Origin of the sequence: Kitasatospora sp. NPDC088783, assembly GCF_044750705.1 — a bacterium.
Classification (GTDB): domain Bacteria; phylum Actinomycetota; class Actinomycetes; order Streptomycetales; family Streptomycetaceae; genus Kitasatospora; species Kitasatospora fiedleri.
This window is the reverse complement of the sequence record NZ_JBIVKJ010000008.1, coordinates 272,865-327,756: the sequence shown is the minus strand read 5'-3', so window position 1 is coordinate 327,756 and position 54,892 is coordinate 272,865. Positions and strand designations below refer to the sequence as shown.

Genomic DNA, 54,892 nt, shown 5'->3' with positions numbered 1-54,892 from the left:
CGCTCGGCGCGCGCTTCGCCGAGCGGATCGCCGAACGGCCCGAGGTGGACCGGGTGGTCGGGGTGGACGCCGTCCCGCCGCCGCCCGGACTCCCGCTCGGCGTCCGGTACGCCCAGGTCGACCCGCGGCGCCCCGCGGTCGCCCGGGTGATCGCCGAGCACGAGGTCGACACCGTCGTGCACCTCAACGTCACCGCGCTCGGCCACGGCGGCCGGGCCGCGGTGAAGGAGAGCAACGTCATCGGCACCATGCAGCTGCTCGGCGCCTGCCAGCAGGCCCCCGGGCTGGCCCGGCTGGTGGTCAAGTCCACCACCGCCGTCTACGGCTCCGCGCCCCGCGACCCGGCCGTCTTCGGCGAGCTGACCCAGCCCAAGGCGCTGCCCCCCGACGGCTTCGCCCGGGACGCCGCCGAGGTCGAGGGCTACGTCCGCGGCTTCGCCCGCCGCCGCCCCGACGTCGCGGTCACCGTGCTGCGCTTCGCCAACATCCTCGGCCCGGACGGCGACACCCCGCTCGCCGCGTACTTCCGCCTCCCGGTGCTGCCCACCGCCTTCGGCCACGACCCCCGGCTCCAGTTCGTCCACGAGGACGACGCCCTGGAGGCGCTGCGGCTGGCCGTCCTCGGCGCGCCCCCCGGCACCTACAACGTCGCCGGGGACGGCGTGCTGCTGCTCTCCCAGTGCGCCCGCCGGCTCGGCCGCCCCACCGTCCCGCTGCTGCGGCCCGCGCTCGGCCTGGTCGCCCGGCTGACCCGGCGGCTGGCCGCCCCCGCGGACCGCGCCTTCTCCCAGGAACAGCTCCAACTGCTCACCCACGGAAGGGTGGTGGACACCGCCCGGCTGCGCGAACGGCTCGGCTGGAGCCCGCGCCGGACCACCCCGGAGACCTTCGCCGACTTCGCCGCGCACTGCCCGCCCGGCCCGCTGCCGCCCGAACGGCTGACCGCCGTCACCGACCGGCTGGCCGGCCTGCTCGGCGACCACCACCCCACCGAGACCCAGGAGTTGAGGCCGCGATGACAGCCGCCCGGGAGTCCGCCGACCCGGCGGCCAAGGTCATCCCGATCGAGTCCGCCCCCAGCTGGAGCGGCCCGGAGCCGCGGCCCGCCCTCGCCGACCGGATCGCCGACGGCGTCGGCGCGGCCCTCGCCGGGCAGCTCGGCGCCACCGCCACCCGGGTCCTCGGCAAGGGCTGGGAGGAGCGCGCCGCCCACGGCCTCGGCTTCCTGCGCCGCCGGCTCACCGGCGACTACGAGGTCGACGACTTCGGCTTCGACCGGGAGCTCACCGAGGAGGTCTTCCTCGCCCTGCTGCGGCCGCTCGCCGAGAAGTACTTCCGGATCGAGGTCCGCGGCACCGAGCACATCCCCGCCGAGGGCGGCGTGCTGATCGTCGCCAACCACTCCGGCACCGTCCCGCTGGACGCCCTGATGACCCAGGTCGCCGTCCACGACCACGCCGACCGCCACCTGCGGATGCTCGCCGCCGACCTGGTCTTCGTCCTCCCCGTGGTCAACGAGCTCGCCCGCAAGGCCGGACACACCCTGGCCTGCAACGAGGACGCCCAGACCCTGCTGGAGCGCGGCGAGGTGGTCGGCGTCTGGCCCGAGGGCTTCAAGGGCATCGGCAAGCCCTTCGCCGACCGCTACAAGCTCCAGCGCTTCGGCCGCGGCGGCTTCGTCGCCTCCGCGCTGCGGGCCGGCGTCCCGATCGTGCCCTGCTCGATCGTCGGGGCCGAGGAGACCTACCCCATGATCGGCAACTTCAAGTCCCTGGCCCGCCTGCTCGGCCTGCCCTACGTCCCGATCACGCCCACCTTCCCCTGGCTCGGCCCGCTCGGCGCGATCCCGCTGCCCACCAAGTGGACCATCCAGTTCGGCGAGCCGATCCCCACCGACAGCTACCCGAAGGACGCGGCGGAGGACCCGATGCTGGTCTTCAACCTCACCGACCAGGTCCGGGAGACCATCCAGCACACGCTGTACAAGCTGCTGGTGCAGCGGCGCTCCGTCTTCGGGTGACGCACCGGCCGGGGGGCGGGGGGAGCCGTCCGGCTCCTCCCGCCCCCCGGCGGACGCGCCCTCAGTTGAGCGTCAGCCCCGGCAGCAGGCCCGGGATGAGCGGCGGGAGGGTGATGCCCGGCACCGCGCCCGCGGCGGGCGCGGACGGGGAGCCCGAGGGGGCCGCCGGGGTGGCGCCGCCGGAGGCCGCCGGGGAGCCGGTCGCGGCGGGGGAGGCCCCGGTGCCGGTCAGGCCGCCCAGCAGGTCGCCGAGCCCGCCCGAGGTGGCCGCGCCGGGCGGCGGCGTGACCCGCACGGACGGGACGGCGCCCGGCTCGTGGCCGCCGCTCGCGCCGCCGGGCGCCCCGGTGCCGGGCAGCAGCGGCTGCTGCCCCGTGCCGGTGCCGGTGCCGGCGCTGCTGCCGCCGTCCCCACCGCTCCCGGCGGTGCTCCCGCTGCCGCCGCTGCCGCCCTGGCCGGGGGTCTGCTCCAGCCGGAGCGGCGCGACGTCCTCGCTTATGTCGTCGAAGAGCCGGTCGACCTTGGTGGCCTGGCTGCTCAGCCCGGACGGGAGCCTGGACTGCAGGACCGACCAGCGCTGGTCCTCCCCGGCGAAGCCGGCGAGCTGGCGCATCGGGGTGAGCGAGCCGTTGGTGCGGTAGACGGCGCGCAGCAGGTCCCGGCCGCGCAGCGCCTCGGCGTGCATGTCGTCGAGCGCGCGGCGGACCTGGTCGACCGTGGTGGGGCTGAGCGCGGTCGGGCTGTCGGAGCGGCCGAGCAGCGACTGCGCCTCGTCGAGGCGGGTGGACGCCTGCCGGAGCAGCAGCGCGCCGCGCTCGGTGTCGTTGTCCGCCCAGTCGAGGCGCAGCCCTTCCAGGCCGCGCTTCATGCCGTACAGGGCGTCGCCGGGGAGGGCGTTGGTGGAGGCGGCGGCGGCCCCGGCGAACCCGCCGACCGCGACGCCGGCGACCAGGCCGCCGATGGCCAGGCGGCGGCCCCAGCGGGTGCGCCGGCCGCGCCGGCCGCGCTGGGCGGGGAGGACCGCGGTGGGGGCGCCACCGGCCCACTCCTGCTCGAACGCGGCCATCAGCTGGGCGCGTTGGACCGTCCGCGTCTCGGCGCTGAGCTCGGGGGCGGGGACCGCACCGAGCGCGTCGGCCGTCGCGAGGAGTTCGGTCATGGCGGCGGAGCCTGCCCGGTGCGAGCCGCTGCTCCGGTGGTCACTCTGGTGGGCCTCCAGCGCCTCGGCGAAGGACTTCGCCCGCCGGTGCTCCAGCACGTTTGCCGTCACGGGCCACACCTCCCTTCGTCGTTTTCGACACCGTGGCCCGCCGGTTGGTTGTCCCGACAGGCCGAAACCACACCATCGGGTGACAGTTCGAGTTCCCACTTGACCGCGGGCCCGGTGGCGGATTGCACGCTGGCCAACGAGCGGTGTCCGGAGTCGGTTACGCACGACCCCCCTGGCGTATTAAGCAGAGCAGATGACCGCCGCTTCACCCGGACGTGCCTGTGCCCGACGCGGGTTGACGGTCCGTCGGGCGCCGGCGGGCGCGGCGACGGTCTGTGGGCTATCGCGTCCACGGTCGGCGGTTCACCTGGCGTCCGGCGGCAGCAGGCGGGCCAGCGTGCGCACCGCCCGGTACTGCAGCGTCTTGATGGCGCCCTCGTTCTTGCCCATGATCCGGGCCGTCTCGGCGACCGACAGGCCCTGGAGGAAGCGCAGCGTGACGCACTCCTGCTGCTGCGGGTTGAGCCGGCGCACCGCGTCCAGCAGGGCGGCGTTGGAGAGCGACTCCAGCACCGACTCCTCGGGGCTGCGCTCGCACTCGTTGGAGTCGAGCATCTCGCCGGTGGTGACCTCCAGCCGGAACCGGCTGGACTTGAAGTGGTCGGCCACCAGGTTGCGGGCGATGGTCACCAGCCAGGCGCCGAAGTCGCGGCCCTGCCAGGTGAAGGTGCCGATCCGGCGCAGCGCGCGCAGGAAGGTCTCGCTGGTCAGGTCCTCGGCGGTGGCCCGGCTGCCGACCCGGTAGTAGATGTACCGGTACACGGTGTCGGCGTAGTGGTCGTAGAGCCGGCCGAAGGCTTCGCTCTCGCCGTTCTGGGCCCGCTCGACCAGCTCCACCACCGGGTTGTGCTCGGTGTCGTAGCCGGGCCCGGCGGGCGCGCTGCGGGAGCGGCTGCCGGGGGCGGGCACGGTGCGGCCGCGCGGGCCCGTGGCGGGGGTGCTGCCGGAGGTTCCGCCGCCGGCGGAGCCGGTCGTGGTCGAGCGCAGCAGCGGCGCGGCGAACGCGGCCGGGGCGGGCGCGGCGAACGCGGGGCCGGCCACCGCGGGCTGCGGGACGGCCAGTTCGAACTCGCGGATCGCGGCCCACAGCCGTTCCAGGCGCACACCGCGGCGCAGAGTGGCGGTCGACGGGCGGGAGGTGGCTGGCGCGTCGTTCCGGACGGGTGGGTACACGGGACTCCCAGAGGCAGAACTGTGGACGGATCACCTCCGCCTGTGCGGAGAGCACGCCGCACGGGCCGCCCGTCACGGGGACGCTGCGGGCGGGGTGCATCCAGGAGAGAATAACGCTTTGTGCAATGACAGCTACACCGCGTGGTCGAAGTGGTCGATTGAGGTCCACTTCTTGCGGATATTCACCTGTCGGTGACCGGAGTTGACGCCATCCATCCGGCTCAATGTGACCACTTGTGCACATCGGGTGACCGAACACCGGTGTGCGGGCCGGGTTTCCCCGCTATCGGCCGCCCCAACCCATGACTTTGCCCGTCTGCCGAACGATCAGTTCCGGTCAGGGCCGGACGTTCCCGAACCGCCGCCCGCTCGGGGCGGGTTCACCCCCGCTGACGTGCACGACCACCCGCCGGGGGGCGTGTCGTCGGCATCGCGTTGACGCCGGGTGGCAGCGTCGCGTTGACACCGGGTCGACGCGTCGATCTGGTGTCGACGCGGCGTCAGGCCCGCTGCCGACGGTGCACCGCGACCGCCGCCGCGGCCGCCCCCACCAGCACGCCCAGCCCGGCCGCCGCCGGGACGCCGATCCGGGCCGCCTTCCGCCCGGTGCGGAAGTCCCGCACCCGCCAGCCCATCGCCCGGGCGTGCCGGCGCAGCTCCCCGTCCGGGTTGATCACGTACGGGTGGCCGACCAGGCTCAGCATCGGGATGTCGTTGGCGGAGTCGCTGAACGCCGCGCAGCGCGCCAGGTCCAGGTGCTCGCGGCGGGCCAGCGCCTGCACCGCGGCCGCCTTGGCCGGGCCGTGCAGCATCCCGCCGACCAGCCGGCCGGTGTACGCGCCGTCCCGGGTCTCCGCGACGGTGCCGAGCGCGCCGGTCATGCCCAGCCGGCGCGCGATCAGCCGGGCCACCTCCTGCGGCGCGGCGGTCACCAGCCACACCCGCTGCCCGGCGTCCAGGTGCATCTGCACCAGCGCCCGGGTGCCCGGCCAGACCTTCTCGGCCAGCACCGGCTCGAAGATCTCCTCGCAGATCTGCTCCAGGTCCGCGGTGCGCTTGCCGGCCACCAGGCCGAGCGCGCTGTCCCGGGCGTCGGCGATGTGCTCCGGGTTCTCCGCGCCGCGCAGCCGGAACGCCGCCTGCTGCCAGGCGAACCGGGCCAGGTCGCGGCGGGAGAAGAAGCGCCGCCGGTACAGCCCGACCCCGAGGTAGAAGATCGCCGCGCCGCGCAGGATCGTGTTGTCGCAGTCGAAGAACGCGGCCGCCCGGACGTCCCCGGGCTCCGGCGTGTGGTCCCCCGCCGGCGCCGCGGGGGCCTTCGACGGCTCCGGCGCGAGCTGGGCGCTGGCGGCGTCGGCGGCGGCCTCGGCCGCCAGGGCGGTCCGGTCGTCGGTGGAACGCCTTGACTGGGTGAGCCTTCGTAGCGCGGCCATGCGACGAGCATAGTCAGCGCGGCCGCCCCGCCCCGTGACCGAGGAGTGCCCGAGCAGTGAACGGGCGGCGGCGCGACGAGCGGCACAATGAACCGGTGAGCCTGCTGCGACGCGCGGGGAAGAACCCCGCCGACACCACCGTCACCCTGATCGGCAAGCCCGGCTGCCACCTCTGCGAGGACGCCCGCGCGGTGATCCTCAGGGTCACCGCGGAGCTGGGCGCGTCCTTCGAGGAGAAGGACATCCTCCAGGACCCGGCCCTCTACGAGCAGTACGCCGAGCAGATCCCGGTCACCCTGGTCGACGGCCGCCAGCACGACTTCTGGCGGGTCGACGAGGCCCGGCTCCGCAAGGCGCTGGGCGCCTAGCCCCCGCCCGGCCCCGTGCGCCCCGCTGCCGGCTCCGCCGCCCGCCCCTCCCGGGGCACCGGTGCTTCGTGAACGTTCGATGAAGATCGGCCTAGGAGTTCCTTCACTTCTCGGCTTACGATCGAACGGTTTCCGTGTCCGCCGGGGGCCGTGCAAGAGGAGGGCGCGATGAGCGGCTACGCCGTCGTCGACGTCGAGGCCACCGGTCGTAGCCCCTGGCGCCACCGGGTGGTCGAGGTCGCCGTGGTGCAGCTGGACGCCGCGCTGCGCACCGAGCGGGAGTTCGCCACCCTGCTCGACCCGGCCGGCCCGGTCGGGCCGACGCACGTGCACGGGATAGCGCAGGACGACGTCGAGGGCGCGCCGAAGTTCCGGCAGATCGCGCCGCGGCTGCTGGAGCTGCTGGCCGGCCGGGTGCTGGTGGGCCACCACGTGACCTGCGACCGGGCGTTCCTGGAGCGCGAGTTCGCCCGGATCGGGGTGGCGCTGCCGCCGGTGCCGCTGCTGTGCACGATGCGCATCGCCCGCCGGATGCTGCCGGAGGCGGGCGGGTTCGGCCTGTCCGCGTGCGTGGAGGCGGCGGGGCTGGGCTGGTTCCCGGCGCACACCGCGCTGGGCGACGCGCGGGCGACGGTCGAGCTGCTGCGGCACTGCCGCCGGACGGGCTGCGCGGACGTCCGGCTGCCGGCCGCCCCCGCCGGGCCCGCGGTGCCGTGGCCGCGGCTGGGTCCGGCCGGTTCGGCGCGCTCCCGGGCGGAGGCCCCGCTGCTGCGCCGGGTGGCGCCGCTGGGGCCGTGGCCGGCCGGGGTGGAGGGCCCGCGGGCGCTGATCGGTTCGGCGGGCGACGAGTGATGCGTGTCACTGTTCGGGGACAAATCGGACACCATCTTTGTGCACACGTTCACAAACGCATAGCCTGGCGGTCCAAGCCCAGCTTCACCCACAGGAGCAACGTGGCAATCGGCCGACCCTCACCCAGCAGTTCGCAGACGCCCGACCAGGGCGCCGCGCGCAGGCCCTCGCGTGCGCGGGGCATCCCGGAGGCGACCGTGGCCCGCCTCCCGCTCTACCTGCGGGCCCTGACCGCGCTCTCCGAGCGCTCGGTCCCGACCGTCTCCTCCGAGGAGCTGGCCGCCGCCGCCGGGGTGAACTCGGCGAAGCTCCGCAAGGACTTCTCCTACCTGGGCTCCTACGGCACCCGCGGCGTCGGCTACGACGTGGAGTACCTCGTCTACCAGATCTCCCGCGAGCTGGGCCTCACCCAGGACTGGCCGGTCGTCATCGTCGGCATCGGCAACCTGGGCCACGCCCTCGCCAACTACGGCGGTTTCGCCTCCCGCGGGTTCCGGGTGGCCGCCCTGCTGGACGCCGACCCGCACGTGGTGGGCAGCACCGCCGCGGGCCTGCCCGTGCGGCACATGGACGAGCTGGAGGAGATCGTCGCCACCCAGCAGGTCTCCATCGGCGTGATCACCACCCCGCCCGGCGCCGCCCAGCAGGTCTGCGACCGGCTGGTGGAGGCCGGCGTGACCAGCATCCTGAACTTCGCCCCGACCGTGCTGACCGTGCCGGACGGGGTGGACGTGCGCAAGGTCGACCTGTCGATAGAGCTGCAGATCCTCGCCTTCCACGAGCAGCGCAAGGCCGGCGACGAGCCGTCCGCGGGCGACTCGGTGCTCGACCGCGCCCCCGGTCCGGTCCGGGCCGCGGCCGCCAAGCTGCGCCGGGCCGCCGGCGGCAAGGCCGAGCAGGCCAAGGGCACCCCCGCCGCCAAGGGCGGCCCGGACGACGACCTGTCCGCGGTGATGCCGGCGTGAGCACGAACATCCGTCACGACGAGGTGGGGGCATGAGTCTTCTGGTAGTCGGTCTGAGCCACCGGACCGCGCCGGTCGGCGTGCTGGAGCGCGCGGCGCTCACCGGCGACGGCCCGACCCGGGTGCTGCACGAGGCGGCCGCCTCGGCGACCGTCGGCGAGGCCGCGCTGGTCAACACCTGCAACCGGATCGAGCTGTACGCCGACGTGGACAAGTTCCACGCGGGCGTCGCCGAGCTGTCCCAACTGCTCGCCGGGCACAGCGGCGTCGACCTCGACGAACTCACCCCCCACCTGTACGTGCACTACGAGGACCGGGCCGTCCACCACCTCTTCTCGGTGGCCTGCGGACTGGACTCGATGGTCGTCGGCGAGGGCCAGATCCTCGGCCAGCTGCGCGACGCGCTGGCCAAGGCGCAGGAGGAGCACACCGCGGGCCGCGGCCTGAACGAGCTGTTCCAGCAGGCCCTGCGGGTCGGCAAGCGGGCGCACAGCGAGACCGGCATCGACAAGGCCGGGCAGTCGCTGGTCACCTTCGGCCTGGAGCAGGTCGCCGCCGGGGCCGGCCCGGTGGCCGGCAAGCGCGCCCTGGTGGTCGGCGCGGGCTCGATGAGCTCGCTGGCCGCCGCCACCCTGGTCCGCTCCGGCGTCACCGACCTGCTGATCGCCAACCGCACCCCGGCCCGCGCCGAGCGGCTGGTGGAGATCCTCGGCGGCGCCGCCCGCACCCTGGACTTCGCGAAGGTCCCGCAGGCGCTCGCCGACGTCGACCTGGTGATCTCCTGCACCGGCGCGGCCGGCACCGTCATCGACGCCGCCGAGGTCGCCGCCGCGCTCACCGCCCGCAGTGCCACCTCCCCGCTGGCCTTCCTCGACCTGGCCATGCCCCGGGACGTCGACCACGCCGTGCGCGAGCTGGACGGCGCCCTGCTGGTCGACCTGGAGAGCCTCTCGCACGCGCACGCCGCCACCCCCGGCGCCGGCGACGTGGACGCCGTGGCCACCATCGTCGCGGACGAGGTCACCGCCTTCGGACAGGCCCAGCGCGCCGCCCGGATCGCCCCCACCGTGGTCGCCCTGCGCGCCATGGCCTCCGAGGTGGTCCGCGGCGAACTCGCCCGGCTCACCTCCCGGCTGCCGGACCTGGACGAGCGCTCCAGCGCGGAGATCTCGCAGACCGTCCGCCGGGTGGTCGACAAACTGCTGCACGCCCCGACCGTCAAGGTCAAGCAGCTCGCCGCCGAACCCGGCGGGGCCTCCTACGCGGAGGCCCTGCGCGAGCTGTTCGACTTGGACCCCGCGGCAGTGCACGCTGTCTCCGGCACCCCGATCGGCGCCCAGGCGGGTTCCTCGATCCCGCCGGGCGGCGTCCCCGCCGCCCAGGCCGCCCTCGCCCCGCCCGCCGGAGCGACCGCCCCGCCCGCCGGAGCAACCAGATGAACACCCCGTCAGCCCCCCAGCACGACCAGGACGATCACCTCATGAATGGTCCAGAGACAGTGACGCCGCTGCGCCTCGGCACCCGCCGCAGCGCCCTCGCCATGGCCCAGTCGGGCATGGTCGCGGAGGAGGTGGCCGCGATCACCGGCCGCCGGGTGGAGCTGGTCGAGATCACCACCTACGGGGACGTCTCCCGCGAGTCGCTGGCCCAGATCGGCGGCACCGGGGTGTTCGTCTCGGCCCTGCGCGACGCCCTGCTGGAGGGCCGGATCGACCTGGCCGTCCACTCGCTCAAGGACCTGCCCACCGCCGCCCCCGCCGGGCTGCTGCTGGCCGCCGTCCCCGAGCGCGAGGACGTCCGGGACGCGCTGGTCGCCCGCGACGGCCTGGACCTGGCCGGGCTGGTCGGCGGGAGCGCCGGCCGCACCGTCCGGATCGGCACCGGCTCCCCGCGCCGGATGGCCCAGCTGAACGCCTGGGCCCGCGCCCGCGGCGCCGACCTGGAGACCGTGCCGATCCGCGGCAACGTCGACACCCGGATCGGCTACGTCCGCTCCGGCGAACTCGACGCCGTGGTGCTGGCCACCGCCGGACTCAACCGGCTCGGCCGCTCCGCCGAGATCACCGAGCACCTCGACCCCGCGCTGATGCTCCCCGCCCCCGGGCAGGGCGCGCTCGCCGTCGAGTGCGTCGACCCGACCCTGGCCGCCGTGCTGGCCCGGCTCGACCACCGCCCCACCCGGGCCGCCGTGGTCGCCGAGCGCGCCCTGCTGGCCACCCTGGAGGCGGGCTGCTCCGCCCCGGTCGCCGCACTGGCCGGCTGGACCGGCACCGAGCTGCGCCTGGACGGCGTGGTCGGCACCACCGACGGCACCGAACTGCTCAAGATGTCCGCCAACGGCCCCCTCGTCCCCGACGAGACCGCCGAGGAGCAGGCCGCGGCCCTGGGCCGCGCCCTGGCCACCAGGCTGCTCGACACCGGAGCGGCCGACCTGATGGGGGAGCGCGCCCGATGACCGCCGCCGGATTCCACCCGCCCGCAGGGCGCTGCACCTTCCTCGGCGCCGGCCCCGGCGACCCCGGACTGCTCACCCTGCGCGCCGTCGACGTGCTCGGCACCGCCGACGTCCTGGTCGCCGACCCGCTGACCGCCGCCGCGGTCCGCACCCACTGCCCCAGCGGCGTCCAGGTCCTCGACCCGGCCGACGCCGGCCGGGAGCTCGCCGACCTGGCCGCCGACGCGGTCCGGGCCGGCCGCCACCTGGTCCGCACCGTCGACGGCGACCCCGGCCTGGACGGCTGCGCCGCCCAGGAGATGCTGCGCTGCGCCCAGGCCGGCGTGCCCTTCGAGGTCGTCCCCGGCGTCGCCCAGTCGGTCGGCGTGCCCGCCTACGCGGGCGTGCCGCTGCGCGGCGGCCAGGGCGCGGACGTCCGCTTCGTGGACGCCGAGGCGCTGCTGGCCGGCCAGGTCGTCGACCTGGGCTCGCCGGAGACCACCCTGGTGGTGCGCACCACCCTGGGCCAGCTGCCCGCCACCGCCAACTCCCTGGTGGCGCACGGCCGCAAGCCCGACGCGGCGCTCTCCGCGACGCTCTCCGGCACCACCACCCGGCAGCGCACCTTCACCTCCACGCTGGCCGCCATCGCCGCCGACCTGAAGGCCGCCCGGGTGCTGCCCTCGCCGGTCTCCGCCCCCGTGGACCCGGCGACCTCGGTGATAGCCGTGGTGGGCGAGCAGGTCGCCCACCGCGCCTCGCACTCGTGGTTCGAGACCAAGCCGCTGTTCGGCTGGAACGTCCTCGTCCCGCGCACCAAGGAGCAGGCCCACGGCCTGTCCGACCAGCTGCGCTCGTACGGCGCGGTGCCGCAGGAGGTGCCGACCATCGCGGTCGAGCCGCCGCGCACCCCGCAGCAGATGGAGCGGGCCATCAAGGGCCTGGTCACCGGCCGCTACGAGTGGATCGCCTTCACCTCGGTCAACGCCGTCAAGGCCGTCCGGGAGAAGTTCGAGGAGTACGGCCTGGACGCCCGGGCGTTCGCCGGGATCAAGGTCGCGGCGGTCGGCGAGACCACCGCCCAGGCGCTGGTCGACTTCGGCGTCAAGCCCGACCTGGTGCCCTCCGGCGAGCAGTCCGCGGCCGGGCTGCTGGAGGACTGGCCGCCGTACGACCCGGTGTTCGACCCGATCGACCGGGTGCTGCTGCCGCGCGCCGACATCGCCACCGAGACCCTGGTGGCCGGCCTGGTCGAGCTCGGCTGGGAGGTCGACGACGTGACCGCGTACCGCACGGTGCGCGCCTCGCCGCCGCCGGCCGAGACCCGGGAGGCGATCAAGGGCGGCGGCTTCGACGCGGTGCTGTTCACCTCGTCCTCGACCGTCCGGAACCTGGTCGGCATCGCCGGCAAGCCGCACAACGTGACCGTCATCGCCTGCATCGGCCCGGCCACCGCCAAGACGGCGGAGGAGCACGGCCTGCGGGTCGACGTGATGGCCCCGGCCCCGTCCGCGTCCGCGCTCGCCCAGGCGCTGGCCGACTTCGGGGCCACCCGCCGGGACGCCGCCACCGCGGCGGGCGAGCCGGTCTACCGGCCGAGCGAACGTCGCCCCGGCTCGCGCCGCAAGGCGCGCTGACCCTCCGGCGGGGGGAGGCCGCGGCCTCCCCCCGCCGCGTTCTTCCGTGACTCAGGGAGCCTTCGAAGTGTCCGCCGAATTCCCGTCCGTCCGCCCGCGCCGACTGCGCTCCACCCCGGCGATGCGCCGCCTGGTCGCCGAGACCCGGCTGCACCCGGCCGAGCTGATCCTCCCGGCGTTCGTCCGCGAGGGCATCACCGAGCCGAAGCCGATCACCTCGATGCCGGGCGTCGTCCAGCACACCCGGGACACCCTGCGCCGGGCCGCCGTCGAGGCCGCCGAGGCCGGGATCGGCGGCCTCATGCTGTTCGGCGTCCCCGAGGTGCAGGACGCGGTCGGCTCCGAGGGCACCAACCCCCGGGGCATCCTCCAGCTGGCCATCCGCGACGTGGTCTCCGAGGTCGGCGACCAGCTGGTCGTGATGTCCGACCTGTGCCTGGACGAGTACACCGACCACGGCCACTGCGGCGTGCTCGCCGAGGACGGCTCGGTCGACAACGACGCCACCCTGGAGCGCTACGCCGAGATGGCCGTGGTCCAGGCCGACGCGGGCGTCCACCTGGTCGGCCCGTCCGGGATGATGGACGGTCAGGTCGCGGTGATCCGCAGGGCGCTGGACGCGGCCGGCCACCGGGACACCGGCATCCTCGCCTACACCGCCAAGTACGCCTCGGCGTTCTTCGGCCCGTTCCGGGAGGCCGTCGGCTCCTCGCTCAAGGGCGACCGCAAGACCTACCAGCAGGACCCGGCCAACGCCCGCGAGGCGCTGCGCGAGCTGGAGCAGGACATCGCCGAGGGCGCCGACCTGGTGATGGTCAAGCCCGCCATGGCCTACCTGGACATCCTGCGCCAGGTCGCCGACGCCTCCCCGGTGCCGGTCTCCGCCTACCAGGTCTCCGGCGAGTACGCGATGGTCGAGGCCGCCGCGGCCAACGGCTGGATCGACCGCGAGCGGACCGTCCTGGAGACACTCACCTCGATCCGCCGGGCCGGCGCCGAGCAGATCCTCACCTACTGGGCGGTCGAGGCCGCCCGGATGCTGGGCTGACCCGGCCGCGCGACTCCGACCGCGCGCGGGGCGCGCCGGGCCCGGGCGGACTCCGGGAAGCCCTTCCGCTCGACCTCGGCGCGCCGCCCGTCCGGGTGGTGGAAGACGACACCCTCGGCGAGCGCGCCCGGCGCGAACCGGCGCTCCGGCCCCGCCGGGTACGCCCGCGGCCCCGCGTGGTCGCGCGGCGCCCCCTCGTGCACCGGCGCCTCCCGGTCGAACGGCAGGCACAGGTGCCCGTCCAGCTCCAGCGGGTTGCCCTGGATCCGCGGGCCGAGCACCTCGCCCGGGTGCTCGCCGCCCGGCCGGCCGCACGCGTCGGTGCCCCGGGCGGCGGCCAGGACCCAGCGGTCCTCGGCGGCGTCCTCGGCGGTGTCGGCGTACCGGCCGTCGACGACGCCCGCCCGCTTCTGCGCGGCGCTCGGGTCGCGGCGCCCCTCCACCCGCACCAGCTGCCCCGAGCGGACGGTCGGTCGGACGTCCGTGCCGTCCGGCTCCCCGGGCGCCGCGCCCTCCCCGGCGAACACCCGGGCGCACCCGGCGCGCGGGCGGTCCACCCCCCGGAAGGCGCCGTCCCGCTCGAACAGCGTCGGAATCTCCTCCACGACCGCCTCCCCCTCCGTACCCGGCCCGGCGGGGACGCCGAAGGGCGCGGCGGCCGTGAACGGCCGCCGCGCCCCGGGGCACTGACGCGGGGTCAGTGGATGGCGACGATGCCGCCCTCGCCGCCGCCGACGGCGGTGGAGGTGGCCCAGCCGTAGCCGCCGCCTGCGGTGAAGATGTGGGAGGTCTCGGCGAAGCCCGCCCAGTGACCGGCGACGAAGGGCTCGTCGGCGCTGGCCACGCCTTCCTGGCCGCCGCCGACGGCGACGTGCGCGTACGCGGGGGCGGCGATACCGGCCAGCGCCAGGGCGGCGACCGAGGTGACGACGACCTTGCCCAGCTTGCTCTTCATGGGGAGGTTCCTCTCTGCGTCGGGGGAGTGGTTTCTACGGGAACACAGCGGTGCGGCTGGAGCGGCGCTGCACGCGCCCACCGACGCTCCGATCACCCGATCGCGCCGCGGACGGCCGGGTTTCCGGGAGCGGCCGGAGACATGGAACCGCCGGGCCCGCGGGATCGCTCCCCCGGACCCGGCGGTCGGTCGCGACCGGAAGGTCAGCCGATCAGGTGGCTGACGCCACCGTCGCCGCTGCCCACGGTGTTCTGGCCGACGACGCAGGTCTGCGTCGGCTTGTTGTCGAGGACGTCGGCCTCGATCGGCACCGCGACGCCGATGACGGCGACGGCGATGTTGTGCACCTCGGGGAGGCAGAGGTTCGGGTTGTCCAGGGTGTGGAAGTTCGGGCTGTGGTTGCCCGAGGTGCCGGTGGCGTTGGTGCCGCCGCTGCCCTGGATGGAGGTGGCGGCGCCGTCCGCGTCGCCGATGGCCATCGCCGGGGAGGCGATCGTGGCGAGACCGGCGGCGGCGACGCCGGCGGCGGCGAGAGCCTTCTTGATCATTGGGTTATTCCTTTTCGGATCTGATGGAGTGGAGCAGCGGCCCGGCGCGTGGCTCGCGCCGGGTCCTGACCGCCGGGCCGGGGGAGCGGACCGGGCGGGTCGTGCCGCGCGGAGCGTGGGGCTCCGCGCCGGGGGCAGCGACGGTGGGTCAGCCGACCAGGTGGGAGACGCCGCCGTCGCCGCTGCCGAGGGTGCCCTGGCCGACCACGCAGGTCTGCTTGGGCTGGTTGTTGAGCGCGTCGACCTCGACCGGGACGGCCACGCCGAGCACGGCGACACCGATGTTGTGGATCTCCGGGAGGCAGATGTTCGGGTTGTCGGCGAAGTGGAAGTTCGGGCTGTGGTTGCCCCAGGTGCCGGTGGCGTTGGTGCCGCCGTTGCCCTGGATCGAGCCGGCCGAACCGTCCGCGTTGCCGATGGCGACGGCGGGGGTGGACACCGCGGCCAGCGCTGCGGCGGCCAGGCCGACGGTAGCGAAAGTCTTCTTGAGCATGGTGGAGATACCTCTCTGAAATGCTGTTCGAGGGGTGCTGCCCCGTCGTCGTCGGGATCAAAGAATGGCGGCACGGAAAGTTACGGGGTCTGCGGGAAATTCGTCATTGGCCACCGTTTTACCCGCGCGCCGGTCGGATTGTTGACGATGCGGAGATCGGACTATTCAGCCGTTCCGGTCAACACCCGCTATCCGCGGGGGAGCTGGCTCGTTCGCCAGGGTGCCCACCGGGCACTCGAACCGATTTCCCGAACTCCCCGAACGAACGGCGAACAGCATGAAGCTCTCCAAGCGGGCGACCGGCGCCCTGCTGCTGGCGGTCGGCGCCGGCGTGGCGGCGGCGCAGGGCGTGGCCCAGGCGGCTCCGAAGACCCCGGCCGAGGTGGCCGCGATCGAGAACGCCACGGCCGGCCAGGAGGTGCCGTTCAGCATCCCGCTCAGCACGGCCGCCTCCCCGCTCCCGCTGCTGCCGGACGGCGGCGGGATCCACGGCGCGATCCCGGCCTCGCCGCTGTCGGCCTCCACCGACAACGGCCAGAGCAGCACCCACCCGGTCCCGGACCAGGTGCTGCCGTCGATCGGCGGCGGCAAGGAGGGCCCCTCGCTGGCCGCGGCGCTGCCGCTGCCCGAGGCCGACCGCGGCGCCGAGCTGGGCACCCTCGGCCTGGACGCCCCGGCCGCCCCGCTCAACCTGGCCGGCCCGGCGCTGGGCCTGGGGCAGCCGGTCTCCTTCGTCGAGGGGCAGGGCGGGCAGATCACCGACGCCGCGCTGAGCCTGGACAAGGTCGACCCGCACCTGGTGACCGCGCCGGTGCAGGCCGTCCCGGGGGCGAGCGCCTCGCTCGGCGGCGAGCAGGACCAGCTCTCGGTCACCGACTCGGTGCGGAACCTGGCCGCCACCACCACCGCCACCACCGGCGAGATGATGAACCAGGCCGACCCGGTGGGCACCCTCACCGGCGCGCTGGACCAGAGCCGGGTCTGACCCGGCGGCACGCGAACGGCCCGGGCCCCGTCGGGGGCCCGGGCCGTCGGCGCACGCGCCGGTCGGCGTGCCGGGTGCTCGGCGTACCGGCTCAGCCCGGCAGCACGCCGAGCAGCGGGCCGGCCAGCGGGAGGTCCTTCGCGCCGCCGCCGCCGGACAGCGGGGCGGTGAGCGGGGCGGTGCCGACCGGGGCGACGCCGTTGTCGGGGACGACCGCGACGCCGTTGTTCAGCACGTCCGCGCCGGACCCGGCCCACGGGTCGAGCCGCAGCTCCTTCAGCGGGGCGACCGCGTAGCCGAGCGCACCGGTGGTGCCGCCGAGGGCCTGCTGGGCGTCGGTGTTCTGCAGGTGGGTGGTGGGCGCGGGCAGCCCGCCGAGCGGTTCGGTCTCGGCGTGCGCGGCCTGGGCGGTGACGCCGCCGAGCAGCACGGCGGCGCCGAGCGCGGCCACGGCGCCGGTGGTCTTCCGGGTCATCGGCCAATCCTTCGGGGTGAGTGGAACGGTGCTCCAGGGGAAACGCGCGCGGCCCCCCGGCCACTGGGCCGAGGGGCGGTCTGCACGGGGTTGCCGATCAGCGGGGGCTGGTCAGCAGTCTTCGTCGACCGGCGGCTCGTGGTGCTCGTGGTGCTCGGCCGGCAGGTCCACGTTGGCGCAGGAGTTGCCGAACGCCGGGTTCAGCAGGCCGATCACGTTGATCGAGTTGCCGCAGACGTTCACCGGGACGTGCACCGGGACCTGCACGGCGTTGCCGGAGAGCACGCCGGGGGAGTTGGCGGCGACGCCCTCGGCACCGGCCGAGGCGTTGGCCAGACCGGCCGAGCCGAGCACCAGGCCGGCCGCGGCGGCCGACAGGACGGCGGCCTTCTTCACGTTCTGCATGGGGGTTGATCTCCTAGATCACACAGGGAGTTGGTGCGCCGCACCGCACGGGACCGTGCGGTGCGGCGCGGGCGCTGCGTCAGGCAGTTCAGCCGACGTTGGCGCAGGAGTTGCCGAACGCCGGGTTCAGCAGGCCGATCACGTTCACGGTGTTGCCGCAGACGTTGACCGGGACGTGGACCGGGACCTGGATCAGGTTGCCGGAGAGCACGCCGGGGGAGCCCGCGGCGACGCCCTCGGCACCGGCCGAGGCGTTGGCCAGACCGGCCGAGCCGAGGACCATACCGGCGGCGGCGACGGACAGGACCGCGGCCTTCTTGAAGTTGCGCATAGCTTTCTTCCTCACGTTCTGCCCGACTGTGGATGGTCGGGTGCCGGGCGATCGCATCATCACCCGCGGTTTTCCGGATGCGCCGTGAATGTCACTCACGCGGCCCAACACCCTCGTGTCGCCCGTGGCTTGGGCGACGCGTGCCGCGTCGGGGTGCGCCGACGGCTGCCCACTCACGGCTGGGGGCGGTCGTTTGGCGGCGCGTCCAGGGCGGCACGGGGCTGCCTGTGGAGCGGTGTTCGTGAGGAAGAACGAGCCGGCGCGGCCGGGGAAACGGGCGGATTCCCCGATCACCCGAATGCGCGGATTAGGCCGAGTGGGTGATTGTTCGGGGGCGTCCGCAACCGCCCCGGGGTGGCTTCGTTGGCCTGGTGCACGTCCCGTGTGCTTCCTTCGGCAGCCCCCGGCGCGGCAATTGGAAGATCTGATTTATCGAGGAGACTCAATGAGCATCAAGAAGGCCGCCGCCGTCGGCGCCGCTGTCGTGGGCATCGTCGCCGCCGGTGCGGGCTCCGCCATGGCGAGCAGCGGCGCCGAGGGTGTCGCCGCCGGTTCCCCCGGTGTCGCCTCCGGCAACGAGATCCAGGTGCCGGTGCACATCCCGGTCAACCTGTGCGGCAACTCGATCGACGTCATCGGCGCCCTGAACCCGGCGTTCGGCAACTCCTGCGCCAACGTCGGCTGACGCACGGCCCGTCGGCCGAGCCGCCGTCCACACCCTCCTGGCGGGGTGCGGGCGGCGGCTCGTCCGCTTTTCCGGGCCCGGGTCCGCGCCCGGAGCGGTGCCGGACGCGGTGCCGGGCGCGGACGCTGACGCTTCGTCATGCTGCCGCGAGTCTTGTTGTGTTACCTGTCAGTACCTAGCATGTGAGCCTGCCTCATGTTCTCCGGGCCCCCGCCCGGTCCCCCTGCTCCGCGCCGCCCGGCAGCCGCCGGGCGATCCCCCACCCTCGCAAGGAGTCATGAGTGTCCAGGACACCCCTCGGGAGGGCCGCCCGCCGCCGCCCGCCCGCGCTGCTCGCCACCGCCGCCCTGCTCGCCGCCCTCGGCCTCGGCGCCGGGCTCGGCACCGCCGACGCCAGTGCCGCGTCCGGGAACCCGGGCAAGCCCGCCGCGATCGTCGCGCTCGGCGACAGCGCGATCTCCGGCGAAGGCGCCGGCACCGACACCGGCGACGACTACGTCCCCGGCACCGACACCCCCACCAACTACTGCCACCGCTCCACCAGGTCCGAGATATTCGTGACCCAACTGCCCGGCGTCACCCCGGTCGACCTGGCCTGCTCCGGCGCGCAGACCGGCGACCTGGTCAGCGACCCCGAGCTGGCGAAGATCACCGGCCCCGGCAGCGGCGACTTCGGCGAACCCAAGCAGGACGTCCAACTCGCCGCGACCGCACGCCAGTACGACGTCAAGATGGTGGTCGTCACGATCGGCGCGAACGACGACTTCGAGTTCGCGAACATCATGATGGACTGCCTCGCCCAGTACTTCCCGATCCCGCAGTCCCAGGGCTGCCGGGACACCATCGGCAGCGCCGAGATCACCCGCCGCGCCGCCGGCGTCAAGCCCAAGGTGACCGCCGCGCTCACCAGCGTCCGCAACACCATGCGGGCGGCCGGCTACGCGGACGACTCGTACCAGCTGGTCTACCAGTCGTACTTCAACCCGATCACCCCCGACATCCGGCGCAACGACTACGCCGGCAAGGTCGCCGACGGCTGCCCGGCCTTCCCCGAGGACCTCGCCTGGGGCCACAACTGGGTCGTCCCCACCCTCAGCGACGCCCTGCGCGAAGCCGCCGCCGGCGTCCCCGGCGTGCGCTACCTCGACCAGCGCCGGGTCGCCTTCGGCCACGAGGTCTGCGCCGAGTGGACCAGCTCGCCGTACGAGTACACCAACGGCGACGTGATCGACCTGTCCGAGAAGACCCGCAACGGCTGCGACAGCCCGATCTCCATCCCCGGCCTGTGCATGAACAACGTCCGCCAGTCGTACCACCTGCGGGTCGCCGGGTACGCCGCCGAGGCCGCCTGCCTGCGGCAGTTCTACCAGCAGGCCGCGCTCGGCCAGGCGTTCTGCTCGCTCAACCAGCAGAACACCACCTCGATCACCCCGCTCACCCCCGGCAAGCCGTTCCCCGACACCCCCGAGGACGGCGCCTGGTACCAGCTCACCAACCAGTCCGACGGCCGGGCGCTCGACCTGTCCGGCGGCGGCAGCTACGGCGACTCCACCAACGGCCGCACCGCACTCACCTATCCGGCCACCGGCGGGCTCAACCAGTCCTTCGTGTTCGAGGCCAAGGCCGGCGGCTCCTACGAGCTCGACTTCAGCGGCAACCGCGACATGTGCCTCGACGTGGCCGGCGCCTCCACCGCCCCCGGCGCCAAGATCGAGCAGTGGCGCTGCAACGGCGGCGGCAACCAGCACTGGCTGCTCCAGCCCGTCGGCGACGGCAGCTACAAGCTCGCCGACTCCCAGGACCCGACCAAGCTCGCCACCGCCACCACCCAGACCGACGCCCAGGGCAACCACCTGGTCCAGCTCGCCGCCGACAACGGCTCCGCCGCCCAGCACTGGCAGCTCACCAAGCTCGGCATCGTCTACCTGCACGGCTGACGGGCCCTCAGCGAGCCCCGCAGCAAGCCCCTCAGGGCATGCCCAGCCGGACGGCCGTACCCGGAGCCACCGGGTACGGCCGCTCCGGCGGCAGCAGCCCCGCGTCCCGCGTCGCGTGCAACTCCCGGACCAGCGGCGTCAGGTCCTCGATCCGCACCAGCCACTCCCCGACGTACCGCCGCACCAGCTCCCCGCCCAGCCCGAGCTGGAGCGAGCGGTGGTCCAGCGGCCGCAGGTGCAGGTCCCGCTCCGGGTCCCACTGCACCCGGGCCGCGCCGCGCCGCAGCTCCCGCTGCCACTGCGCCTTCGAGGCGTGCACCCCGCGCCGGTACGAGCTCAGCACCGCCGCCGCCAGCGCGGCGTCGAACCCCTCCCGGCGGATCACCACCCCCAGCACCCGCTCCTGGCCCCCGGCGCGGGCCCAGTCGCTGCGGTGCAGCAGCCAGCGGAACGACGGCTTCACCCACGTCGTCCGCCCGGTGTCGAACGCCGCCGGGAACCGCCCCGCCGCGGCGGCGGGCTCCGCGATCTCCGGCCGGAACGCCTGGTAGACCGTCACCGTCTCCTCGTCGTAGCGGGCCCTGACCTGCCTCTTCGGTGTCTCTCCCACCCCTTCATCCTGGCCGCCGGGTCAACCGGATTACCCGCCCCCCGGGGGCCGGGAACGCGGCCAGGCCGCAGGTGGGAGCATGTGAGCCGTCGATCTGCCTGGAGGTGCGCGGTGGCCGGTGCGCGGCTGGTGTTGGGGTTGGACGTCGGGGGCACCAGTACCCGGGTGCTGGTCGCCGACCTGGACGGGCGGGTGCTGGGTGCCGCCCGCGGGGCCGGGGGGAACCCGGTCGCGCACGGGCCGGAGGTCGCGGCGAAGGAGATCGGGGACACCGTGCGGGCCGCGCTGGCCAGGCTGGACCCGGGGCGGGTGACGGCGGGGGTGCTCGGGCTGGCGGGCGGGCTGGTGGCGCGGCCCGCGTTCGGCGGGCTGTGGGACGCGCTCGGGCTGGGCGCGCACCCCGTGCTGGTCAGCGACGTCCTGCTGGCGCACGCCGCGGGCACCTCCGCGCCGGACGGGAACGTGGTGCTCAGCGGGACGGGCGGGATGGCCGCCGAGGTCCGCGGCCACGAGCTGACCCGCACCGCGGACGGGCACGGCTGGCTGCTGGGCGACCGGGGCTCGGGCGTCTGGCTCGGCCGCGAGGCCGTCTCCGCCACCCTGACCGCCATCGACCGGGACGAGCCGCTCACCGGCCTGGCCGCGGCGGTCGCCGGGGCGCTGACCGGCCCGGACGGCCCGGACGGCCCGGAAGGCCGGGACGGCTCGGGCGGCTCGGGCGACGACCTCCGTTCGGCGCTGATCACCGCCGTCCACGGGCAGGCCCCGACCCGGCTGGCCCGGCTCGCCCCCGTCGTCCTGGAGCGGGCCGGGGCGGGCGACCCGACGGCCCTCACCCTGGTCGCCCGGGCCGCCGACCACCTGCTCGACACGCTCGGCCTGCTCCGCGCCCGCGGTTGCGCCCTCCCGATCGTGCTGGCCGGCGGGCTGCTCAGCACCCCGACCCCGCTGGCCGCCCGGCTCCGCCCGCTGCTCGCCGCCCGCTGGCCGGACGCCCCGCTCCGCCCCGCCGGGAACGGCGCGGGCGCGGCGGCCTGGCTGGCGGCGCGGTCACTGGGCCGCGGCACCGAGGAGCTGCACCGCGCGCTGACGGCCTGACGCCCCGTGCACCGGGTGCACCGGGCTCGCCGGGCCCGCCGGGTTCACTGGCAGGTCATCGCCCAGGGCGCGATCTTGCCGGACGGCGCCGGGCGCGGCGCGCCGTCGGCGGTGCCCCCGGCCGGGCGGGAGGCCGCGCCCGGGAGGGCGATCTCGGCCCAGACCCACTTGCCGCCGCGCTTGCGCACCACCCCGTGCGCGAGGGCGAGTTCGGCGATCAGCAGCAGGCCGCGGCCGGACTCCTCGTCGTCGGCGGGGCGGCCGGGGGCGAGGCCGGGGAGGACGGGGGAGGAGTCGTAGACCTCGATGACGGCGCGGTGGTGCAGCGGGTCGGCGTGCACGCCGACGGTGACGGCGGGGCCGGTGGCGTGGCGGACGGCGTTGCCGAGGAGTTCGGAGGTGACGAGGTCGAGGGTGAAGCGGGTGTCCTCGTCGAGCGGGGTGTTCCAGGTGGCGAGGAGGTCGCGGACCCGGCGGCGTCCGGCGGCGACGGTGGCGGGCTCGCGGGGCAGTGAGAACCATCGACGGTGGACGGACATGGCGGGCTCCTCACGCGGTTTCGCCCGATGGGCGGAGACTCGGCAGCCGATATGAGGGTATGTCAGATCCCAACATCTCTAGACAAGCTGAAATCTCTAGAGATGTCAATGCGTCAGGGTCCCGGCCCTGCGTAGGATGTCTAGAGAGGGGAAGGAAGTCCGCCGCCATGAACAGTCACCCGCGCGTCACGCAGCCCAAGTACCAGCGGATCGCCGAGGACCTCAAGCGCGAGATCGACACCGGCCGCTACCGCCCCGGCGACCGGCTCCCCGGCGAGAACGACCTGATGGCGACGTACGGCGTGGCCAGGATGACGGCCCGTCAGGCGCTCGGGGTGCTCCAGGGCGAGGGGATAGCGGAGGCCCGCCGCGGCGTCGGCGTCTTCGTCCGGGAGTTCCGGCCGATAAGGCGGCGCGGCATCCAGCGGCTGTCCGGCCGCACCTGGGGCGGCGGCGCCTCGGTCTGGTCGGCCGACATAGCGGCCCGCGAACTGACGGTGGACCAGCTGAGCGTCACCGAGCGGGAGGCGCCCGAGCAGATCGCCGCCGTGCTCGGCCTCAAGGGCGGCGAACCGGCCTGCGTGCGCAGCCGCCGCTTCGTCCTGGACGGCAAGCCGGTGCTGGTCTCCGACTCCTACCTCCCCGCCGCCCTGGTCGCCGGCACCCGGATCACCGACCCGGACACCGGCCCCGGCGGCACCTACGCCCGGCTCGCCGAACTCGGCCACAAGCCGGTGCACTTCCAGGAGCAGATCCGCTCCCGGATGCCCGCCGGCGACGAGGCCGAACGCCTGGCCCTGGCCCCCGGCACCCCCGTCTTCCTGGTGCACCGGATCGCCTTCGCCGAGGACGGCCAGGCGGTGGAGGTCAACGAGATGGTGCTCGACTCGGCCTCCTACATCCTGGAGTACGACTTCGACGCCTGAACGACCCGCCCGCCACCGCCGGTGGAAAACCCGAACAGTTGTCCACAGGTCTGTGGAAAACCACCGCGCCCGTCCACCGTTCCGGAGCGGCGCCCGGCAGCACCGGTCGAACGGTGGCGGCCCGGGGGTGCGGCGTCGGGAAGGCCCGACTGCGGCTGACCGCAACGGAGTTCAGCGCCCTGGAGCGCCCGGACCGGCGGCCCGGGCCCGCTGCGTCATCGAGACGGTGCGCGGCGTCGGCTACCGGCTGGTGCCCTGAGGGTCAGGGCCAGACCAGGCAGTAGAGCTGGTGGCCGGCCTCGTGCAGGCGGCTGGCGAAGTCCTGCCACTCGTGGAGCATCTGGTAGATGACGAAGGCGTCCCGCGGGCCGCGGCGGTCGGGGACGGTGGACCAGATGAAGGCGGCGGCGCCGAGCTCGGTCTCGTCGGCCTTGCGGAGCGGTTCCACGACGGTGTGCGGGAGTTGGACCACCGCGTAGTCGGGGTGCAGGACGACCAGTTCGAGCGGTGGGACGTGGTGCAGCGGCACGCCCTGGATGCCGGTGAGGACCATCGCGCTCATGGTCTCGGGCTTGATCTTGGTGGAGAGGTGGCCGTTGACGGAGCCGCTGGTCTCCATCAGGTCGCCGAGCCGGCCGAGGGCGCCGAGCTCCCCGGCGTCGAGCCCGAGGCCGCCGGGGCCGAGGGCGGTGGGAACCCTGGCGGCGGTCGCACGGTCCGGAGCGCCGAAGTACTTGTAGGTGACCCCCACTCTGCCCTCGCCCCTCCTTCCCCTGCCGGTACCCGTACCCCCGCCGGTCTCGCCGGGCCTGCGGCCGTGGCCCGCGCCCTCGTCGAAACCGTCCTGCCTCTCGGACACTGGACCATCCTCACCGGAACTCGCCGGAATCGACAGACCCCCGCATGCTCGGTGTCCCTCCGAACATGCCCCTTACCCGTCTGTTTGGCGTGCTACACGAGCGCGCGTCACTCGACCTTACCTTCGGCACAGCCGGTGAGGGGAGCAGCACACGGATCATCGTTCCAGATGATCGGGCCCGACATGCAGAACGCCAGGACACGATTTGAGACCATGTGCGGGTAAGGGCGGTTCCCGGCCGCTCCCAGCACCCAACGGATGAGCGAGCAGATGAGCTACCCGTACGAAGCCCCCCAGTCCCAGTCGCTGTTCGACCGCGCCCTGGCCGTCACCCCCGGCGGGGTCAACTCGCCGGTGCGGGCCTTCCGCGCGGTCGGCGGCACGCCCCGCTTCATGGTGTCCGGCACCGGCCCGTACCTGACCGACGCCGACGGCCGCGAGTACGTGGACCTGGTCTGCTCCTGGGGCCCGATGCTGCTCGGCCACGCCCACCCGGCGGTGGTCGAGGCGGTCCGGCGGGCGGTGGCCCTCGGCACCTCGTTCGGGACGCCCGGGCAGGGCGAGGTGGAGCTGGCGGAGGAGATCGTCTCCCGGATCGCCCCGGTCGAGCAGGTCCGGCTGGTCTCCAGCGGCACCGAGGCGACCATGTCGGCGATCCGGCTGGCCCGCGGCTTCACCGGCCGCGCCAAGGTGGTCAAGTTCGCCGGCTGCTACCACGGCCACGTGGACGCCCTGCTGGCCGCGGCCGGCTCCGGCGTCGCCACCTTCGGCCTGCCCGACACCCCCGGCGTGACCGGCGCCCAGGCCGGCGACACCATCGTGCTGCCGTACAACGACCTGGACGCGGTGCGCGCCGCGTTCGCCGCCCACCCCGGCGAGATCGCCTGCGTGATCACCGAGGCCTCGCCCGGCAACATGGGCGTCGTCCCGCCGCTGCCCGGCTTCAACCACGGCCTGGCCGAGCTCTGCCGGGCCGACGGCGCGCTGTTCGTCTCCGACGAGGTGATGACCGGCTTCCGGGTCTCCAAGGCCGGCTGGTACGGGCTGGAGGCCGCCCGGGAGGGCTGGGCGCCGGACCTGCTGACCTTCGGCAAGGTGATGGGCGGCGGCTTCCCCGCCGCGGCCTTCGGCGGTCGCGCCGACGTGATGGCGCACCTCGCCCCGGCCGGCCCGGTCTACCAGGCGGGCACGCTCTCCGGGAACCCGGTCGCCACCGCCGCGGGCCTGACCCAGCTGCGGCACTGCACCGACGAGGTGTACGCGAAGGTCGACGCGGTCGCCGCCGAGGTCTCCGGCCTGGTCACCGCGGCGCTCGCCAAGGAGGGCGTGGCGCACCGGCTGCAGACCGCGGGCAACATGTTCTCGGTCTTCTTCACCGAGCAGCAGGTCACGAACTACGACGAGGCGCGCGCCCAGCAGGCGTTCCGCTTCAACCCGTTCTTCCACTCGATGCTGAGCCAGGGCGTCTACCTGCCGCCGTCGGCCTTCGAGTCCTGGTTCGTCTCGGCCGCGCACGACGAGCGCGCGGTCGAGCGGATCGCCGCCGCCCTGCCCGCGGCCGCCCGCGCCGCCGCCGAGGCCACCGAGGAGCCCAAGTGACTGACAAGAAGGACATCACCGTCGTCCACGTGATGCGGCACGGCGAGGTGCACAACCCGGAGGGCGTGCTCTACGGCCGCCTGCCCGACTACCACCTCTCCGACCTGGGCCGGGAGATGGCCGAGCGGGTCGCCGAGCACCTGAAGGACCGGGACGTCACGTACGTGGTGGCCTCGCCGCTGGAGCGGGCGCAGGAGACCGCCGAGCCGATCGCCAAGGCGCACGGCCTCCAGGTGGCGGCCGACCCGCGGCTGATCGAGGCGGAGAACGTCTTCGAGGGCAAGACCTTCGGCGTCGGCGACGGCTCGCTGCGCAACCCCGGGTACTGGAAGTACCTGACCAACCCGTTCCAGCCGTCCTGGGGCGAGCCGTACATCGACCAGGCGGTCCGGATGATGGGCGCCCTCGCGGCGGCCCGGGACGCCGCGCGCGGGCACGAGGCGGTGTGCGTCAGCCACCAGCTGCCGATCTGGATCCTGCGCTCGTTCGCGGAGCGCCGCCGGCTGTGGCACGACCCGCGCCGCCGGCAGTGCTCGCTGGCCTCGCTGACCAGCTTCACCTACGAGGGCGACCGGATCGTCTCGATCGGCTACCGCGAGCCGGCCCGGGACCTGCTGCCGGCCCACCTGGTGGGCAAGGGCAAGAAGGGCGACAAGCCGGTCGGGAAGAGCTTCGGCGCGTAGCCCGCACCGGCCCGCGGCCGGCGCGGGCGGCGCCCGCGCCGCTCCCCGCGGGGTAAGCGGCGGCGGCCGGTGATATGCCCGAATTAAGACGATCATAAGCGGAGAACGCGCAGGTCACGAGGGGTCCGGCCGACAAGGCCGGACCCCCCTAAAACGGGCCGAAGAGCCATGCGAAACTTTTCACATGTCACGGACGTCCAGCCGCCGCCTCCGCCTCACCGCCGCCCTCGGCGCGGCCACCGCCCTGGCCCTCGCCGGGTGCTCCAGCTCCGGCAGCAGCGGCGGCGGGGTCGGCTTCGTCACCGGCAAGGGCGGCGTCGCCACCGCCGCCCCCGCCAAGCGGGTCGCCGCGCCCGACGTCACCGGCACCTCGCTGGACGGCGGCGGCGCCCTCAAGCTCTCCGACTACCGCGGCAAGGTGGTCGTCCTCAACATCTGGGGCTCCTGGTGCAGCCCCTGCCGGGCCGAGGCCAAGGGCCTCCAGGAGACCAGCGAGAAGTACGGCGACCAGGTCCAGTTCCTCGGCATCAACACCCGGGACACCGACCCCGCCAACGCCGTCGCGTTCGAGAAGAACTTCGGGGTGACCTACCCGAGCATCTACGACCCGGACGGCGCCGAGATCCTCAAGTTCCCCAAGGGCAGCCTCAACCCGCAGTCCATCCCGACCACCATCGTGGTCGACCGGGACGGGCGGCTGGCCGCCCGGGCGATGCGCGCGATGTCCGCCGAGGACCTGCAGAAGATGGTCGACCCGGTGCTGGCGGAGTCGAAGTGAGCGCCCTGCTGGCGGCTGCGGACGCCGGGTACAACGAGACGGTCGGCAGCGGCGCGCTGGTGCTCGCGCTGCCGATCGCGCTGGCCGCCGGGCTGGTCTCGTTCTTCTCGCCGTGCGTGCTGCCGCTGGTGCCCGGCTACCTCAGCTACGTCACCGGCTTCTCCGCCGCCGACCTCTCCGACGCCCGGGGCGCCCGGCGCGGCCGGATGCTGGGGGGCTCGCTGCTGTTCGTGCTCGGCTTCGCCGCGGTGTTCGTCTCCGGCGGCGCGCTGTTCGGCTCCTTCGGCCAGTCCCTGCAGGAGCACCGGCGGGTCATCTCGATCGTGATGGGCGCGCTCACCGTGCTGATGGGCCTGGCCTTCATGGGCCTGCTGCCCGGCTTCACGGTGCGCGAACTGCGCTCGCACCGCCGCCCGGCGATCGGCCTGGCCGGCGCCCCGCTGCTCGGCGTGGTGTTCGGCCTCGGCTGGACGCCGTGCATCGGCCCGACCATGGGCGCCATCCAGGCGCTGGCCTTCAGCCAGGCCGACGCCGACGCCGGGCGCGGCGCACTGCTGATGGCCGTCTACTGCCTCGGCCTCGGCGTACCGTTCGTCCTGGCCGCCCTGGCGTTCCGCAAGGCGCTGGGCGCCTTCGGGTGGGTCAAGCAGCACTACCAGTGGGTGATGCGGATCGGCGGCGGCATGCTCGTCGCCGTCGGCCTGGCCCTGGTGACGGGGGTGTGGGACGCGCTGGTCAACCAGCTCCAGTACCTCACCCAGGACTTCTCGATCGGAATCTGACCGTGAGCGACACCAAGACCAGCCCCCAGCCGGCCGACGCCGCGCAGGACCCCGACGTCGAACGGCTCAGCACCGCGCCCGAGGAGAACGACACCGCCCCGGTCGGCATGGGCGTGCTCGGCTGGCTGCGCTGGTTCTGGCGCCAGCTGACCTCGATGCGGGTCGCCCTGCTGCTGCTGTTCCTGCTCTCGCTGGCGGCCATCCCCGGCTCGCTGGTGCCGCAGAACACCAACGCGTTCAAGGTCGCGGAGTGGAAGAACACCCACAAGGGCGTGGCGCCGCTCTTCGAGAAGCTCCAACTGTTCGACGTGTACAGCTCGGTGTGGTTCTCGGCGATCTACATCCTGCTGTTCGTCTCGCTGGCCGGCTGCATCCTGCCGCGCACCTGGCAGTTCGTCGGCGTGCTGCGCGCCCAGCCGCCCGCCGCCCCGCGCAACCTGACCCGGATGCCGGTCTACGCGGCCTGGCACACCGACGCCGCCCCGGCGGCGGTCAACGCCGCCGCGCACCGGCTGCTGCGCAAGCGCGGCTTCCGGGCCGCCGCCGGCCCCGGCTCGGTGGCCGCCGAGAAGGGCTACCTGCGCGAGGTCGGCAACCTGCTGTTCCACTTCGCGCTGTTCGCCCTGCTGGCCGGTTTCGCCTGGGCCAGCCTGTTCAGCGGCTCCGGCACCAAGATCGTGCTGGAGGGCCAGGGCTACTCCAACACCACCACCCAGCTTGACGACTTCACCGGCTCGGCGTTCTACGGCGTCGACGACCTGGACGCCTTCGGCTTCAAACTGGACGGCTTCACCGCCGACTACCAGACCCAGGGCCCGGCGGCCGGCACCGCCAAGGAGTTCGTCGCCAACGTCCGCTACTGGGACGGCACCGACTCCGGCAAGCAGAAGAACGCCCGGATCGAGGTCAACCACCCGCTGGAGGTGGGCGGTTCCAAGGTCTTCCTGACCGCGCACGGCTTCGCCCCGGTGGTCACCGTCCGGAACGCGAAGAACGAGGTCGTCTACCGCGGCCCGACGCCGTTCCTGCCCCGGGACTCCAACGTCACCTCGCCCGGCGTGATCAAGGTCAACGACTACGGCACCGACGCCCGGGGCGACAAGACCCAGCTCGCCTTCAAGGGCTTCTTCCTGCCCACCGCGGCGGCCGACTTCACCGGCACCGGCCCGATCTCGGTCTTCCCGGCCGCCGCCGACCCCCGCCTGGTGCTCAACGTCTACGCCGGCGACCTGCGCACCGACAGCGGCCTGCCGCAGAACGTGTACGAGCTCGACGACAAGGCGATGACCCAGCTCCAGGTCAACGGCGCGCCCGCCACCGCGATCCTCAAGGTCGGCGAGGGCTGGGAGCTGCCCGACGGCTACGGCACCCTGACCTTCGACGGCTACCAGCAGTGGGCCAACTTCACCGTCTCGCACCGCCCCGGCAACACGCTCGCGCTGCTCGGCGCGGTCGGCGCGGTCCTCGGCCTGATCGGCTCGCTGTTCATCCAGCGCCGCCGGATCTGGGTCCGGGCCACCGCCGGCGCCGACGGCCGCACCCTGGTCGAGGTCGCCGGACTGGGCCGCAGCGAGTCCGCCCGCACCGCGGAGGAGCTCGCCGAACTCGCCGTCGACCTCCAGGAGGACGCCCCGGCGACCGACGAGCCGACCCGGCCGGCCGAACCGGACGGCCCCGACCGCCCGGACGGCTCCGACCGCCCCGACCGTTCCGACCGCCCCGAAGACCACGCACCCGCCGCAGCCGACTCCCCGGCCGCTGCCGTTCCCACCGCCCCGGAAACCAAGGAGTAGACGGTGCTGCTCGCGCAGGTCGACACCCAGTTGGCCAACCTCTCCAACTACCTCATCTACTCGGCGATGACGGTCTACACCCTGGCCATGTTCGCCCAGATCTTCGAGTGGACGTTCGGCGCCAAGGGCGGCGTCGCCGTCCGCTCCGCGCAGCAGAGCACCCTCGCCGAGACGGTCGCCGAGGCCGCGGACGCGGCCAAGGGCGTGCGCAAGGTCACCGTCACGGTCGCGGCCCAGGGCGGGGGCACCACCACCCTCACCCGCACCGCCCTCGCCGACGCCGGCGCCACCACGGTCACCAGCGGCCGCGGCGACGACGTCCCCGCCGACGGCACCGGCCCGGCCGGCACCAGCGAGAAGGCCGACCTGGCCGGCCGGATCGCGGTCTCGCTGACCGTCCTCGGCCTGCTCCTGCACGCCGGCAGCGTGATCACCCGCGGCCTGTCCGTGATGCGCTGGCCGTGGGGCAACATGTACGAGTTCTCGTGCGCCTTCGCCCTGATGATGGTCGGCGCGTACGTCATCCTGCTCGTCGCCGGGAAGAACGTCCGCTGGCTCGGCCTGCCGGTGACCGTCGTCGCGCTGCTGATCCTGGGCATCGCGGTCAGCGTGCTCTACACCGACTCCGAGCAGCTCGTCCCCGCCCTGCACTCCTACTGGCTCGGCATCCACGTCTCCACCGCGACGATCTGCGGCGGCGCGTTCTTCGCCGCGTTCGTCGCCACCGCCACCTACCTGCTCAAGGACCGCTACGAGCACCGGGTCGCGGCCGGCCTCACCGTCCGCGCCGCCAGCCTGATGGAGCGGCTGCCCGCCTCCGGCACCCTGGACAAGCTCTCCTACCGGATCAACGCGGTGATCTTCCCGCTCTGGACGTTCACCATCATCGCGGGCGCGATCTGGGCCGAGGCCGCCTGGGGCAAGTACTGGGAGTGGGACCCGAAGGAGACCTGGTCGTTCATCACCTGGGTCGCCTACGCCGCCTACCTGCACGCCCGGGCCACCGCCGGCTGGCGCGGGCGCAAGGCCGCCTACCTGGCCCTGCTCGCCTTCGCCTGCTGGCTGTTCAACTTCTACGGCGTCAACATCTTCATCACCGGCAAGCACTCCTACGCCGGCGTCTGACGCCCGTCCGCCCCACCCCCAACCCCACGCACCACAAAGCCGCGAGGAGGGCCGCACCATGGAGTGCGACGAGGTCATCATGACCGTCCGAATCACCGCAGCGGAACGCACGCTGCTGCGACGGCTCGCCCAGGGCCATCACAGCGACGTCTCCGAAGTCGTCGCCGACGGGCTGCTGGACGTCCTGCCCACGCTGCACTGCGCGGCGGACGCCTACCGGCTGCTCGCCGCCATCACCACCCCGGCGCCCTGCGCGCTCACCGTCTGGCTCCCCACCGAGCTGGCCGACCTGCTCACCATCGCCACCGCCCGGATCGCCCAGTCCACCGGCGTCCGGCTCGGCTCCTCCTGCATCATGCTGGGGGCCGCCGTCCGGCTCTGGCTCGCCCAGGACCCGCAGCGGCTGGCGGCCAACCTGACCACCATGCACGCCGGCCGCCCGCCCGCGCTGGCGGCCGCGTAGCGACGACGAGGGACCCGGAGGACCGGGCGGGTGCGTCCCGCCGGTCCTCCGGGCCCCTCGTCGTGCCTCACGCGGCCTGCTGCCAGCTGACCGGGGAGAAGTAGGCCGGGCGGCGCTCGACGCGCGACCAGGTGGCGATCGGCTCGACGGCCGGGGCGGCGGCGGTGGCGGCGGCCACCGCGGCCCGGGCGGCCAGGACCGCGGTCAGCGCGGCCAGTTCCTCGGCGTTCAGCGAGCCGCGGACGATGCGGACGAGAGGTTCGCTCATGGTTCCTGTTCTCCCCCAAGCTTGATTCTGAAAGGTTTCGGCGCGCTTGACCGCCCGTTACATCGGCGGGTTGCCGTGCTTGCGGCTGGGCAGGTCGGCGTGCTTGGTGCGGAGCATGGCGAGCGAGGAGGCGAGCACGGCGCGGGTCTCGGCCGGGTCGATGACGTCGTCGACGAGGCCGCGCTCGGCCGCGTAGTACGGGTGCATCAGTTCGCTCTTGTATTCCTTGATCTTCTGCGCGCGCATCGCCTCCGGGTCCTCGGCCCCGTTGATGTCGCGGCGGAAGATGACGTTGGCGGCGCCCTCGGCGCCCATCACGGCGATCTCGTTGGTGGGCCAGGCGAAGGAGAGGTCGGCGCCGATGGAGCGGGAGTCCATCACGATGTACGCGCCGCCGTACGCCTTGCGCAGGATCAGCTGGATCCGCGGGACGGTGGCGTTGCAGTACGCGTACAGCAGCTTGGCGCCGTGCCGGATGATGCCGTCGTGCTCCTGGTCGACGCCGGGCAGGAAGCCGGGCACGTCGAGCATGGTGACCAGCGGGACGTTGAACGCGTCGCACATCTGGACGAAGCGCGCGGACTTCTCGGAGGCGTTGATGTCCAGGACGCCGGCCAGCGACTGCGGCTGGTTGGCGATGATGCCGACCACGTGGCCGTCGACGCGGGCCAGCGCGCAGATCACGTTGGTGGCCCAGCGCTCGTGGACCTCCAGGTACTCGCCGTGGTCGACGATCTCCTCGATGACCTTGCGCATGTCGTACGGGCGGTTGCCGTCGGCGGGGACGAGGTCGAGCAGCGAGTCGTTGCGGCGCTCGACCGGGTCGTCGTTGGCGACCGACGGCGGCATCTCTCGGTTGTTCTGCGGCAGCAGCGACAGGAGGTAGCGGACCTCCTCGATGCAGGACTGCTCGTCGTCGTAGACGAAGTGCGAGACGCCGGAGACCGAGGAGTGGACGTCGGCGCCGCCCAGGCCGTTCTGGGTGATCTTCTCGCCGGTGACGGCCTGGACCACGTCCGGGCCGGTGATGAACATCTGCGAGGTCTCGCGGACCATGAACACGAAGTCGGTCAGCGCCGGGCTGTAGGCCGCGCCGCCGGCGCACGGGCCGAGCATCACGGAGATCTGCGGGATCACGCCGGAGGCGCGGGTGTTGCGCTGGAAGATGCCGCCGTAGCCGGCCAGCGCGGTGACGCCCTCCTGGATGCGGGCGCCGGCGCCGTCGTTGAGCGAGACCAGCGGGGCGCCGGCCGCGATGGCCATGTCCATGATCTTGTGGATCTTCTGCGCGTGGGCCTCGCCGAGCGCGCCGCCGAAGATCCGGAAGTCGTGGGCGTAGGTGAAGACGGTGCGGCCGTGGACGGTGCCCCAGCCGACGATCACGCCGTCGGTGTGCGGCTTGCGGGCCTCCAGGCCGAAGCCCTGGGCGCGGTGCCGGCGCAGCGGCTCCACCTCGTGGAAGGAGCCCTCGTCCAGCAGCAGCTCGATCCGCTCGCGGGCGGTCAGCTTGCCCTTGGCGTGCTGGGCCTCGGTGGCCTTCTCGCTCGGGCCGCGGCGGACCTGCTCGCGCAGCTCGTGCAGTTCGGCGACCCGACTACGGGCATCGGCCGTGGCCTCGCCGCCGACCGGCGCATCGTGCAGGACCGTCATTTCGAACCACTCCAAGCTCGCGTGGGGCAGCGAACACCTCTACTGCTACGACAGTACGAGTCAGTGCGCCCGGCTTTCGGCGTCGAATCCGTACAAGGTCGGGAGCCGATCGCTGTACAGGCCCGACAGAAGGGGGCGCACGGGCCTCCCGCCGGACCGTCCGGGACGGGTACCGGGGCCGGTCCGGGGACGGGGGCGGCCGGAGGGTCGAACCGGCAGGTCAGCGGCGAGATCGGGACCGCACGAAGGCCGCCGGTCCGCCGCGCGCCGACAGGGGCGCACGGGGGCCGGCGGCCGGGTGCTCGGGCTCCGGATCAAGTCCGGATGGTAGGGATGCGCCAAAAGACGGGATCAGGGCCTGGGACGGTCGCCGTCCCCGGGGCGGTCCTCGCCCCGGCGCAGCTCCTCCTCGCGGCGGCGCAGGTCCGCCTCCCACTGCTTGAGCATGTCCTCGTGCCGCTCGTTGCCGCGCTTCAGCGAGGCCAGGAACTCCGGGTCGTCGTCCGGGGCGAGCGGACGCCCGGCGCTCCCGTGCGAGGGGGACCCGGCGGCCGGGCCGGACGGCCAGGACGCCCGGCGGCGGGCGCGGTCGCGGCCGGCCACCAGCCAGGCGATCGAGCCGACCAGCGGGAAGAGCAGCACGACGATCACCCACACCACCTTCGGCAGGTGGCGGACCTCGTCCTCGGGGGTGGTCAGGCAGTCGATGAACGCCCAGACCCACAGGGCCAGCAGCGCGACCACGGGCACGACTCTCAGCACAGCGCAGAACTCCGGAGCAGGTTCGGACAGGACCCTTGGCGGGCCAAGGGTAGCCCGTACCGGATACTGACAGGTATGGCATACGACGATCTCCGTTCCTTCCTCCGGGCGCTGGAGCGGGAAGGCGACCTGAAACGGATCAAGGTCGAGGTCGACCCCCACCTGGAGGTCGGCGAGATCGTCGACCGGGTGCAGAAGGCCAAGGGCCCCGCGCTGCTCTTCGAGAACGTCAAGGGCTCGGCGATGCCGCTGGCCATGAACGTCTTCGGCACCGAGCGGCGGCTGTCCAAGGCGCTCGGCCTGAAGTCGCCCGACGACATCGCCGAGAAGATCGGCGGCCTGCTCAAGCCCGAACTGCCGCAGGGCTTCACCGGCTTCCGGGAGGCGTTCGGCAAGCTCGCCTCGATGGCGCACGTCCCGCCGCGGAACGTGAAGTCCGCCGACGCGCCCGTCCACGAGGTGGTGCTCACCGGCGAGGACGTCGACCTGGAGGCGCTGCCCGCGCTGTTCACCTGGCCGCTGGACGGCGGCTCCTTCTTCAACCTCGGCCTCACCCACACCAAGGACCCGGACTCCGGCGTCCGCAACCTCGGCCTGTACCGGCTCCAGCGGCACGACCGGCGCACCATCGGCATGCACTGGCAGATCCACAAGGACAGCCGCAACCACGCCGCGGTGGCCGCCCGGCGCGGCGAGAAGCTGCCGGTGGCGATCGCCTTCGGCTGCCCGCCCGCGGTCACCTACGCCGCCACCGCGCCGCTGCCCGGCGACATCGACGAGTACCTGTTCGCCGGGTTCGTCGCGGGGGAGCGGGTCCGGATGGTCGACTGCAAGACCGTCCCGCTCCAGGTCCCGGCCGACGCCGAGGTGGTGCTGGAGGGCTGGCTGGAGCCCGGCGAGCTGCTCCCCGAGGGCCCGTTCGGCGACCACACCGGCTTCTACACCCCGCAGGAGCCGTTCCCGGCGCTGACCATCGACTGCGTGACGATGCGCCGCCGCCCGGTCCTGCAGTCCATCGTGGTCGGCCGGCCGCCCACCGAGGACGGGCCGCTCGGCAAGTTCACCGAGCGCTTCTTCCTGCCGCTGCTCAAGGTGATCATCCCGGACATCGTCGACTACGACCTGCCCGAGGCCGGCGGCTTCCACAACTGCGTGATCGTCTCGATCGACAAGAAGTACCCGAAGCACGCGCAGAAGGTCATGCACGCCATCTGGGGCGCCCACATGATGTCGCTCACCAAGCTGATCGTCGTGGTGGACGCCGACTGCGACGTCCACGACTACCAGGAGGTCGCCTGGCGGGCCCTGGGCAACGTCGACTACAGCCGGGACCTCTCGGTCGTCGAGGGCCCGGTCGACCACCTCGACCACGCCTCCTACCAGCAGTTCTGGGGCGGCAAGGCGGGCATCGACGCCACCCGCAAGCTCCCCGAGGAGGGCTACACCCGCGACGGCGGCTGGCCCGAGATGGTCGCCTCCGACCCGGAGACCGCCGCCCGGGTCACCCGCCGCTGGAAGGAGTACGGACTGTGAGAACCGACAGCCTGCCGAACACGGACCAGGTACAGGAAGACCTTCCCCGCACCCGCGGGGGTCAGCCGGAGTGCGGACTGTGACCACTGCCGCTTTCGAGGCTCCGCCGAGCCGGACCAGGGCCTTCCTGCGCCTGGTCGCCATCGAGCACTCGGTCTTCGCGCTGCCCTTCGCCTACACCGCCGCGCTGACCGCGATGTTCCTCGCCGACAAGTCGGTGCACTGGGGCGAACTGCTGCTGGTCACCGTCTGCATGGTCGGCCTGCGCACCTTCGCGATGGCCGCCAACCGGATCATCGACCGCGAGATCGACGCCCGGAACCCGCGCACCGCCAACCGCGAACTCGTCACCGGCGCGGTCTCGCTGCGCACCGCGTACATCGGCTCGGCGATCGCCCTGGTGGTCTTCCTCGGCTCGGCGGCGCTGCTCAACCCGCTCTGCCTGCTGCTGGCGCCGGTCGCCGTCGTCCCGATGGTGGTCTACCCGTACGGCAAGCGGTTCACCGACTTCCCGCAGGCGATCCTGGGCCTGGCCCAGGCGATGGGCCCGATCGGCGCCTGGCTGGCCGTCACCGGCAGCTGGTCCTGGGAGGCGGTGGTGCTCGGCCTCGCGGTCGGCATCTGGATCGGCGGCTTCGACCTGATCTACGCCTGCCAGGACGTCGCGGCCGACCGCGGCACGGGCGTCCGCTCCGTCCCGGCCCGCTTCGGCGTCCCCGCCGCGATCACCGGCGCCCGGGTCTGCCACGCCCTCACCACCGCCCTGCTGGCCTGGTACGCGGTGCTGACCGACGCGGGCGCGTTCTTCTGGTGCGGACTCGCGGTGGTGGCCGGCGCGTTCGTCTACGAGCACACCATCGTCAAGCCGCACGACCTGTCCCGGCTGAACCGGGCGTTCTTCTCCACCAACGGCTTCGTGGGCATCTCGCTGTTCGTCTTCGCGCTGATCGACCTGGTCAGCCGCGGTCTGACGGTCTGACGGTCTGACGGCCGTACCGGCAGGGGCGCGCGGAGGCACTCCGCGCGCCCCTGCCGTGCGTCCGGGCAAGTTCGTCGGCCGGGGCCGAGGTGGTGGTCACCGAGAAGCTCGACGGCGAGAACACCGCGCTGTACGCGGACGGGGTGCACGCCCGCTCGCCCGACTCCGGGCACCACCCGTCCCGGGCCTGGATGAAGGGGCTCCAGGGCCGGATCGCCCCGCGCGTCCCGGCGGGCCGGCGGATCTGCGGGGAGATCCTGCACGCCCGGCACTCGCCGGCCTGCACCGACCTGGACGGCTGGTTCTACGGCTTCTCGGTCTGGACGGCCGAGGACCGCTGCCCGGACCGGGACGCCACCGTCCGCTTCCTGCGCCGCCTCGGCGCGCCGGCGCCCCGGGTGCTGTGGCGCGGCCGGTACGACGAGCGGGCGATCCGCGCGCTGAAGCCCGACCCGGAGCGCCAGGAGGGCTACGTGGTCCGCACCGCGGCCGGGTTCGACCGGGACGGGTTCGGGCGGCGGGCGGCCAAGTGGGTCCGGCCGCACCGCGTGCGGACCGACACCCACCGGATGCACGCGGCCGTGGTGGAGAACGGCCTCGGCCCGAACGCCGCGCTCTGGCACGCCCGTTCCGGCGGCGCCCCGGACGCGGACGCGCCCGGCGACGCCCTCGGCACCCCGCTGCTGCCCGAACTCGACCGGTTCGCCGCCCGGTTGGACGCGCTCGGCCGGACCGGCGACGCCCGGCTCCCCGGCGTCCTCGCCATCGGCCCGGGCCCCACCCCGCCCACCCCCGCGACGCTCGCCCCCCTGCTCCGCCACACCCTCCCCGACGTCCCCACCCGCCACCTCCCCGGCGGCGACCTCGACCTCTGAGCCGGGCGGAGCGGAGGACGCAGGACGCAGGACGGAGAACAGGGGCCCGGGAGCGGCGGGTCCGCGTCGCCCCGAACTCCCTTGCCGGTACGCCCTCGTGCGGCAGCGGACCGGTTCCCGTCGCCGCACCGGCACGCCACCCGACGGCCCGTGGGCGCCGCCCCCGCCCGCGCGGACGCCGCCCCCGCCGGATGAACCGCCACCCGCCGCGCCGGTGCGCCATGCTGGGAGGCGGGGGCCACCACGAGCGGAACGGGGAACACGATGATCGGCACACTGCAGTGCGTGGTGCTGGACTGCCACTACCCGGCGGGCCTGGCCCAGTTCTACGCCGCCCTGCTCGGCGGCGAGGCCGACCGGCCCGACCCGCGCTGGTCGCTGGACGAGGACTGGTCCACCGTGCACCTGCCCGACGGCCGGGTGCTCGCCTTCCAGCGGGTCGAGGACTACCGCCCGCCGATCTGGCCCGACCCCGCCCACCCGCAGCAGCTGCACCTCGACATCGAGGTCGACGACCTCGCCGCCGCCGAGGCCGGGGCGGTCGCCCTCGGCGCCGAGGCCAAGGACCGGCACGAGCGCTGGACGGTCTGCACCGACCCGGCCGGCCACCCGTTCTGCCTGGTCGCCCGCCACCCGTCCTGAGCCCGCCACCCGTCCTGAGCCCGCCGCCCGCCCCGGGCCCGCCGCCCGCGCGGCCCCGGCCCCGGCCCGGGTCCCGCCCCGCGCCGGCCGTCACACCAGCGCGAGCGCGTCCCCGATCCGCAGCGGGCCCGGCCGCGACACCGTGGCCAGCGCGGCCAGCTCGGTGTCCCGCTCGTGCGCGATGGTCTTCAGGATCTCCGGGGCGTGCGGCAGCCCGGGCTGGGCCGCCCCGACCATCGCGCACCGCACGCTGGCCCGGACGAACGCCAGCCGCGCCCCGCCCTCCACCCGGCCCTCCCGGCCGAACCACTTGTCCTCGCTGAACGGCGGCGTCCCCGGCGGGGTGCGCAGCAGCACGTTCGGCCGGAACCGGCGCTCGTCCACCACCGCCGAGGGCACCGCCTGCGCGACCCAGTCCAGGGTGGCGGTGGTCAGCACGCTCACCGGCAGCTCGTCGAAGTGCGACACCGTGTCCTCGCGGGCCAGCGCCACGTCCTCCTGCTCCAGGTAGGCGCGCAGGAAGGCGTCCGGGTCGGGCACCGCCATCCCCAGCGGGTCGAACAGCTCCGGGCCGTCGATCCGCGAGCCCAGCCGGGAGCTCAGCCGCAGCAGGCCGTCCATCCGCCGGAAGCGCCGGGTGTTCTTCCCCGACCCGAACTTCCCGGCCCCGTCGCGCACCGCGTACAGCCGGTCGCCGACCAGGCCGCGCTCCTCGACCTCGACGGAGTCGAGCAGTTCGCCGCCCGTGGACTTCACGGGGTAGCGCCACAGGCGCTCGACCACACCGACGATCTCAGACATGGCGGGAGCCTAGCGGGGCGCTCCCGGGATGGTCTAGACCAAGTCCCGGAAGCGGGTGCCCCGTTGGCGCCCGCTCACCCGATCCGGGCCACCGCCCGCACCGGCGCCCCGTCCGCCGCCGTCAGCCGCAGCGGGAACAGCGACACCTCCACCGGCCGGCCGGCCTCCTGCGCCGCCAGCAGCGCCGACAGGTCCGTCAGGTTCTCCGCGATCACCCCGCCGCCCTCCGGCCCCAGCAGCACCCGGTGCGCCACCAGCGTCGCCTGCTCCGGCTCCGGGTCGTGCTCGTCCGCCAACTCGGCCAGCAGGCTCGCTATCTCCGGGTCCAGCGGCCCCGGGTCCGGCGTCGGGTCCACCGACAGCGCGTCGATCCCCACCGTCCGGACCCCCGCCGCGACGATGGCCTCCGCCGCCTCCCGGGCCAGGTACGGGTGCGCGAAGTACCGGTCCGTCCCCCAGTACCGCGGCCACCCCGTCGCCAGCAGCAGCACCGTCCCCGGCCCCGAGACCGCGAGCGCCGGCGCGAGGTGCTCCGCCGTCACCACCGCCCGGGCCGACAGCCCCCGCAGGTCCACCACCACCGCGGGCCCGGTGAACAGCTCCAGCGGCAGCCCGTCCAGGGTCGGCCACCGCACGTCCAGGTGGTAGGGCGCGTCCACGTGCGTCCCGGTCTGCGACCCCAGGTGCACCGCCAGCACGTTCACCCCCTCGTCCGCCACCGTCAACGCCGCCCGCAACTCGACGCCCGGGTCCCCCGGATACACCGGCATCCCGGACACCACCGGATGCGTCAGGTCCACCAACTCCGCTGCCATGCGGCCATTCTGACCCGAAAACCCGCCGACCGGCTGCTCCCCGGGAACCGGCGGGCCCGCGCCGCCGCCCGGGCCGGGACGGGAACCCGGACCGCCGCGCGCCCCGGCCGCCCGGACCGCGCGCCCCGGCCACCAGGACCGCACGCCCCACAATGGGAACCATGAGCCCCACCCGCAAGCCCTGGGTCGTCGGCGTGTCCGGCGCCAGCGGCACCCCCTACGCCGCCTCGGTGATCCGCGCGCTGCTGGACGCCGGGGAGCCCGTCGACCTGATCGTCAGCCGGGCGGCGCGGCTGACCATCCTGGACGAGACGGGCGTCTCCTTCCGCGACGCGCACTGGCGCGCCGACCTGGCCGCCTGGCTCGGCACCGACGAGTCGCGGCTGCACGACGTCCGCCACTGGCCGGCCGGGGACTTCGCCGCGGGCCCGTCCTCCGGCTCGTACCCCGCGAAGGGCATGCTGGTCGTCCCGGCCACCACCGGCGCCGCGGCCGGCATCGCGCTGGGCCTGTCCAAGGACCTGCTCCAGCGCACCGCGTCCGTCACGCTCAAGGAGCGCCGCCCGCTGGTGCTGTGCCTGCGCGAGACCCCGCTGACCGGCAGCACGCTGCGCCACCTGGTGGCGCTGGACGAGCAGGGCGCGGTCGTCCTCCCGGCGTCCCCCGGCTTCTACGCGGGGGGCTCGACGGCCCGCGAGCTGGTGGACTTCGTGGCCGGCCGGGTGCTGGACGCGGTGGCCGTCCCGCACACGCTGTACCGCCGCTGGTCGGGTGCCCTGGGCGAGGCCGCGAGCACCCCGGAGGACCGCCCCGGAACACGGCCGCGCCGGGGTGAGTGAGCGGGCACGTGACGGGAGAGTATGTTCTCTGGGATACCCGGGTTGAGCGGCGCGCAGCGCCTTGGATTCCGGATAATGATCTGTGGTTCTGGTGAGGTTCGGAAGGACGCGGCAGGCAATGGACTCTGTGGACAGACAGCTCATCCAGGCACTCCGGGAGAACGGCCGCGCCTCGTACGCCGAGCTGGGCCGCCTGGTGGGCCTGTCCGGCCCGAGCGTGACGGACCGGATCAACCGGCTGGAGCAGGCCGGCGTGATCACCGGCTACCGGGCGACGGTCAACCCGGCGACGCTCGGCTACGGGGTGACGGCCCTGATCGGCCTCCAGCTCACCGACGCGGCCGACCACGACGACGTCTCGCACCGGCTGAAGGACCTCCCGGAGGTCGAGGACTGCTGGTTCATCGCGGGCGACGACTCGTACATGCTCAAGGTCCGGGTGCCGGACGTGGAGGGCCTGGAGTCGGTGGTCAAGCGGCTGTCCGGCACCAAGGGGGTGGCGCGCACCCGGACCACGGTGGTGCTCTCCACCAAGTGGGAGAACCGGGTCAGCGAACTCCCGCTCCACCTCGCCGAATAAGCTCCTCCCACCCGCCGTCAGCCGTCGAGGAGCCCCCGCCGTGACCCTGGTCGACCTGGAAGACCTGCGCGCCGCCCAACGCCGGATCGCCGGCACGGCGGTGCGCACCCCGCTGCTGCCCTGCCCGTGGGCGGCGGACGGCGGCCGGCGGCTCTGGCTGAAGCCGGAGAGCCTCCAGCCGACCGGGGCGTTCAAGATCCGCGGGGCGATGAACCGGCTGGCCGCGCTCACCGGCGAGGAGCGGGCCAGGGGAGTGGTCGCCCAGTCCAGCGGCAACCACGCCCAGGCGGTGGCCTACGCGGCCCGGCGGCTCGGCATCAAGGCGGTGATCGTGATGCCCGACACCTCGCCCGCCGTGAAGATCGAGAACACCCGCGCGTTCGGCGCCGAGGTGGTGGTCGTGACCGCCGAGGAGCGCGACACCGTCCCGGCCGAACTGGCCGCCGCGCACGGCTACGTCTGGGTGCCGCCCTACGACGACCCGTACATCATCGCGGGCCAGGGCACGGTCGGCCTGGAGATCGCCGAGGACGCCCCGGACGAGCTGGACACCGTGCTGGTGCCGGTCTCCGGCGGCGGGCTGATCTCCGGGACGGCCGCCGCGCTCAAGCTGGCCTGCCCGGGCGTCCGGGTGGTCGGCGTGGAGCCGGAGCTGGCGGCGGACGCCCGGCAGAGCCTGCGCGAGGGCGTCCGCACCGCCTGGCCGGTCGCCGACACCTACCGCACCATCGCCGACGGCCTGCGCACCACGTCGGTGGGCGTCCTGCCGTTCGAGCACCTCACCGCCTACGTGGACGACATCGTCACCGTCTCCGAGGACGAGATCCGCGCCACCGTCGCCCTGCTGGCCCGCCGCGGCCGGCTGGTCGCCGAGCCCTCCGGCGCGGTCGCCCCGGCCGCCTACTTCCACCGGGCCGGTGAGCTGGGCGGACGGGTGTTCGCCGCGGTCGTCAGCGGCGGCAACCTCGACCCCGCCCTGCTGGCCGAACTGCTCGCCGCCTAGGCGTAGTCTCGGTCCCGGCAACGAATCGAAGTCCCGAGGAGGCGGAGCACCGCATGGACGCAGGGCTCAAGCGCGAGCTGGAGGCGAAGGTCTACGCCGGTGAGCGGCTGACCCGCGAGGACGGGATCGCGCTCTACGCGAGCGACGACCTGGCCTGGCTGGGCGGCCTGGCGCACCACGTGCGGACGCGGAAGAACGGCGACGTCGTCCACTTCAACGTCAACCGCCACCTGAACATGACCAACGTGTGCAGCGCCTCCTGCGCGTACTGCTCGTTCCAGCGCAAGCCGGGCGAGAAGGACGCGTACACGATGCGGATCGAGGAGGCCGTCCGGCTCGCCAAGGCGATGGAGTCGGAGTCGCTGACCGAGCTGCACATCGTCAACGGCCTGCACCCGACCCTGCCGTGGCGCTACTACCCGCGCTCGCTCAAGGAGTTGAAGGCCGCGCTGCCGAACGTCTCGCTGAAGGCGTTCACCGCCACCGAGATCCACTGGTTCGAGCGGATCAGCGGCCTGAGCGCGAGCGAGATCCTGGACGAGCTGATCGAGGCCGGCCTGGAGTCGCTGACCGGCGGCGGCGCGGAGATCTTCGACTGGGAGGTCCGCCAGCACATCGTCGACCACGACACCCACTGGGAGGACTGGTCGCGGATCCACCGCTTGGCGCACGAGAAGGGCCTCAAGACCCCGGCCACCATGCTCTACGGCCACATCGAGGAGCCCCGCCACCGGGTCGACCACGTGCTGCGGCTGCGCGAGCTGCAGGACGAGACCGGCGGCTTCCAGGTCTTCATCCCGCTGCGCTACCAGCACGACTTCCACGACTCCAAGGACGGCAAGGTCCGCAACCGCCTGATGGCGCGCACCGAGATGGCCACCGGCGCCGAGGCGCTGAAGACCTTCGCGGTGTCCCGCCTGCTGTTCGACAACGTCCCGCACGTCAAGGTGTTCTGGGTGATGCACGGCGTCACCACCGCCCAGCTGGCGCTCAGCCACGGCGCGGACGACATGGACGGCTCGGTGGTCGAGTACAAGATCACCCACGACGCGGACAACTTCGGCACCCCGAACAAGCTGGGCCGCGACGACCTGCTCGGCCTGATCCGGGACGCCGGCTTCCGCCCGGTCGAGCGCAACACCCGCTACGAGGTCATCCGCGAGTACGACGGGCCTGACCTGGCCCGCCGGGAGACCCCGCAGGCGATGCGCCTCTGACCACCCGTTCGGACCACGCGCCCGGTGACCGGTTTCCGGCCACCGGGCGCGGAGCTTTTCCGGGCGGCGCACGGGGTGAAGACGCACCACCGGGGCAGTCGGGAAGCCGAAGAAACGTTTCCTGGGCGCGTATGCTCACAGGCTCATCACACGGCCCGGGTTCCACCTCGTCCCCGCGGTCTGGGAGGATCGTTCGCATGTCCGGTTCCCATCGCGTCTCCTCGCACCGCCGCCCGGCCGCCGCGCCGACCGGCCGGGACGAGGCCGAGCAGCCCCAGGGCCGAGCCGCCGCCCGCCGCAGCCGCCGCAAGCCGAAGCAGCGCCGGGTCCGCAAGCTCACCGTCGGCACCGCGACCCTGCTGGCCCTCGCGGCCGGCTGGTTCAGCGTCGGCCCGGGCCGGGGCTTCCAGAGCGAGACCGCCAGCGCCGCCCCCGACCACGCGCCCGAGGTCGTCCCGATGCAGGCCGCCGACGCCGGGCAGCACACCGAGGCCCCCGCCGCGGACCGCTCCGACCGGGAGCGGATCACCGCCATCCCGGGCATCGGCGCCGACTGGATGGCCAAGGTCCCCGCCGAGACCCGCCAGCTGCTGGTCGCCAGCGGCCAGGGCAAGGACTCCTCGGACAACACCGTCACGCTGTGGACCCGCGGCGACGACGGCAGCTGGCAGGCCGGCCAGACCTGGCCCGCCCACAACGCCTACAAGGGCTGGACCGCCGACCACCGCTCCGGCGACCTGCGCAGCCCGATCGGCCTGTTCTCGCTCACCGACGCCGGCGGCCGCAAGGCCGACCCCGGCTCCAAGCTGCCCTACGACGAGAACAAGAACTTCGTGATGGCCGGGCGCGGCTTCAACGACGAACCGCTGGCCGGCTCCTTCGACTACGTGGTGGCGATCAACTACAACCGGGTGGAGGGCAAGTCCCCGCTCGACACCACCTACCCGGAGGGCGCGGCCAAGGGCGGCGGCATCTGGCTGCACCTCGACCACGGCGGCCCCACCCACGGCTGCGTCTCGCTGACCGAGGACCACATGGTCGAGCTGATCAGGACCCTGGACCCGGCGCTGCACCCGATGATCATGATGGGTGACGCCCAGTCGCTGGCCGCCTGACCACGGGCCGGTTGTGAGGGACCTACAGCTTCCGGCACCCGATCCTGTGTCAGGGCGTCACCTCCCGACTCGCCGGTAACCCGGTTGAGTGGCTGTATGACCGCCTCCCGCATCATGGCGCTGGGCCATCACCAGCCGCCGAAGGTCCTGAGCAACGACGATCTCTCGGCGCTGGTCGACACCGACGACGAGTGGATCCGCTCCCGGGTCGGCATCCGCACCCGGCACATCGCGGAGGACGAGACCCTGGTCGACCTCGCGGTGGGCGCCGCCGAGAAGGCGCTGGCCAACGCGGGCGTGACGGCCGACCGGATCGACCTGGTCGCCGTCGCCACCTGCACCGCCGTCGAGCGCAGCCCCAACACCGCCGCCGCCGTCGCCGCCCGGCTGGGCATCCCGGCCCCCGCCGCGTACGAGCTGAACACCGCCTGCTCGGGCTTCTCGTACGCGCTGGCCACCGCCGACCACGCGATCCGGGCCGGCGCCGCGACCCGGGCGCTGGTGGTCGGCGTGGAGCGGATGTCCGACATCATCGACTGGACCGACCGCACCACCTGCGTGATCTTCGGCGACGGCGCGGGCGCCGCGGTGCTGGAGGCCGTCCCGGACGAGCGGGCCGGCGTCGGCCCGGTGGTCTGGGGCTCCGAGCCGGAGAAGGGCGAGGCGGTGGCGATCAGCGGCTGGAAGCCGGTGATCAGCCAGCAGGGCCAGACGGTCTTCCGCTGGGCCACCACCCAGGTCGCCCCGCTGGCCCGCAAGGCGTGCGAGAAGGCCGGGATCGAGCCGTCCGAGCTGCGCGGCTTCGTCGCCCACCAGGCCAACCTGCGGATCATCGACGCCATCGCCGGCAAGCTCGGCCTGGCCGAGGACGCGGTGGTCGCCCGCGACGTGGTCGACTCCGGCAACACCTCCGCCGCCTCCATCCCGCTCGCCCTCTCCAAGCTGGTCGAGCGCGGCGAGCTGCACACCGGCGACCCGGTGCTGCTGTTCGGCTTCGGCGGCGGCCTGGCCTACGCCGGGCAGGTCGTGCGCTGCCCCTGAGCGGTGCGCCTGAGCGGTGCCGCTGAGCGGTGCGCTGCCTTGAGCGGTGCGCCCGAGCGGTGCGTCGCCTCCGGGCGGCGGTGCCGGGCCCGGCGGTGCGGACAGCACGGAGGGGCGGCCGGGAGGAAATCCTCCCGGCCGCCCCTCGCGTCCGTTGCAGGACGGCGCTCCGCGGTACGTCGGCGAACCTCCCCCGAGGCACGGCCGCATCCGACACACCCGGACAGGAACCGGGGCCGAGCGCCAGTGGGCTGGAGTTCTTACTTCGGCGGCTTCTTTCCGGTGACTCCCAGGTACACCTGGAGCGCCAGGTTGGGCTTGAGGTCCTTGACCTTCACGCCCCACGAAGTGAACGCCTTGCCATGCTCGGCCGCCGCGGCCAGCAACGACACCAGGGCGCCGGCGACCGCCGACGGTTCGACCGACTTGTCGGTCTTGCCCTGGTTGTTGCGCACCGCTTCGGCGAGCGGGGCCGCCACCGAGTTGAGGACCTTCATGCGGATCTTGAAGAACCGCTTGTCCCCTTCGGCAGCACCGAGCGTGACCACTCGGAGAATGGCGTCATTCTTGCGCCAGAAGGCGAGGAATCCGTCCACCAGTTCTTCGGAAGTGGTGAAGCCGGACTTTCCCGCCCAGGACTTTCCATCGACGAGCTCTTTGAGCCCGCCGCTGTCCTCGGCCATTTCCTCGGCGATCTCAAGGACTGCGCCCTCGACATCCGGGAAGTACTGGTAGAAGGTCGCGGGGGAGGTACCCGCCATACGGGCGACGTCGATGACCTTGACGTCCCGGTACGGCGACGTGCTGAGCATCTCGCGGAGGCAGTCGAGCAGCTTCTGCCGCGTCTCCTGTCCGCGCCGCCCGGCGACGCGACCGTCGACGGTGCGAACTTGTCCTGTCATGCCGTCAGCTTACAGCGGTGAGATCTTGGCGCTAATCGGTAGTGCGACTATTAGTCCGGGTGAGGGGGGAAACCGTGCCATTTCCGCTTGAGTTGTTGCCCCCCCGTGTGCTGATGACCCCACAGCGTGACGACAAGTCAGCTGAGGGGGGTCCGCCGGGGCCCCGCGGGCGGGCCCGGGGCGGTCCGGCGGGCGGACCCGGAGCGGGCGGCTCCGGTACCCGGGGGCGTGTCCCGGGCGGGGGAGATTGGCTCCCGGGCGGCGGGCATTGGAGAATCGGGGGGCGCCACCGCCGGGGGGCGTTGGCGGAAGGGGAGGTGGCTGAGGAGTGGACCAGCTGACGGCGCACGATCCGAGGCGGATCGGGCCCTTCGAAGTGCTGGCCCGGCTCGGCGCGGGCGGCATGGGCCTGGTGTACCTGGCCCGGTCGGCCTCGGGACGCCGGGTGGCCATCAAGACCGTCCGCACCGAGCTGGCCGAGGACAACCTGTTCCGGGTCCGCTTCGCCCGCGAGATCGCCGCCGCCAAGACGGTCGGCGGCTTCTACACCGCCGCCGTGGTGGACGCCGACGCCGACGCGGCCGTCCCGTGGCTGGCCACCGCGTACGTGCCCGCGCCCTCGCTGGAGGACCTGGTCACCGACTGCGGGCCGCTGCCCGCCGACGCGGTGCGCTGGCTGACCGCGGGCATCGCCGAGGCGCTCCAGTCCATCCACGCCGCGGGCCTGGTCCACCGGGACCTCAAGCCGTCCAACGTGCTGGTGGTCGAGGACGGGCCCCGGGTGATCGACTTCGGCATCGCCGCCGGGGTCTCCAGCACCCGGCTGACCATGACCAACGTCGCGGTCGGCACGCCCGCCTACATGTCGCCCGAGCAGGCCCGGGACAGCCGCAGCGTCACCGGCGCCAGCGACGTGTTCTCGCTCGGCTCGCTGGTGGTGTTCTGCGCCACCGGGCACCCGCCCTACCGCGGCTCCAACCCGGTCGAGACGGTGTTCCAGCTGCTGCGCGACCAGCCCGACCTGTCCGGGCTGCCGGTCGAGCTGGTCGACCTGGTCCGGGCCTGCATGCGGCCCACGCCCGAGCACCGGCCCACGCCCGCCCAGATCCAGGCCGAGCTGGCCCCGCACCTGTTCTCCCGGGCCGACGCCTCCGGCGAGGCCGGGGACTGGCTGCCGCCCGCCGCGCTCGACCTGATCGAGGCCAAGCGCAGCAGCAGACGTCCCGTCAGCGCCCAGCAGCCCCCGGCCCGGCCGCAGCCCCAGCTGGCGCTGCCGGCCCAGCCGGTCGGGCCGCCGCCGCTGCCGGGCGCCCCGGCCCCGGTCGGCGCCGCCGGGCCGGTCTCCGAGGCCGAGGTGGTCACCGAGCGGGTGCGCCCGCACCGGCGGCCGCCGGTCGGCGACCCGGGCGGCGACGGCGAGATCCGGCTGCCCGGCGCGCACGTGCCGATAGGGCCCGGGCCGCGGGCCGAACCGGCCGCGCCGACGCCCGCCCCGGTCGGCACCGACTGGGTGCGCCGCAGCTCCGCGCCGTCCGCCGCCCCGCCGCAGCCCGCCGCGCGCTGGCGGCCCTGGCGGTTCCGGATGTCGAACGACGTGTGGGGCACCCCGGTGGTCGCCGACGGCGTCCTGTTCGCCTCCAGCTTCGAGGTGCACGCGCTGGACATCGGCTCCGGCGAGCGCCGCTGGAAGACCCGGGACGTGGCCTGGGCGCTGGCCGTCGACGCCGGCCGGGTGCACGCCGCCGACGGCCCGCACCTGTACACGGTGGACGCCGCCGACGGCACCGAGCGCTGGCGGCACTCGCTGGACGGCTGGGTGTACGCGCTGGACGCCGCCGACGGCGTGCTGTGCTGCGGGGTGCGCGGCGGCGGCGTGCAGCTGCGCGCGGCGGCCACCGGCGCCGAGCTGTGGCGGGCCGACGACGCCCAGCAGGAGTACGAGAACCCGCAGTCCGGCCCGGCGCTGGTCGGCGGCGCCGCCTACTACCAGGGCGGCGGCCGGCTGCACTGCGTCGACCCGCGCGGCGGCGGGGTGCGCTGGTCGGTGCCGCTGGGCGGCAAGGTGCCCTCCCGGCCGGTCGAGCAGGGCGGCGTGCTGTACGTGACGTCCGGTCAGCGGGTGCACGCGCTGGACGCCGCCACCGGCGCCGAGCGCTGGCGCTTCGACGCGCCGGTGGCGCTGTTCACCCCGCCCGCGGTGGACGGCCGGGCGGTGTACGTCGCCGACTACCTCGGCACCCTGTACGCGCTGGACGCCGCCACCGGGCACGGCCGCTGGCGGGCCGCCACCGCCGCCCGGCAGGGCGCCGAGCCGGCCGTGGTCGCGGACGGGACGGTGCTGCTGGGCTCCGGCGACACTCTGTTCGCCTTCGAGGCGGCCGGCGGCCGGGAGCGCTGGCGCTACACCACCCGGGGCGACCTGGTCGGCTCCCCGGCGGTCGCCGAGGGCCTGGTGCACCTGGGCAGCCGCGACCACTCGCTGCACACCCTGGAGCTGGCCACCGGCCGGCTGCGCTGGGAGCTGGGCACCAAGGGCGAGCTGACCGGCTCCCCGGTCGCGGTCGGCGGCCGGGTCTTCGTCGGCTCCAAGGACCGCTGCGTGTACGCGCTGGACTCCTTCTACGGCACCGCCGTCCCGCAGTAGCGCGGCGAAACGGTACGGCCCCGGACCTCGCGGCGAGGTCCGGGGCCGATTCGCGCGGGCCCGGGGCTACGGGTGGCGGTGCTGCCAGCCGGCCCAGGCGGAGGCGACCATCTCGCGCACGTCGTACCGGGCGCTCCAGCCGAGCTCCCGCCGGATCAGGTCGGCGGCGGCCACCACCCGGGCCGGGTCGCCGGGGCGGCGCGGGGCGATCTCGGCGGCCGTGTCGATGCCGGTGACCTCGGCGATCTCGGCGAGCATCTCCCGCACCGAGACGCCCTCGCCGCGGCCGATGTTCAGGGTCAGGTTGACCCGCTCGTCCGGCCCGGCCGCGTTCAGCCGGCGGACCGCCGCCAGGTGGGCGGAGGCGATGTCCGAGACGTGGATGAAGTCCCGGACGCAGGTGCCGTCCGGGGTCGGGTAGTCGGCGCCGAAGACCAGCGGGGCCCGGCCGGCCGCCAGCCGCTCGAACACCATCGGGACCAGGTTGGTGACGCCCTCGTCGGACAGCTCCGGGGTGGCCGCGCCCGCCACGTTGAAGTAGCGCAGCGCCACGGTGGACATCCCGTAGGCGGTGGCGGAGGCGTTCAGCAGCCACTCGCCGATCAGCTTGGTCTCGCCGTACGGGTTGATCGGCGCGCACGGGGTGGACTCGGTGACCAGGTCGACGTCCGGCATGCCGTAGACGGCGGCGGAGGAGGAGAGCAGGATCCGGCGCACGCCGCCGGCCGCCGCGGCCTCCAGGACCAGGCGCAGGCCCTCGACGTTCTCCCGGTAGTAGTGCAGCGGCTCGCTGACCGACTCGCCGACCTGCTTCTTGGCGGCGATGTGCAGGATGCCGGTCACCCCGTGCTCGGCGATCACCTCGTCCAGCAGCGGCCGGTCCAGGGTGGAGCCCTCCACCAGGGGGACCCCGGCGGGCAGGCGGTCGGCCGAACCGCTGCTCAGGTCGTCCAGGACGACCACCGGCTCGCCCGCCCCGGCCAGTTCCTTGACTACGTGTCCGCCGATGTAACCGGCACCGCCGGTGATCAACCAGGTCATGGCCCGATCCTAGACGCGGCCTTTTCCCGGTGCCGTGGTGTGTCCGCACGGGCATTCGGACATATCGGTGAAATAGTGACAAAGCTCTGTCCAGCGACCGGAGGTGGCCGCCGTGCGCCCCAAGAAGGAACCGACCCGCCCGATCCCGGCCGGCCCCCGGCCGACCGGGCCCAAGCTGTGGCTCGGACCCGTGGCGGCGCTCGCCTCGGCGGCGCTGCTGCTGACCGGCTGCTCCAGCTCCGGCTCCGGCTCCAGCTCCACCGCGGCGGCCAGCAGTTCCTCGTCCTCGTCCGCGCCCGCCCCCTCCAGCAGCAACCAGCTGGAGCAGGACTACCAGCAGGTGATCTCCCAGGTGCTGCCCTCGGTGGTGCAGATCACCGCCGGGGACAGCCTCGGCTCCGGGATCGTCTTCGACGACAAGGGCGACATCGTCACCAACGCGCACGTGGTCGGCACCGCCACCACCTTCACCGTGACGCTGGCCAACAGCACCAAGCCGCTGGACGCCGCGTTGGTCGGCAGCTACCCGGACTCCGACCTGGCGGTGATCAGGCTCAACAACCCGCCCGGCGGCCTCAAGCCCGCCGCCTTCGCGGACAGCGCCAAGGTCGCGGTCGGGCAGATCACGCTGGCGATGGGCAGCCCGCTCGGCCTGTCCAGCAGCGTCACCCAGGGCATCGTCTCGGCGGTCGGGCGGACGGTCAGCGAGCCCAAGACCACCGACTCGCCGGGCGCCACCATCGGCAACATGGTGCAGACCTCGGCCGCGATCAACCCCGGCAACAGCGGCGGCGCGCTGGTCAACCTCTCCAGCCAGGTGATCGGGATCAACACGCTCACCGCCGTCGACCCGGAGCTGAACGGCTCGGCCGCGCCCGGCATCGGCTTCGCCATCCCCTCCGCCACCGTGACGAGCATCGCCGGCCAGCTGATCAAGGACGGCAAGGTCAGCAACTCCGGCCGGGCCGCGCTCGGGGTGACCGTCCGCCCGTACTTCGACGCGAACTTCCAGCCGGCCGGCGCCGCGGTGGTCTCGGTGGTCGACGGCGGCCCGGCCGCCTCGGCCGGCCTCCAGACGGGCGACGTGATCACCAAGGTCGGCGACACCGCGATCACCAGCCCCTCCGCGCTGACCACCGCGCTGGCCTCGCAGAGCCCCGGCGCCAAGGTCACCGTCGGCTACCAGCGGGACGGGCAGGACAAGAGCGCGGAGGTCACCCTCGGGACGCTGTAGCCCGCCCGACAGACCCGGGCCCGGAGTGCCGTACCGCGCAAGGGAGGCGGCACTCCGGGCCCGTCCACGTCCCGCCCCCGGCCCGGCCCGCCCGGCCGGGGGCGGCGTCGCTCAGCCCCTGTGGCCGGCCCGGGTGTGCCAGGGCAGCTCGACCGTCACCGCGGTCGGGCCCTCCGCCGGGCTCTCCACCACGAACACGCCGTCCACCGACTCGGCGCGCTCGACCAGGCCGGCCAGCCCGCCGCCGGGGTGCACCCGGGCCCCGCCGCGGCCGTCGTCCCGCACCGTCAGCATCAGCCGGTCGTCCTGGCGCCAGACGTCCACCGAGGCGCTGCGGGCGCCGGAGTGCTTGGAGGCGTTGGTCAGCAGCTCGCTGACGGTGAAGTAGGCGATGCCCTCGACCGCGGAGTCCGGCCGCTCGCCGCCCAGCTCGACGTGCACCCGGACGCCGCCGGGCAGCGTGCAGCGGGCCGCGACCGAGGAGAGCGCCGCGTCCAGCCCGCGGTCGGTGAGCACCGCGGGGTGGATGCCGCGGGCCAGGTCGCGCAGCTCCCGCAGGGCCAGCTTGACCTCGCCGTGCGCCGCGTCGACCATCTGCCGGGCCGCCGCCGGGTCCTCCGTCAGCTTCTCCTTGGCCAGGCCCAGGTCCATCGCCAGCGCGACCAGCCGGGCCTGCGCGCCGTCGTGCAGGTCCCGTTCGATCCGGCGCAGGTCGGCCGCGGCGGTGTCGACCACCACGCCCCGGTCGTCCTCCAGCTCGCGGACCCGCTCGGCCAGCGCGCCCGGCGCCAGCAGCACCTCCACCAGCCACCGGGAGACCGCTCCGATCGCCCGCATCGCCCAGGGCAGCACCGGCCAGCCGACCACCAGCAGCACCAGCGTCAGCGTGAAGCCGAGAATCCCCCAGATCAGCAGCACCACGCAGTACAGCGCCGAGCGCCAGCCCAGCCCGTCGGCCAGCGAGGCCGTCACCCGGCCGGCCAGCCCGGCCCGGCGCGGGCGCAGCGGCTCCGGCTCGGCGACCGCGCTGCCCAGCTCGGCCCGCGCCCGGACCCGGGCCAGCCGCCCGAACTGGCGGCAGCAGCCCAGCCCGAAGGCCAGCAGCGGCAGCCCGATCACCGTCACCGCCAGGCCCAGCCCGGCCGTCAGCAGCACCGCCGTCACGGCGAACCCGGCCACCCCGATCGGCAGGTTCAGCAGCGAGTTCCGCACCTCCCGCCACAGCCGTGCCCCGTACAACGACGGGCGCTTCGCCTCGTCCTCCATGGTCGGCGCCCTCTCCTGGTGGTCTCGCCGTGCTTCGTCGATCACCAGCATCCCGTTCGGCGACCGCCCCCCGCCATGGTGCTGCACACCGTCTTCTTCCGGGGGTTATCCCCACCCCCCGACCTGCACCCAGGGCCCGGACCGGCCCCGGAGCGGTCGTGGACGGAATTCCGCCGGTGTCCGCGGGGAGTCCACCGGACGTCTTGCAGGACGGGCAGGTGGCGGAGTAAACGAGCGGTACACATAGACTCCCGCGATAGCGATGGTTATGGACGGGCAAAGAAGAAGGGCGTGACCCATGGAGTGGCAGCCGCTCGCTGCCGACCCCGCCGCCGGCAGCGGCTACTTCGACGCCTACGCGGCGATCGGTCTGCTGGCGGTCATCGGCGTCCTCTTCGTCGTGGTGGCCTTCACCGCGAACCGCCTGCTGCGACCGGTGGTCGACACCCCCGAGAAGCTGCTCGCCTACGAGTGCGGGGTCGACCCGGTCGGCGAGGGCTGGGCGCACACCCAGATCCGGTACTACGTCTACGCCTTCCTCTACGTGATCTTCGCGGTCGACGCGATCTACCTGTTCCCGTGGGCCACGGTGTTCGCCGCCGCCGGCTTCGGGGCGGCCACGCTGGTGGAGATGTTCGTCTTCATCGGATTCCTCGCGGTCGGACTGCTCTACGCCTGGAAGAAGGGCGTTCTGGAATGGACGTGACGCACTCGCACGGGACGCCCGGCTCCGGCCCCGTCCCGCTCGGCATCCCCGACCCGGCCCGCCCCGGCGCCGCCGTCGAGCAGCGCCGCCTCGGCCCGCTGGCCCGGCTCGCCCCGGACCCGGTCAAGGTGGTGCTCAACTGGGGCCGCCGCTACAGCCTCTGGTGCTTCAACTTCGGACTGGCCTGCTGCGCGATCGAGTTCATCGCCGCGTCGATGGCCAAGCACGACTTCATCCGGATGGGTGTCATCCCGTTCGCGCCCGGCCCCCGGCAGGCCGACCTGATGATCGTCTCGGGCACCGTCACCGACAAGATGGCCCCCGCCGTCAAGCGCCTGTACGAGCAGATGCCCGAACCGAAGTACGTCATCTCCTTCGGCGCCTGCGCCAACTCCGGCGGCCCGTACTGGGACTCGTACTCCGTCACCAAGGGCGTCGACCAGATCATCCCGGTCGACGTCTACGTGCCCGGCTGCCCGCCCCGGCCCGAGGCGCTGCTCCAGGGCATCCTCAAGCTCCAGGAGAAGATCGCCGCCGAGGACGTGCCGCAGCGCTACAGCGCGCCCGCCGCCGCGCTGGGCCGCCCGCTGCGCACCGCGCCCGGGGAGGAGGGGCAGTGACCGACACCCCGGACACCCCGGACACCCCGGACACCTCGGACACCCCGGACATCTCCGGGGCGCCCGAGCAGGCACCGGAGCCGACCCCCGCCGAGCGCACCGCCGCGGCCGTCGGCCCCTGGGCGACCGCCGCCGAGGCGTACGACCTGCTCACCGTCGACGTGCCCGCCGAGCACTGGATCGAGGCGCTCACCGCCGCCCGCGACACCCTCGGCCTGGCCTTCCTGGACTGGCTGAGCGCCGTCGACGACCTCGACCGGGGCTTTGCGGTCTGCGCGCACCTGGCCGCCGTCGGCGAGCCCGGCGGCGTGCGCCGGCTGCTGCTGCGCACCCGGGTGCCGCGCGAGAAGGCGGCACTGCCCACCGCCGTCGGGGTGTACGCCGGTGCCGCCTGGCACGAGCGGGAGACCCTGGAGATGTTCGGCATCGAGTTCCCGGGCCACCCGCACCCCGCCACCCTGCTGCTGCCGGACGGCTTCGAGGGCCACCCGCTGCGCAAGGACTTCGTGCTGGCCGCCCGGGTCGCCAAGGACTGGCCCGGCGCCAAAGAGCCCGGCGAGTCCGCCGACCACGGCGGCCCGGCCCGGCGCAAGATGCAGCCCGCCGGCGTCCCCGACCCGAACGAGTGGGGCCCGCTCAAGGGCACCCTGCCGCCGGTCGCCGAACGCCCCGCCCGCGGCGCGCGGGCCGGCGCGGCCGCCGGCGTCGACCGCCCGCGCCGCACCCGCAGCGTCGAGACGGGCTCCGCGAGCCAGGCCGCCCCGGCCGCCGGCGCCGCCCCCGAGACCCCGCCGGTCCGCGCCGACCGTCCGCGCCGCACCCGCAGCGTCGGCGAGGGCTCCGTCAGCCAGGCGACCCCCGGAACCCCGGCCGAACAGCCCGAGCCCCCGCGCCGCGCCGCCCGCACCCAGTCGTCCGACGCCCCGTGGCACGCGCCCGTCCCGGCCCACGACGAGAAGCCCGAGCCCGGGCGGGCGGAGCCTGAGCAGGCCGAGCAGGTCGAGCAGGCTGGGCTGGTGAAGCCCGAGCAGGCTGAGCAGCGCGGGTCGGCGAAGCCGGAACAGCCGCAGGCCGGGCAGGCCGGGTCGGTG

General features: G+C 74.0%; 56 protein-coding genes and 1 pseudogene (1 of these 57 running past the window's edge). 36 read left to right on the top strand and 21 right to left on the bottom strand.

The features are described from left to right. Together ACIP60_RS23760 and ACIP60_RS23755 are read left to right on the top strand one after the other, a co-directional pair. Positions 1–1,019 carry the 3' portion of an NAD-dependent epimerase/dehydratase family protein gene (locus ACIP60_RS23760; RefSeq protein ID WP_100837717.1) on the top strand. It extends 37 nt beyond the left edge of the window, so 1,019 of the gene's 1,056 nt are visible here — the last part of the coding sequence; its start codon lies beyond the left edge, outside the window; it ends in the stop codon at positions 1,017–1,019. Then, positions 1,016–2,020: a lysophospholipid acyltransferase family protein gene (locus ACIP60_RS23755; RefSeq protein WP_100837718.1), complete on the top strand. Its 1,005-nt coding sequence runs from the start codon at positions 1,016–1,018 to the stop codon at positions 2,018–2,020. Before ACIP60_RS23760 ends, ACIP60_RS23755 begins: the two co-directional genes overlap by 4 nt. A 61-nt stretch (positions 2,021–2,081) precedes the next feature. On the opposite strand, the gene ACIP60_RS23750 is transcribed toward ACIP60_RS23755, so the two are convergent. The 3 genes from ACIP60_RS23750 to ACIP60_RS23740 all read right to left on the bottom strand — a co-directional run bounded on the left by ACIP60_RS23750 (position 2,082) and on the right by ACIP60_RS23740 (position 5,896). Beyond that, positions 2,082–3,290 (bottom strand): DUF5667 domain-containing protein, encoded by a 1,209-nt coding sequence (locus ACIP60_RS23750; protein WP_400687456.1) that lies wholly within the window; start codon positions 3,288–3,290, stop codon positions 2,082–2,084. A 303-nt stretch (positions 3,291–3,593) separates the two neighbouring features. Further along, on the bottom strand, positions 3,594–4,463 hold the full coding sequence (locus tag ACIP60_RS23745; protein WP_400687454.1) for an ECF subfamily RNA polymerase sigma factor, BldN family: 870 nt from the start codon (positions 4,461–4,463) through the stop codon (positions 3,594–3,596). Between the two features lie 500 nt (positions 4,464–4,963). Then, a complete protein-coding gene (locus ACIP60_RS23740; protein WP_400687452.1) occupies positions 4,964–5,896 on the bottom strand; it encodes an HAD family hydrolase in 933 nt (310 codons plus the stop codon). 95 nt (positions 5,897–5,991) lie between these two features. Here ACIP60_RS23740 and ACIP60_RS23735 point away from each other — a divergent pair, with 95 nt between their 5' ends. The 7 genes from ACIP60_RS23735 (at position 5,992) to hemB (ending at position 13,199) form a co-directional block, all read left to right on the top strand. Continuing rightward, positions 5,992–6,264 (top strand): glutaredoxin family protein, encoded by a 273-nt coding sequence (locus ACIP60_RS23735; protein WP_400687450.1) that lies wholly within the window; start codon positions 5,992–5,994, stop codon positions 6,262–6,264. Between the two features lie 168 nt (positions 6,265–6,432). Continuing rightward, positions 6,433–7,116 (top strand): exonuclease domain-containing protein, encoded by a 684-nt coding sequence (locus tag ACIP60_RS23730; RefSeq protein ID WP_400687448.1) that lies wholly within the window; start codon positions 6,433–6,435, stop codon positions 7,114–7,116. A gap of 107 nt (positions 7,117–7,223) precedes the next feature. Continuing rightward, entirely contained in the window at positions 7,224–8,081 is an 858-nt protein-coding gene (locus tag ACIP60_RS23725; protein ID WP_400687603.1) for a redox-sensing transcriptional repressor Rex, read from the top strand. A gap of 31 nt (positions 8,082–8,112) precedes the next feature. Then, entirely contained in the window at positions 8,113–9,519 is a 1,407-nt protein-coding gene (locus ACIP60_RS23720; RefSeq protein WP_400687446.1) for a glutamyl-tRNA reductase, read from the top strand. Between the two features lie 41 nt (positions 9,520–9,560). Next, positions 9,561–10,535: a hydroxymethylbilane synthase gene (hemC, locus tag ACIP60_RS23715; RefSeq protein WP_400687444.1), complete on the top strand. Its 975-nt coding sequence runs from the start codon at positions 9,561–9,563 to the stop codon at positions 10,533–10,535. After that, entirely contained in the window at positions 10,532–12,151 is a 1,620-nt protein-coding gene (locus ACIP60_RS23710; RefSeq protein ID WP_100837724.1) for a uroporphyrinogen-III synthase, read from the top strand. Before hemC ends, ACIP60_RS23710 begins: the two co-directional genes overlap by 4 nt. A gap of 121 nt (positions 12,152–12,272) precedes the next feature. Next, on the top strand, positions 12,273–13,199 hold the full coding sequence (gene hemB, locus ACIP60_RS23705) for a porphobilinogen synthase (RefSeq protein WP_400687601.1): 927 nt from the start codon (positions 12,273–12,275) through the stop codon (positions 13,197–13,199). Here the strand turns inward: hemB and ACIP60_RS23700 are convergent. From ACIP60_RS23700 to ACIP60_RS23685, 4 genes are all read right to left on the bottom strand, one after another. Then, positions 13,163–13,804, bottom strand: a complete 642-nt coding sequence (locus ACIP60_RS23700; protein ID WP_400687441.1) for a hypothetical protein — start codon at positions 13,802–13,804, stop codon at positions 13,163–13,165. The genes hemB and ACIP60_RS23700 overlap by 37 nt on opposite strands. 92 nt (positions 13,805–13,896) lie before the next feature. Further along, positions 13,897–14,154: a hypothetical protein gene (locus ACIP60_RS23695; protein ID WP_400687439.1), complete on the bottom strand. Its 258-nt coding sequence runs from the start codon at positions 14,152–14,154 to the stop codon at positions 13,897–13,899. A 203-nt stretch (positions 14,155–14,357) separates the two neighbouring features. After that, positions 14,358–14,702, bottom strand: a complete 345-nt coding sequence (locus ACIP60_RS23690; RefSeq protein WP_100837728.1) for a rodlet layer protein — start codon at positions 14,700–14,702, stop codon at positions 14,358–14,360. Between the two features lie 148 nt (positions 14,703–14,850). Beyond that, a complete protein-coding gene (locus ACIP60_RS23685) occupies positions 14,851–15,195 on the bottom strand; it encodes a rodlet layer protein (RefSeq protein WP_100837729.1) in 345 nt (114 codons plus the stop codon). 277 nt (positions 15,196–15,472) lie between these two features. Between ACIP60_RS23685 and ACIP60_RS23680 the strand changes: the two genes are divergently transcribed. Beyond that, a complete protein-coding gene (locus tag ACIP60_RS23680) occupies positions 15,473–16,180 on the top strand; it encodes a hypothetical protein (RefSeq protein ID WP_400687437.1) in 708 nt (235 codons plus the stop codon). Between the two features lie 91 nt (positions 16,181–16,271). Here the strand turns inward: ACIP60_RS23680 and ACIP60_RS23675 are convergent, their stop codons facing one another. The 3 genes from ACIP60_RS23675 to ACIP60_RS23665 all read right to left on the bottom strand — a co-directional run bounded on the left by ACIP60_RS23675 (position 16,272) and on the right by ACIP60_RS23665 (position 17,391). Beyond that, a complete protein-coding gene (locus ACIP60_RS23675; protein WP_100837731.1) occupies positions 16,272–16,655 on the bottom strand; it encodes a hypothetical protein in 384 nt (127 codons plus the stop codon). A gap of 111 nt (positions 16,656–16,766) precedes the next feature. Next, entirely contained in the window at positions 16,767–17,060 is a 294-nt protein-coding gene (locus ACIP60_RS23670; protein ID WP_111555981.1) for a chaplin, read from the bottom strand. A gap of 88 nt (positions 17,061–17,148) precedes the next feature. After that, positions 17,149–17,391: a chaplin gene (locus ACIP60_RS23665; RefSeq protein ID WP_100837733.1), complete on the bottom strand. Its 243-nt coding sequence runs from the start codon at positions 17,389–17,391 to the stop codon at positions 17,149–17,151. A 445-nt stretch (positions 17,392–17,836) separates the two neighbouring features. Here ACIP60_RS23665 and ACIP60_RS23660 point away from each other — a divergent pair, with 445 nt between their 5' ends. Next, on the top strand, positions 17,837–18,076 hold the full coding sequence (locus ACIP60_RS23660; RefSeq protein ID WP_030457840.1) for a chaplin: 240 nt from the start codon (positions 17,837–17,839) through the stop codon (positions 18,074–18,076). A 281-nt stretch (positions 18,077–18,357) separates the two neighbouring features. Then, complete coding sequence (locus ACIP60_RS23655) at positions 18,358–20,013, top strand: RICIN domain-containing protein (RefSeq protein ID WP_400687433.1); 1,656 nt, start codon at positions 18,358–18,360, stop codon at positions 20,011–20,013. A 31-nt stretch (positions 20,014–20,044) separates the two neighbouring features. Here ACIP60_RS23655 and ACIP60_RS23650 read toward each other — a convergent pair whose 3' ends face one another. Continuing rightward, a complete protein-coding gene (locus tag ACIP60_RS23650; protein ID WP_400687431.1) occupies positions 20,045–20,623 on the bottom strand; it encodes a DUF4291 family protein in 579 nt (192 codons plus the stop codon). A gap of 111 nt (positions 20,624–20,734) precedes the next feature. On the opposite strand from ACIP60_RS23650, the gene ACIP60_RS23645 reads away from it, so the two are divergent. Beyond that, positions 20,735–21,721, top strand: a complete 987-nt coding sequence (locus ACIP60_RS23645; RefSeq protein WP_400687429.1) for an N-acetylglucosamine kinase — start codon at positions 20,735–20,737, stop codon at positions 21,719–21,721. A 44-nt stretch (positions 21,722–21,765) separates the two neighbouring features. On the opposite strand, the gene ACIP60_RS23640 is transcribed toward ACIP60_RS23645, so the two are convergent. After that, positions 21,766–22,260 carry an ATP-binding protein gene (locus ACIP60_RS23640; protein WP_400687427.1) on the bottom strand — a complete coding sequence of 165 codons (495 nt, stop codon included), beginning with the start codon at positions 22,258–22,260 and terminating at the stop codon, positions 21,766–21,768. Positions 22,261–22,427: 167 nt separating this feature from the next. On the opposite strand from ACIP60_RS23640, the gene ACIP60_RS23635 reads away from it, so the two are divergent. After that, positions 22,428–23,186 (top strand): GntR family transcriptional regulator, encoded by a 759-nt coding sequence (locus tag ACIP60_RS23635; protein ID WP_282206016.1) that lies wholly within the window; start codon positions 22,428–22,430, stop codon positions 23,184–23,186. A 262-nt stretch (positions 23,187–23,448) separates the two neighbouring features. Here ACIP60_RS23635 and ACIP60_RS23630 read toward each other — a convergent pair whose 3' ends face one another. Further along, on the bottom strand, positions 23,449–24,045 hold the full coding sequence (locus ACIP60_RS23630) for a hypothetical protein (protein ID WP_282206015.1): 597 nt from the start codon (positions 24,043–24,045) through the stop codon (positions 23,449–23,451). 258 nt (positions 24,046–24,303) lie between these two features. Here ACIP60_RS23630 and hemL point away from each other — a divergent pair, with 258 nt between their 5' ends. The 7 genes from hemL to ACIP60_RS23595 all read left to right on the top strand — a co-directional run bounded on the left by hemL (position 24,304) and on the right by ACIP60_RS23595 (position 31,268). Further along, positions 24,304–25,644, top strand: a complete 1,341-nt coding sequence (hemL, locus tag ACIP60_RS23625) for a glutamate-1-semialdehyde 2,1-aminomutase (protein ID WP_400687424.1) — start codon at positions 24,304–24,306, stop codon at positions 25,642–25,644. A gap of 32 nt (positions 25,645–25,676) precedes the next feature. Then, a complete protein-coding gene (locus ACIP60_RS23620) occupies positions 25,677–26,327 on the top strand; it encodes a histidine phosphatase family protein (protein ID WP_400687599.1) in 651 nt (216 codons plus the stop codon). A 184-nt stretch (positions 26,328–26,511) separates the two neighbouring features. Next, on the top strand, positions 26,512–27,105 hold the full coding sequence (locus ACIP60_RS23615) for a TlpA family protein disulfide reductase (protein ID WP_400687422.1): 594 nt from the start codon (positions 26,512–26,514) through the stop codon (positions 27,103–27,105). Continuing rightward, positions 27,102–27,887 carry a cytochrome c biogenesis CcdA family protein gene (locus tag ACIP60_RS23610; protein WP_400687420.1) on the top strand — a complete coding sequence of 262 codons (786 nt, stop codon included), beginning with the start codon at positions 27,102–27,104 and terminating at the stop codon, positions 27,885–27,887. The genes ACIP60_RS23615 and ACIP60_RS23610 overlap by 4 nt, the downstream gene beginning before the upstream one ends. Positions 27,888–27,889: 2 nt before the next feature. After that, positions 27,890–29,680, top strand: coding sequence for a cytochrome c biogenesis protein ResB (locus tag ACIP60_RS23605; RefSeq protein ID WP_400687418.1), 1,791 nt, complete (start codon positions 27,890–27,892; stop codon positions 29,678–29,680). A 3-nt stretch (positions 29,681–29,683) separates the two neighbouring features. Beyond that, on the top strand, positions 29,684–30,805 hold the full coding sequence (ccsB, locus tag ACIP60_RS23600; RefSeq protein WP_400687416.1) for a c-type cytochrome biogenesis protein CcsB: 1,122 nt from the start codon (positions 29,684–29,686) through the stop codon (positions 30,803–30,805). Positions 30,806–30,863: 58 nt separating this feature from the next. Beyond that, positions 30,864–31,268 carry a hypothetical protein gene (locus tag ACIP60_RS23595; RefSeq protein WP_111555989.1) on the top strand — a complete coding sequence of 135 codons (405 nt, stop codon included), beginning with the start codon at positions 30,864–30,866 and terminating at the stop codon, positions 31,266–31,268. Between the two features lie 67 nt (positions 31,269–31,335). On the opposite strand, the gene ACIP60_RS23590 is transcribed toward ACIP60_RS23595, so the two are convergent. The 3 genes from ACIP60_RS23590 to ACIP60_RS23580 all read right to left on the bottom strand — a co-directional run bounded on the left by ACIP60_RS23590 (position 31,336) and on the right by ACIP60_RS23580 (position 33,948). Further along, positions 31,336–31,536 (bottom strand): acyl-CoA carboxylase epsilon subunit, encoded by a 201-nt coding sequence (locus ACIP60_RS23590; RefSeq protein WP_100837743.1) that lies wholly within the window; start codon positions 31,534–31,536, stop codon positions 31,336–31,338. 57 nt (positions 31,537–31,593) lie between these two features. Next, positions 31,594–33,186, bottom strand: a complete 1,593-nt coding sequence (locus ACIP60_RS23585; RefSeq protein WP_400687413.1) for an acyl-CoA carboxylase subunit beta — start codon at positions 33,184–33,186, stop codon at positions 31,594–31,596. 351 nt (positions 33,187–33,537) lie between these two features. Continuing rightward, positions 33,538–33,948: a PLD nuclease N-terminal domain-containing protein gene (locus tag ACIP60_RS23580; RefSeq protein ID WP_400687411.1), complete on the bottom strand. Its 411-nt coding sequence runs from the start codon at positions 33,946–33,948 to the stop codon at positions 33,538–33,540. 75 nt (positions 33,949–34,023) lie between these two features. Between ACIP60_RS23580 and ACIP60_RS23575 the strand changes: the two genes are divergently transcribed. The 4 genes and pseudogenes from ACIP60_RS23575 (at position 34,024) to ACIP60_RS23560 (ending at position 37,977) form a co-directional block, all read left to right on the top strand. Then, complete coding sequence (locus ACIP60_RS23575) at positions 34,024–35,481, top strand: menaquinone biosynthesis decarboxylase (protein ID WP_400687409.1); 1,458 nt, start codon at positions 34,024–34,026, stop codon at positions 35,479–35,481. Positions 35,482–35,560: 79 nt separating this feature from the next. After that, complete coding sequence (gene mqnP, locus ACIP60_RS23570) at positions 35,561–36,460, top strand: menaquinone biosynthesis prenyltransferase MqnP (protein WP_400687407.1); 900 nt, start codon at positions 35,561–35,563, stop codon at positions 36,458–36,460. Between the two features lie 50 nt (positions 36,461–36,510). Next, positions 36,511–37,224, top strand: a pseudogene (locus ACIP60_RS23565) (RNA ligase family protein); the annotation flags it as partial. 375 nt (positions 37,225–37,599) lie between these two features. Beyond that, positions 37,600–37,977: a VOC family protein gene (locus tag ACIP60_RS23560; RefSeq protein ID WP_100837748.1), complete on the top strand. Its 378-nt coding sequence runs from the start codon at positions 37,600–37,602 to the stop codon at positions 37,975–37,977. A 90-nt stretch (positions 37,978–38,067) separates the two neighbouring features. On the opposite strand, the gene ACIP60_RS23555 is transcribed toward ACIP60_RS23560, so the two are convergent. Both ACIP60_RS23555 and ACIP60_RS23550 read right to left on the bottom strand, forming a co-directional pair. Then, positions 38,068–38,778, bottom strand: a complete 711-nt coding sequence (locus ACIP60_RS23555) for an MOSC domain-containing protein (RefSeq protein WP_400687405.1) — start codon at positions 38,776–38,778, stop codon at positions 38,068–38,070. A 74-nt stretch (positions 38,779–38,852) separates the two neighbouring features. Further along, positions 38,853–39,593: a cyclase family protein gene (locus ACIP60_RS23550; RefSeq protein ID WP_100837750.1), complete on the bottom strand. Its 741-nt coding sequence runs from the start codon at positions 39,591–39,593 to the stop codon at positions 38,853–38,855. A 161-nt stretch (positions 39,594–39,754) separates the two neighbouring features. On the opposite strand from ACIP60_RS23550, the gene ACIP60_RS23545 reads away from it, so the two are divergent. The 6 genes from ACIP60_RS23545 to ACIP60_RS23520 all read left to right on the top strand — a co-directional run bounded on the left by ACIP60_RS23545 (position 39,755) and on the right by ACIP60_RS23520 (position 45,388). Beyond that, positions 39,755–40,432, top strand: coding sequence for a UbiX family flavin prenyltransferase (locus ACIP60_RS23545; protein ID WP_400687402.1), 678 nt, complete (start codon positions 39,755–39,757; stop codon positions 40,430–40,432). A 118-nt stretch (positions 40,433–40,550) separates the two neighbouring features. Beyond that, positions 40,551–41,012, top strand: a complete 462-nt coding sequence (locus ACIP60_RS23540; RefSeq protein WP_030462120.1) for an Lrp/AsnC family transcriptional regulator — start codon at positions 40,551–40,553, stop codon at positions 41,010–41,012. A 40-nt stretch (positions 41,013–41,052) separates the two neighbouring features. After that, positions 41,053–42,015: a threonine/serine dehydratase gene (locus tag ACIP60_RS23535; protein WP_400687400.1), complete on the top strand. Its 963-nt coding sequence runs from the start codon at positions 41,053–41,055 to the stop codon at positions 42,013–42,015. Positions 42,016–42,068: 53 nt separating this feature from the next. Beyond that, the gene (gene mqnE / locus ACIP60_RS23530; RefSeq protein WP_400687398.1) at positions 42,069–43,232 is read left to right on the top strand and encodes an aminofutalosine synthase MqnE; all 1,164 of its coding nucleotides are present in this window, start codon (positions 42,069–42,071) and stop codon (positions 43,230–43,232) included. A gap of 197 nt (positions 43,233–43,429) precedes the next feature. Beyond that, the gene (locus ACIP60_RS23525) at positions 43,430–44,347 is read left to right on the top strand and encodes a L,D-transpeptidase family protein (protein WP_400687396.1); all 918 of its coding nucleotides are present in this window, start codon (positions 43,430–43,432) and stop codon (positions 44,345–44,347) included. 96 nt (positions 44,348–44,443) lie between these two features. Further along, the gene (locus ACIP60_RS23520; RefSeq protein WP_100837755.1) at positions 44,444–45,388 is read left to right on the top strand and encodes a beta-ketoacyl-ACP synthase III; all 945 of its coding nucleotides are present in this window, start codon (positions 44,444–44,446) and stop codon (positions 45,386–45,388) included. A gap of 260 nt (positions 45,389–45,648) precedes the next feature. Here ACIP60_RS23520 and ACIP60_RS23515 read toward each other — a convergent pair whose 3' ends face one another. Then, positions 45,649–46,290 (bottom strand): TetR family transcriptional regulator, encoded by a 642-nt coding sequence (locus ACIP60_RS23515; RefSeq protein ID WP_100837756.1) that lies wholly within the window; start codon positions 46,288–46,290, stop codon positions 45,649–45,651. Positions 46,291–46,618: 328 nt separating this feature from the next. On the opposite strand from ACIP60_RS23515, the gene ACIP60_RS23510 reads away from it, so the two are divergent. Then, entirely contained in the window at positions 46,619–48,934 is a 2,316-nt protein-coding gene (locus tag ACIP60_RS23510) for a serine/threonine-protein kinase (RefSeq protein WP_400687393.1), read from the top strand. Between the two features lie 66 nt (positions 48,935–49,000). On the opposite strand, the gene galE is transcribed toward ACIP60_RS23510, so the two are convergent. Continuing rightward, complete coding sequence (galE, locus tag ACIP60_RS23505; RefSeq protein ID WP_400687391.1) at positions 49,001–49,975, bottom strand: UDP-glucose 4-epimerase GalE; 975 nt, start codon at positions 49,973–49,975, stop codon at positions 49,001–49,003. 142 nt (positions 49,976–50,117) lie between these two features. On the opposite strand from galE, the gene ACIP60_RS23500 reads away from it, so the two are divergent. Further along, positions 50,118–51,209 (top strand): S1C family serine protease, encoded by a 1,092-nt coding sequence (locus tag ACIP60_RS23500; protein ID WP_400687597.1) that lies wholly within the window; start codon positions 50,118–50,120, stop codon positions 51,207–51,209. Between the two features lie 111 nt (positions 51,210–51,320). On the opposite strand, the gene ACIP60_RS23495 is transcribed toward ACIP60_RS23500, so the two are convergent. Then, complete coding sequence (locus tag ACIP60_RS23495) at positions 51,321–52,475, bottom strand: sensor histidine kinase (RefSeq protein ID WP_400687596.1); 1,155 nt, start codon at positions 52,473–52,475, stop codon at positions 51,321–51,323. Positions 52,476–52,773: 298 nt separating this feature from the next. On the opposite strand from ACIP60_RS23495, the gene ACIP60_RS23490 reads away from it, so the two are divergent. From ACIP60_RS23490 to ACIP60_RS23480, 3 genes are all read left to right on the top strand, one after another. Next, complete coding sequence (locus ACIP60_RS23490; RefSeq protein WP_111554876.1) at positions 52,774–53,181, top strand: NADH-quinone oxidoreductase subunit A; 408 nt, start codon at positions 52,774–52,776, stop codon at positions 53,179–53,181. After that, positions 53,172–53,801 carry an NADH-quinone oxidoreductase subunit B gene (locus tag ACIP60_RS23485; protein WP_400687388.1) on the top strand — a complete coding sequence of 210 codons (630 nt, stop codon included), beginning with the start codon at positions 53,172–53,174 and terminating at the stop codon, positions 53,799–53,801. Before ACIP60_RS23490 ends, ACIP60_RS23485 begins: the two co-directional genes overlap by 10 nt. Continuing rightward, positions 53,798–54,892: NADH-quinone oxidoreductase subunit C (locus ACIP60_RS23480; protein ID WP_400687386.1), on the top strand; the 1,095-nt coding region annotated here is incomplete at its 3' end. The genes ACIP60_RS23485 and ACIP60_RS23480, both read left to right, overlap by 4 nt.

Excerpts from the sequence above, each read along its gene's own strand:
- ACIP60_RS23490 (WP_111554876.1), top strand. The coding sequence starts at position 52,774 with ATGGAGTGGCAGCCGCTCGCTGCCGACCCCGCCGCCGGCAGCGGCTAC.
- ACIP60_RS23730 (WP_400687448.1), top strand. The coding sequence starts at position 6,433 with ATGAGCGGCTACGCCGTCGTCGACGTCGAGGCCACCGGTCGTAGCCCC.
- ACIP60_RS23615 (WP_400687422.1), top strand. The coding sequence starts at position 26,512 with ATGTCACGGACGTCCAGCCGCCGCCTCCGCCTCACCGCCGCCCTCGGC.
- ACIP60_RS23680 (WP_400687437.1), top strand. The coding sequence starts at position 15,473 with ATGAAGCTCTCCAAGCGGGCGACCGGCGCCCTGCTGCTGGCGGTCGGC.
- ACIP60_RS23520 (WP_100837755.1), top strand. The coding sequence starts at position 44,444 with ATGACCGCCTCCCGCATCATGGCGCTGGGCCATCACCAGCCGCCGAAG.
- ACIP60_RS23690 (WP_100837728.1), bottom strand. The coding sequence starts at position 14,702 with ATGATCAAGAAGGCTCTCGCCGCCGCCGGCGTCGCCGCCGCCGGTCTC.
- ACIP60_RS23585 (WP_400687413.1), bottom strand. The coding sequence starts at position 33,186 with ATGACGGTCCTGCACGATGCGCCGGTCGGCGGCGAGGCCACGGCCGAT.
- ACIP60_RS23660 (WP_030457840.1), top strand. The coding sequence starts at position 17,837 with ATGAGCATCAAGAAGGCCGCCGCCGTCGGCGCCGCTGTCGTGGGCATC.
- ACIP60_RS23685 (WP_100837729.1), bottom strand. The coding sequence starts at position 15,195 with ATGCTCAAGAAGACTTTCGCTACCGTCGGCCTGGCCGCCGCAGCGCTG.
- ACIP60_RS23740 (WP_400687452.1), bottom strand. The coding sequence starts at position 5,896 with ATGGCCGCGCTACGAAGGCTCACCCAGTCAAGGCGTTCCACCGACGAC.
- hemL (WP_400687424.1), top strand. The coding sequence starts at position 24,304 with ATGAGCGAGCAGATGAGCTACCCGTACGAAGCCCCCCAGTCCCAGTCG.
- ACIP60_RS23550 (WP_100837750.1), bottom strand. The coding sequence starts at position 39,593 with ATGGCAGCGGAGTTGGTGGACCTGACGCATCCGGTGGTGTCCGGGATG.
- ACIP60_RS23635 (WP_282206016.1), top strand. The coding sequence starts at position 22,428 with ATGAACAGTCACCCGCGCGTCACGCAGCCCAAGTACCAGCGGATCGCC.
- ACIP60_RS23560 (WP_100837748.1), top strand. The coding sequence starts at position 37,600 with ATGATCGGCACACTGCAGTGCGTGGTGCTGGACTGCCACTACCCGGCG.
- ACIP60_RS23590 (WP_100837743.1), bottom strand. The coding sequence starts at position 31,536 with ATGAGCGAACCTCTCGTCCGCATCGTCCGCGGCTCGCTGAACGCCGAG.
- ACIP60_RS23495 (WP_400687596.1), bottom strand. The coding sequence starts at position 52,475 with ATGGAGGACGAGGCGAAGCGCCCGTCGTTGTACGGGGCACGGCTGTGG.
- ACIP60_RS23665 (WP_100837733.1), bottom strand. The coding sequence starts at position 17,391 with ATGCGCAACTTCAAGAAGGCCGCGGTCCTGTCCGTCGCCGCCGCCGGT.
- hemB (WP_400687601.1), top strand. The coding sequence starts at position 12,273 with ATGCGCCGCCTGGTCGCCGAGACCCGGCTGCACCCGGCCGAGCTGATC.
- ACIP60_RS23695 (WP_400687439.1), bottom strand. The coding sequence starts at position 14,154 with ATGAAGAGCAAGCTGGGCAAGGTCGTCGTCACCTCGGTCGCCGCCCTG.
- ACIP60_RS23620 (WP_400687599.1), top strand. The coding sequence starts at position 25,677 with ATGCGGCACGGCGAGGTGCACAACCCGGAGGGCGTGCTCTACGGCCGC.
- ACIP60_RS23525 (WP_400687396.1), top strand. The coding sequence starts at position 43,430 with ATGTCCGGTTCCCATCGCGTCTCCTCGCACCGCCGCCCGGCCGCCGCG.
- ACIP60_RS23755 (WP_100837718.1), top strand. The coding sequence starts at position 1,016 with ATGACAGCCGCCCGGGAGTCCGCCGACCCGGCGGCCAAGGTCATCCCG.
- ACIP60_RS23485 (WP_400687388.1), top strand. The coding sequence starts at position 53,172 with ATGGACGTGACGCACTCGCACGGGACGCCCGGCTCCGGCCCCGTCCCG.
- ACIP60_RS23555 (WP_400687405.1), bottom strand. The coding sequence starts at position 38,778 with ATGTCTGAGATCGTCGGTGTGGTCGAGCGCCTGTGGCGCTACCCCGTG.
- ACIP60_RS23575 (WP_400687409.1), top strand. The coding sequence starts at position 34,024 with ATGGCATACGACGATCTCCGTTCCTTCCTCCGGGCGCTGGAGCGGGAA.
- ACIP60_RS23710 (WP_100837724.1), top strand. The coding sequence starts at position 10,532 with ATGACCGCCGCCGGATTCCACCCGCCCGCAGGGCGCTGCACCTTCCTC.
- ACIP60_RS23670 (WP_111555981.1), bottom strand. The coding sequence starts at position 17,060 with ATGCAGAACGTGAAGAAGGCCGCCGTCCTGTCGGCCGCCGCGGCCGGC.
- ACIP60_RS23720 (WP_400687446.1), top strand. The coding sequence starts at position 8,113 with ATGAGTCTTCTGGTAGTCGGTCTGAGCCACCGGACCGCGCCGGTCGGC.
- ACIP60_RS23675 (WP_100837731.1), bottom strand. The coding sequence starts at position 16,655 with ATGACCCGGAAGACCACCGGCGCCGTGGCCGCGCTCGGCGCCGCCGTG.
- hemC (WP_400687444.1), top strand. The coding sequence starts at position 9,561 with ATGAATGGTCCAGAGACAGTGACGCCGCTGCGCCTCGGCACCCGCCGC.
- ACIP60_RS23595 (WP_111555989.1), top strand. The coding sequence starts at position 30,864 with ATGGAGTGCGACGAGGTCATCATGACCGTCCGAATCACCGCAGCGGAA.
- ACIP60_RS23515 (WP_100837756.1), bottom strand. The coding sequence starts at position 46,290 with ATGACAGGACAAGTTCGCACCGTCGACGGTCGCGTCGCCGGGCGGCGC.
- mqnE (WP_400687398.1), top strand. The coding sequence starts at position 42,069 with ATGGACGCAGGGCTCAAGCGCGAGCTGGAGGCGAAGGTCTACGCCGGT.
- ACIP60_RS23540 (WP_030462120.1), top strand. The coding sequence starts at position 40,551 with ATGGACTCTGTGGACAGACAGCTCATCCAGGCACTCCGGGAGAACGGC.
- ACIP60_RS23545 (WP_400687402.1), top strand. The coding sequence starts at position 39,755 with ATGAGCCCCACCCGCAAGCCCTGGGTCGTCGGCGTGTCCGGCGCCAGC.
- ACIP60_RS23640 (WP_400687427.1), bottom strand. The coding sequence starts at position 22,260 with ATGTCCGTCCACCGTCGATGGTTCTCACTGCCCCGCGAGCCCGCCACC.
- galE (WP_400687391.1), bottom strand. The coding sequence starts at position 49,975 with ATGACCTGGTTGATCACCGGCGGTGCCGGTTACATCGGCGGACACGTA.